A 57,671-nucleotide genomic window follows, 5' to 3' on the forward strand; every position below is an offset into this window, starting at 1 on the left:
AATGATTCTCTATCATTAACGAAAGCAAGTATAGGCTGTCCTATGCAGAAATATACTATTATCAGGAATAATATTATAAATAGCGCTATTGCTATTCTTTTGATAGTTGTCTTTGACATGAGAAACTCCTAAAAATTCTTTGTATATATATTTTAGCACATTAAAAAGGAGACATTGGACATTGGTACCAGGTACCAGTAATTTTAATTCTTGCATAAAACAAGGGCGACAGACGACATACATGTTTGTATCTAGCGATGTTAATGCCTGTGAATTTATGATATGCTTTATTACAGAATTTATTTGCGGTCAAGATTTTTGACCGCAATATATATTTATAGAGACATGCTAAAAAATGAAAGGTTTGAAAAATATGGCCGAAGAGAAAGGTGAGATTTTAATATACAGTTCAGATGATGGAGTGACCAAAATAGATGTCAGGCTTGAAGATGAGACAGTTTGGCTTACTCAACAGCAGCTAGCAGATCTGTATCATACAAGTAAATCCAATGTCAGCGAGCACATAACCAATATATTCAAAGAGGGTGAGTTAGATGAGGCGGCAACTGTTCGGAAATTCCGAACAGTTCAAATTGAAGGCGGAAGAAACGTTGAAAGAAACCTACTTCATTATAATCTGGATATGATAATCTCTTTGGGATATCGTATAACTTCAATGACTGCTACCAAATTTCGCCAGTGGGCAACAGCCAGACTAAAGGAATATATGCAAAAAGGGTTCACTATGGATGACGAGCGCTTAAAGAACCTCGGCGGAGGTGGCTATTTCAAAGAGCTTCTTGAACGCATCAGAGATATCCGTGCATCTGAAAAGGTATTTTACAGGCAAGTCCTTGAAATATATGCTACAAGTGTTGATTATGATCCAAAGGCACAAACATCTATAGAGTTCTTCAAAAAAGTCCAAAATAAGATTCACTTTGCTGTACACGGAGAAACTGCTGCTGAAGTCATATATCATAGGGTGGATGCAGAGAAGGAATTCATGGGACTTATGACCTTTAAAGGTGAACAGCCTACTCTTGGAGAAGCGAAAATTGCCAAGAACTACCTAAATGAAAAAGAACTACGTGCTATGGGGCAGATTGTATCTGGATACCTTGATTTTGCAGAAAGACAGGCAGAACGTGAGATACCAATGACTATGGAAGATTGGGCAAGGCATCTGGATAATATCCTTACAATGAGCGGAGAAAAGCTCTTGGAGGGAAATGGTTCAGTAAGTCATCAAAAAGCAATAGACAAGGTAGAACAAGAGTATAAAAAGTATCAGGCTAAGACACTGAGTTCAGTAGAAATAGATTATCTTGAGACTATTGAATCATTAGGAAAAATTCAGAGAAATGTTTGAAGGTTTCGCTAATAGCTTTGAGATAATATACTCAGAAGAAAAGTAGAGATTCGACTGTGATTGAGGTCGGAGTATGTGTTGAAGGAGCATGAGATGAAGATTATTCTTTCACCGGCTAAGAAAATGAATATCGATACTGATACTCTGGAGTGCCAGGGAACCCCTGTGTATCTCAAACAGACGCAAAAGATTCTATCATGGATGAAAAAGCAAACAAGATCGGAGCTTCAGAGTCTGTGGTGCTGCAATGACAAGATAGCCGAGGAAAACTTTAGGCGTATCAGAGAAATGAACCTACAAAATAGTCTTACTCCTGCGATCCTTTCTTATGAAGGTATAGCGTATCAGTACATGGCGCCTGCCGTTTTTGAGGACAGCTCATTTGACTATGTCCAAGAGCACCTTAGGATACTTTCAGGTTTCTACGGCGTACTAAAACCCATGGACGGTGTGACGCCTTACAGACTTGAAATGCAGGCAAAAGTTGAGATTGATGGTTTTAAAGATCTTTATGAGTTCTGGGGATCCAAGCTATATGAGGAAGTGGTTGATGATTCAAGGGTTATCATCAATCTTGCATCAAAAGAGTATTCGAAGTGCATAGAAAAGCACTTGAAACCCGGAGATACTTACATAACAGTTTCTTTTGTGGAAATGTCCAAGGGCAAGCTGGTAACAAAGGGAACCTACGCTAAGATGGCAAGAGGCGAGATAGTCAGATACATGGCTGAAAAGCAGATAAAGGATTCTGAAAATATCAAGGCATTTGACAGACTTGGGTATTCATACCGCGAGGACCTGTCATCAGATACTGACTATGTTTTTGAAAGGACAAAATGGAACTAGCAAATAATAAATTCTCCATAACGATTTCCGTTGATGATACTCGAATTGGTACCAGGTACCAGTAATTTGGTACCAGTAATTTGGAGAAATCCTCTTTGAGCCCTATGTCTGTGAAGTACTTGCAGAACCCTTGAAGAACCTGTCAAAACAGCTTTTGCCGCTAAAGAGAATGGATATGAGGTAAGTGTTAATCTAAACTGCGTTTCCAGCGTGAATGATAAGATTTTTAAAGATACTCAAGTTAAAATGAAAGAGGTTGGAATCAGACTAATATGAGGAAGTATTTTAAAGGGAAGATAGCATGGCTTTCAAAAGAAGAAGGCAGCAGAGAAATCATTTATCCGGAAGGGACAAAATATGGTCCTGTTATTAAATGGAAAAATGGTTCAAGTTGGAGCCTTTTTATGATATGTCCGGACTTTTCCAAGACAGATGAAGTCAGGTTTACATTTCTTGTTGATGAAGCTCCATATGATGAAGTAATGATTGGAGATGTTTATGATCTTCATGAAGGAAGCAAGGTAGTAGGCAGACTGACTGTAACTTCTGAGGAACGCAGAGAGGATCTGCCTGTACCTTCACACTTAGATGAGTACCTGCTCCTTAACGGGGCAAAAAATGATGAATTCCACGCCGAAGGGCTACTTAGATGCAAATGCGGATGTACCAAATTCAAGCTATATAGTAGCAATGAAAGGCAGATCGTCCAAGCAAGATGTGATTCCTGTGGAGAAATAATTATTGTCTTTGATTCAGGTAAGCATGGTTGGAATGGCTTTGTTTGCAAAGATGATTATAATGATCGAAATGAGCCCATGGAGCAATATATCTGTGAAAAGTGCGGAGAAGATGTCTTTGTAGTAGAGGTTTCGATTTCTTCTCAGGGAAAACAGGACTTTTTGGATGAGTGCGTAGCTAATGACGATTCTTTTTCAGAACGTGACTGGAGAGAGGCATTTGAGTGGATATCATTGTCTGTCAGCTGCTGGAATTGCAAGAAACATGTTAAAAACTGGCTGGACGCGGAGACTATGTAGATGGAGAAACATGAAATAAGACTGCGAAAAATGAGCGAAGAAGATTTTTCCCGCTTCAGAGAGTATAGTATTTTCGACTACGCAGAGACTATGCTCAAGGCTGGAAATCTTGATAAAAAGCGGGCTCTTATCGAGGCTGAAGGCGAATTTAACAAGCTTCTTGATAATGGACTTCATACCACAAATCAATTTCTGATGGTCATCGAAGACATTAAGAAGGGCTCAGATATTGGCTGGATCTGGTACATGTATGAAGAGGATGATTCCTGCAAAAAAGCATTTGTCTGCGATTTTTTGATATTCGAAGAGGAACGGCGAAAAGGTTATGCTACTGAGGCTCTCCGCGAGCTTGAACGAATGGTAAAAGAAGACGAGCGATCATTAATAGCTCTTTATGTATGGGAACAGAACGTTCCGGCATCCAATCTATATAAAAAATGTGGTTATGAAATTACTGATAACCAGGATGACGGTGCGTACATGATAAAGCAATTGTAATGTTGGAGACAAAACATGGCATTATATGCACTTGGTGATCTCCACCTTTCATTTGGGGCCGACAAGCCAATGGATATTTAAAATGATACTTGTTACAGGAGCTACAGGCTTTGTAGGAAATAAAATAATGGAAATCTGCAAGGATGTCGTTGCTGCGCCATCGCTCAGGAACGCATCTGAAGAGCAGATAAAAAGAATAATCGAAGAGAGTGGTGCAGATACTATTGTTCATACTGCCGCCATATCCGATATAGGCACGTGTGAAGCGGATCCTGAGGCATCTTATGTCGCAAATGTTCTGATACCATGCTATATTGCAAAAGCTGCTAAGGGACGAAAACTGGTTTGTTTCAGTTCTGATCAGGTATATAGCGGGCTTTCGGATGAAGGACCTTATACTGAGGAAATCGTAAAACCGGCCAATACCTACGCGGAACATAAACTTGAGATGGAGCAGCGGGTATTGGATATCTGTCCCGATGCTGTTATGCTGCGTGCGGAATGGATGTATGACTACTATCTCAAAAAGCCCAATTACTTCATGAACATCATAAATGCTAAGGAATCGGTAGCTTTCAGCTCAAAACAGTTCCGAGGAATCACCTATGTGAAGGAAGTGGCTGAAAACATTGAAAAAGTCATTGCATTACCAGGCGGAGCATACAACTTCGGAAGTGAGACAGAAAAGTCTATGTATGAGATCACTAGGGAATTTGTCGGTGCTCTGGGACTTAATATACAGGTAAATGATGCACCTGCCAGACATAATCTATGGATGGACTGTTCCAAGGCAAAAAAGCACGGGATCGTTTTTAGCAACATTTCAGATGCTTTATTACTATGTGCTAAAGATAATACTTATAATTGAAATATGCGTTATATTTGGGGGAAGTTACTCAAAAATGCAAACTTTCCCCAAATATAACGCATATTATTGCTTAAAACAGTGGTACAACAGTGGTACCAGGACATTGGTACCAGGTACCAGAAAGTGAACATATAGATTGGACAATAATGAATGTTGTTGTACCAATTTATGCGGCAAATGGGATACTTACATCGCCCCGTAGGAATAAAAGTCGCTTATAGACTGTTTTTCTGTTATTCTAAAAATGATGGGAGGTGCGTATGACTAAAGCTGTTATATTTGATATGTTTGAAACGCTCGTCTCAATGTTTTCCGGTGATACTTATTTTAGTGAAGACATGGCGGCAGACTTAAAAATCGAGGTCAATTATTTCAGAAATGCATGGCATGACACTGAACATGACAGAAGTTGCGGAAACTGCACAATAGAGGAGGGGATAAAAGCAACCCTTGAAATGCTGGGATGTTACAGTGAGGAATCCGTAAAACTTCTTTCAGATAAGCGAAGGAAGAATCTGGAAGGGATATTTGAACGTACATCTGCAGAAATTATAGTGCTTTTACAGGATCTTAAAAAGCGAGGTATAAAGATTGGTCTTATAAGCAACTGTTTTTCTGATGAAGCTGATGCTATCAGAAAAAGCTCTATCTTCCCATACATAGATGTAGCAATGCTCTCATATGAGCAGGGAACATGTAAGCCTGATCATGAAATATATAAAAAAGCAATGGAAAAGCTTGGAGTTACTGCTGAGGAATGCCTGTATGTCGGAGATGGCGGGTCAAAAGAGCTGTTTGCTGCCAGAGATCTTGGAATGAAATGCCTTCAGGCACAGTACTTTGCCGATCTGGCCTTTGAACCACATATTCCATGCTACAAGCTTGATGACTTTGAACATGCTTATACACAGGCTGATATTCTGAAGGCCATTGACATTGGTACCAGGTACCAGTAATTATTACCTGGTTCTGTTTGATGTAGACTGTTTGCGATATGCAGAGGGCGTCATGCCTGTGTGCTTTTTAAACTGCCTTATATAATGCTCTGTGGTATCGTACCCAACAGCTTCTGCTATGGTCTGCACCGTCATGGTGGAATTGGCAAGAAGATCCTGCGATCTTTCGATTCGGACAGTTCGCAGGATATCTGTGTAATTCATGCCTGTGAGCTCTTTTATCAGTCTTGATGTATATTCATTGGAATAGTGGAACTTATTTGACAGATCCGACAAGGTAACGTCCTTGTAGTTTTCCTGAATATACTGGATAAGAGCATAGCGCTGGACATCTACTCTGGAGTCGAACAGGGGCATCTGAACAGATTCGGAGTACCGTCTAATTATCAGATAGAAGTCGAGGAGTAGGGTGTTTGTTATGGTCTGGTAGTGGTACTCTTCCTTGTTGCGACTCTCTGTTAACATCCATATGAAGGACTCGGAAATGGCCGCGTCCTGGCCGGTCCTGAACATTATAAAATCGTTCGCCTTTTTGGCATAAATGTTGTTCAGAAAGAAGGATGAGAGGATGTTACGGGTGTTGAGAAAGGAGTAGAACATAGTGTGAAGTGTATCACGGCGCAGCATTATATTTATGGCGATAGTGTCGTCAAATACCGCAAAAGAATGCCTGATTCCCGGTGGGATCACGCAGAAATCTCCTGTTCTCATCTCAATGGTATTGCCCGATATAGTCTGGGTGCATCTGCCATCGTAAATATATGAGATTTCAAAAAAGGTATGGCTATGCTCAATATCCGGGCTGTATCTTTCGTGCTTTTGAACAATAATACTGTCATTGTCAGACAAATCAAAAAAGAAATAATCCTCATAAACATCGGGGATTGTTTCTTTTTTTTCTTTGATCAGAAGGTGCTTACTCAGCACCATTTCCATGTCAAGATTCTTAAGAAATTCTCTAAGCGAATTCGGGTTCTTTCCTGCGAGGTAGTACTCTCTATAAAATGCTTCCACCTCTGTAATATCGTATATATGCTGCTTTAATGCATTAGCGTCCATTTTATCTCCTTATATTGAGGGCTCCTATTAAATCTACTATATCTGCTCGGCAAGTAGATGTCAAAAAATCAAAGATTTATATAAAAATTATTATATTTAAATCATAAAACATCAATAATATTGAGCGATTTTGTGAATTATGTTCAGTGCTTTTTGAACATATAATTGCATCATAAAGAGCGCCGTTACAGAAAGGAATGGGCAGTTATGAATAAACCAGTTCTTGAAATGAAGAATATCAGCAAACGATTCGGAAGCGTCGTGGCTCTTAACGAGGTTGACCTTGAAGTTTATCCCGGTGAGATCAGAGGCCTGATCGGTGAGAACGGATCAGGAAAATCCACTATTTCCTCAATAGCTGCCGGAATGCAGAAAGCAAATGAAGGAGAGATGTATTTTAAGGGAAACAGATGGGAACCGGCCAGTATGATAGATGCACTGAACAAGGGCATTGGAATGGTTGTTCAGGAAAGCGGAACCATTGGAGGAATATCGGTGGCTGAAAACATGTTCCTTGCCGAACTTGGGAGCTTTAAAAACAAATTTGGCCTTGTGGACAAGAACAAACTGCAAAGAAAAGCAGATGAGGCTCTTAAAAGCGTTGGGATAGCAGGCATCAGCGGAAGAGATGCGATGGGAAGGCTGGACTTTCAGGATAGAAAGCTGGTTGAAATAGCCAAAGTTATCATGAAAAACCCGGATATTCTGATCATCGATGAGACATCAACTGCGCTGTCCCACGATGGAAGGCAGATCATGTACAGTCTGATCAGAAAAATGAGGGATGACGGAAAGTCAGTGATCTTTATATCTCATGATCTGGACGAAATCATGGAAGTCTGTGACACGTTGACGGTACTCAGGGATGGAAACATCATAAGGACTTTTGAAAAAGAGGAATTTGATGCAGATGCCATCCGCGGCAGCATGATAGGAAGAGAGCTTAAAGGTGATTATTACAGGGCGGATACGGAGTGTACATCTCTTGATGAAGTGGTACTCAGCGCTCAAAGCCTGAACTACAAAGATAATTTAAAGGACGTTTCTCTGGAGCTACACCGCGGAGAGATTGTGGGAGTCGGTGGCCTTGCGAGCAGCGGAATGCATGATCTGGGTGAAGCCCTTTTCGGAGCGCTAAAGCTTGATTCGGGGCATGTTATCTGCGGTAGTGGAAAAGAGATACTCAGCCCTCACAATGCAATGGGGCAAAAGATCGGATATGTGTCGAAAGACAGAGATCAGAAATCGCTTTGTCTCGATGCCAGTATAAAAGACAACATTGCTATCGCCGGAATGAATATCTTTAAAAACAAAATAAACCTTGTTACTTCATCCGGTGAGAAAAAATATGTAAAAAAACAGGTGGATGAACTTAAGATCAAATGTTCAGATATGGATCAGGCAGTAGGTCAGCTTTCGGGTGGCAATAAGCAGAAGGTTGTCTTTGGTAAATGGATAGGCTGCGGAAGCGAGATACTGATCCTGGATTGCCCCACAAGAGGCGTGGATATCGGAGTCAAGCAGGCGATGTATCAGCTCATGGTAAAGCTCAAAAATGAAGGCAAGGCAATACTTATGATAAGCGAGGAGCTGCCGGAGCTGATAGGTATGAGTGACAGAGTACTCATTATGAAGGACGGAGAGATCACAAGAGAGTTTAAGAGAAGCAGTACCCTCAGCGAGGGAGACATCATAAGCTACATGATCTGAGGAAGGTAAAAGAGATGACAGATAAAAGAAAAACCAACATAAAACAAAAACTCATATCCTTACTTCCCATTGCCGCTTTACTGGTTTTGTTTGCAGCATTTCTGGTGGTGGTAAGCATAAATGGTTACAGGCTGGATATGTACCTGAAAATAGTATTTAATGAGGCTCTTGTTCTTGCGGTGGTTGCTACTGGGGCGATCTTCATTTATACCCTTGGCACCTTTGATATAAGCCTTGGAGCATCAACGCTCTTTGCAGCCACTATGGGAGTCATGACCTATAACAAGACTCAGAGCCTTATTTTGATGATCGTCGCGATATTCGCAGTGGGTATCACAGCTTCACTGCTGAATTCGGTTTTAGCCTCGGTTTTTCATATACCTCCCTTCGTGACAACTGTTGCCATGATGTCGGTTCTTTCAGCTCTCTCGGCACAGATCATCACAAGTTATGGAGGAGCTCTTGGCGGAATAAGTATTCCCAGCGAAGTTGTAAAGCCCTTTGACAACATAGGTTTTAAGGCAATGCTTTTAATAGCCTTTTTTGCCATATGCTTCTTTGTATTCCAGTTTACGAAGGCCGGAAGAAGGATGAAATTTGTGGGCGGAAATCCAATTTGTGCAGAGCTTACAGGAATAAAGGCAAGTAAATATACGATCCTGGCCTTTGTGATGGCGGGAATTGGAATCGGCCTCGGAGCATTTTTGACACTTTGCTATACCCCATCGGTTACTACTACAACAGCATCAAGTATAGGAATGAATATCTTTATTGCGATCGTTTTCGGAGGAATGCCAATCTCAGGAGGTGCAAGAAGTAAGATTTACGCGGCACTGATCGGTGGCTTCTCATATATTTTGCTGAATGACATTCTTGAGATAGTCATAGACAGCAGCGCAGCATACGGCATCACACAGGTGATCAGTGCAGTCTTTTTCCTGGCGGTGGTTTATGTAACCAGCATGAATTACAGGACAGCACTGTTACCAAGATAAAGGAGGAAAATATTATGAACAAAAAACTTACAAAAGTGATCGGACTTATCATGGCCGGGGCCATGACGGTGATGGCAGGATGTGGAAATTCGGCACCTGCTGCACAGGGCAATGCTGATAACGCAGCACCGGCACAGGAAGCTGAAACAACTACTCAGCCTTCCGGCAAAGCCAAGAAAATCGGAGTGCTTGTAGCAGATGTCAGCGGTGAGGAAGCCCTGGGATTTAGAAATTACTATGAGAAGTATATTCAGGAAAACTATGATGTTACCTTTGATTACACTGATGCGCTGGCAAGCGCTGAAGACGAGAAGGCCGCTATTGAAAAATTTGCATCAAAGGGATATGACGCAGTTATCTCTTTATCCAGCAGCGACAGAGCACAGCAGATTGAGACCTGCGAGCAGTATGGCCTTTACTATGCAATCGCTTCAGGAGTTCTTGATGACGAGCAGTATGAAAAATACAAAGGTTATGAGCACTTCGTTTGCCAGATCGGACCTTCAAATGCCACTGAATTTGAGGCAGGAAAAGCTATGGGCGAGTATTTTAAAAATCAGGGAGTAAAGAAGGTGGCTCTCTATGGCGCTTTCATTCCAAATCCTATGCACGTTTTCAGAGCAGCCGGTATTCTTACGGGACTTGGTTGTACCTACGGCGGAGCAAATGACATGGGAGCGATCGTGGGACAGATTTTCCAGGATCAGGGAATTGATCTTTCAAAGGTTTCCGGCGATGTTGAACTTGTTGCATACCTCCAGGGATATGGCGATACAACAACAGATGAGCTTGGTGCAGCTATTCAGAAGGCTCCCGAGGCATTCCTTTCAGTTGGAATGGCAACTACATTCTTTGCACAGACACTTTCACAGGAAAATATACCTTTTGCCGATATTGATTCCTTTACTGCCATGAACAGTCAGTCAATGGAGAGTGGAAGTCTTAAATATCTTGCAGGTAAGTATTCATCATCTATCGGACCTGTATTTGCGCTGGTTTCAAATGCGATTGACGGAAATCTTATCAGAAATGATGAGGGAAATGCTGTATCGCTCAATCAGGGCTATCTGGTAGCAACAGACAAGGCAACCTTCGATGAGTATTTTGTCAATGACAACGGTGATTCACCCATCTACAGCAAAGAGACACTTGATAGCATTATCGGAAGTCAGGTCACCTATCAGGATGTAAAGAGCCTTGTAGAGAGTAAGTAATACAGAGTAATAAGGAGATTAGCTATGAGTACCCCGAAGAGAATCGTAAACGCACTGGCCATGCCGGTTGTAACCCTTGTGGTTTTGCAGACTCTTTGCCTGTTAAATGGACAGAGTGTGATTTCAAATATGAAAAGCTTTGACAATTTCATAGTTTATACAGCTATTGTGATGATCACAACCATGGCTCTTTCCATAAATCTGAACAGCGGAAGATTTGATTTCTCCCTGGGATCAATGGCCTGTCTGTCATCTATCATAGGGGCAAAAATAACATATGGTATTCTCTCCGGGGGAAATGGCTCTGCACCGGTGATGCTTTGTATATCCCTTGTTGCAGGAGTGGTACTTGGACTGATATCGGGTCTTACATATTGCACATTAAGACTGCCTCCAATCATAGTCTCACTGGGAGTAACGCTAGTGTATGAGGGAATTATGTACACAATAACCGGTGGCAAATATGTTATGAGTGAAGTTCAAAATCCTTCAATGTCCGCTCTTACAGGAACCTGGGTCTATGCAGCATTGATAATAGCGGCAGTCCTTGCATTTATGATAATTACTTTTGATAAAACGGCCTTTGGATATGACTACAACGCACTTAAGTCGGGACAGAAGGTGGCTGTGGCTACAGGTATCAATGAGGTAAAAAACACTCTGATCTGTTATGGGATCAGTGGAGGCCTGATGGGTATAGTGGGAACACTTAATGCGGCCAGAAATACGACAATAAATGGAGGACAGCTCAATTTTGGCAGTATAGCCATCATGTTTACAGCATTTTTCCCTATGTTTATCGCAGGATATATCGGCAGATTCACAAACGAGAAGATTGGCTTTCTCCTGGCGGCTGTTTGCATGTCACTTTTAAATTCTACATTTGCTGTATTCTCAAACTCAGTGAATGCAACGATGCAGTCAATTATAAATGCAGTATTGCTGGTTGTTTTCCTTATTTACCTGAACAACAACGATTTGATAAAGAGATTATTGAAAGCATGAAAGACTTAAGATTATTGAAAAAAGCAACGGCTCTTTTCCCAAGGTTAAATGAAAAAGAGATTGCTGTAGCCGAAACAGTAAGTATTACAAGGGACAGCAAGGGAATAAAGAAAAAAAGTCTCCGGGATTTCAGGACTATGTCACTAAAAAAAGGTGATGAGGTCATCCTTGACTTTGGCGGACATCTGGTTGGATATCTTTCTCTAGATTTTAAGAACATAGGAGCTCATGCAGATGCTCCGGTGCTCTTAAGAGTACGCTTTGCCGAAAGAGAAGTAGAGCTGTTTGAAGATGCATCAGAATACAGTGGCTGGGTAAGCGCATCATGGATCCAGGAAGAGCTGGTAAAGGTGGATGTGGTCCCCGGAAGGCTGGACTTTGACAGACGATATTCATTCAGATTTGTAAGGATTGAGGTTATGGATATCAGTTCAAGATTTGACCTTCAGATTTCCGAAGCTTGGGCCAAGACCGTCACTTCTGCCAGAGATACGGATCTTTTACCCTATGAGGCGGCAGATCCCTTGGACAGAGAGATGGACAAGGTGGCTGTAAAAACTCTCAAAGATTGCATGCAGACAGTGTTTGAGGATGGGCCTAAAAGAGACAGAAGGCTGTGGATAGGAGATCTTAGGATACAGGCTCTGGCCAATTATGAAACCTACAGAATGAATGATATGGTCAAATCCTGCCTATACCTGTTCGGTGCGCTTACTCAGGAGAATGGAAGAGTCGGAGCCTGTGTATTTTTGGAGCCTGAGCCTGAAGTAGACGACACCTGTATGTTTGACTATTCTCTGTTTTTTGTGGTCATTCTCAGGGATTATTACAGAAAGACAGGTGACCAGGAGGCGCTGGAGGATCTGTGGCAGGTATGCCGCAGACAGATCAGTCTTGCCAGAGAGGGCCTTGACCAACACTATGTAGTAAAGGACCTTGACGTTCTTGGCTGGTGCTTTGTGGACTGGAATCTGGAGCTGAATAAACAGGCAAGTGCGCAGGGGATATTCCTGTACGCGCTGGAGGCAGCAATTGAGCTTGCCGAGCAGGTCGGAGATGTGCTCTCAGAGGAAGAGTATGCTGATCTTTACAACAAAGTAAAGGATGCAGCCAATACTTTTTTATATGATGAAAAAATGGGCATGTACGTAAGCGGGAAAGACAGACAGATCTCCTTTGCATCTCAGATATGGATGATACTTGGAAATGCCGTTGAAGGTAGTGCTGCACTCAGGCTTTTGGAAAGACTAAATGGCTGCGACGGTGCTGTTAAAATGGTTACTCCTTATATGTATCACAACTATATAGATGCACTTATTAAGCTTGGCAGGAAAGAAGACGCTCACAAACTTATGAGACAGTACTGGGGCGGAATGATCAAAAACGGTGCAGACACCTTTTGGGAGCTGTATAATCCCGAAAATCCGGACGAGTCACCTTACGGAGGAACCATTGTAAACAGTTATTGTCATGCCTGGAGCTGTGGCCCGGCGTATTTTCTCAGGAAATACTTTGCTTAATACTTTGGAAGAAGAGAGTTTGATATGACATTTAATAATTATGAAATCGATTATACCGGGAATCCGTTTTTTCTTGACGAGAGTGCCATAAATTGGGTACAAGAGACCTTTGAGGACATGAGCCTTGAGGAAAAATGCGGACAGGTTTTTTGCCCTATGGGATTTAGCAGTGAAGATGAAGTTCTTCGCGGAATCGTCAGTGGAATTGGTGTTGGCGGGATGATGTACAGAAGTGGGAGAGCAAAAGAGATTCAGGATACTCACAGAAAAATACAGTCAATGGCCAAAATTCCGCTTTTATTAGCTGCTAATACGGAGAGTGGTGGAGATGGACTGGCGGTAGAGGGGACATCTTTTGGCAAGCCCATGGCAGTTGCAGCAACTGCGGATCCTGAAAACGGCTACAGGATGGGGTATGTTGCATGCAGGGAAGGGGCAGCACTGGGACTAAACTGGTCTTTTGCTCCTATCGTGGATATCAACAGAGACTTTCATAATCCGATAACAAACGTCAGGACCTTTGGCGATGACCCGGAGAAGATAGTTTCCTTCGCTTCACGCTATATGGATGGTGCAGATGAAAATAATGTTGCCGTGTCAATAAAACATTTCCCCGGAGATGGAATAGATGAAAGAGATCAGCATATCCTTACCAGTGTCAATTCTCTGTCTGTAAAAGAGTGGGATGACAGCTTTGGATATATCTATAAAAGTCTTATAGACAAGGGAGCAAAGACTGTAATGGCGGGCCATATTGCCCAGCCGGCTTATGTAAAAGAGATTAACAATAATGCTGACAGAAGAAGCATGTTGATGCCGGCATCTCTTTCTAAGGAACTTCTTGGAGGTCTTCTCAGAAAACGTCTTGGCTTTAATGGTCTTATAATCACAGATGCCACTCCCATGGTAGGATTTACCAGTGCAATGCCCAGAAATATTGCCATACCGACTGCCATAGAAAACGGTTGCGACATGATTTTGTTCAACAAGAGCCTTGAAGAAGATTACGGTTTCATGCTTGAGGGTATTGGCAGTGGTTTGTTGTCCGTAAAAAGACTTGATGAGGCAGTGCTGAGAATCCTTGCAACAAAGGCATCCCTGGGGCTTCATGAGAAACAAAAAAACGGAAGTCTTGTCCCTATGGAAGAAGAGTTATCAGTTGTTGGCTGCAGCAAACACAGAATGTGGGCAAAAGAGGTGGCTGATAAGGCTGTCACTCTTGTGAGGGACGAGAAAGCTCTTTTGCCGTTAAGTCCGAAGAAATACCGGAGGATATACCTAAATGTGATCGACAAGGAAATGGACCCGGAGAGCGCATTTGTAAAGATGTGGAAGGATAAGCTGGAAGCAGAAGGGTTTGAAGTTACGGTAAGGGACAGACGTGTTAAAATTGTCCCGGCTGATTTTATGGATCCGGCATCACTGCCTGATGAGAAGAAGGCTCTTTTACATGAGATGTACAGAAGTGTTGCTGAGATGAAGGAATCCTTTGATCTGTATCTATATGTCTGCAATATGGAAAATGCTTCAAATAACACTACTTTGCGGCTCAACTGGAACGTAGTGTTTGGGCTTGGAGATGATGCCCCCTGGCATGCAAAAGAGATACCGATGATAATGGTCTCCACTGCATACCCCTATCATCTTTTTGATGCACCCATGATCGGAACCTATATCAATGCTTACAGCGGTAATGAAGACTTCTGCAATGCTGTGATTGAAAAACTCATGGGAAGATCGAAGTTTGAGGGTGTAAGCCCCATAGATCCCTTCTGCGGAAAGGATTACATATAAAGAGAGGGAGAAACAGGATGGGCAAGATGAATATAAAAGGGATAATCTTTGACCTGGATGGAGTCATCTGCAGCACCGATGAGTATCACTATCAGGCGTGGAAATCCATCGCGGACGATGAGGGGATATATTTTGACAGAAAGATAAATGAAAGACTCCGTGGAGTCTCAAGGGCAGAAAGCCTTGAGATCATACTTGAGAGGGCAGCAGCTGTATACAGGCCGGAGGAAAAGGCTGCTCTCATGGAAAAAAAGAACAATATCTACAGAGAACTTCTGAAGAATATGGGCCCCGGGGATGTCACTGAGGAGGTAAGAAGCACCTTAAGGGAGCTTAAGGAAAGAGGATATGGTCTTGCCATTGGCTCTTCCTCAAAGAATACCCGGTTCATCCTGGAGAGGACAGCCCTTACTGATGCTTTTGACGGTATCAGCGACGGCAACATGATCTCCAGGTCCAAGCCTGACCCTGAGGTGTTCATCAAGGCTGCGGGAATTCTTGGGCTTAAAAACGAGGAGTGCCTTGTGATAGAAGATGCAATCTCGGGTATAAACGCGGCAAATGCAGCGGGGTTTCACAGTGTCGGAATAGGCCCTGCCGCGGAGTGTGACGAAGCAGAGTTTAAAATAAGTTTTTTTTCCGAAATACTGGATATTTAGTTTCAAAAAAATGCTGGAAAGACAGGTAATACAAGGTGAAATAAATAATTCATTTCAATGCAGAGTTTTTTAATAATAATTTCAGAGATATTTACTTATGAGAATTTGCGAAATTTAGTATAATAGTTGTGGCAATCTAGTTAACATAAACCATTTATCTCAGGAGGTAATTATCAATGAATAAAAAATCTGCTTTTGAAGTATACCTGTCTGCGGTTTTTAAATGGGGTATTACTGCACTGGTATCGGCCTGTATGGTTGCTACAGCAATGTTCATAGTAGAAAAGATAATTGGCTTTTATCAGGTTATCCCTTGGATCGCAGTAATAATTTTCGGTATCATGGATGTGTGTTTCTTTATTACAGGAATGCTGATTCTTAAGTCTTCATTTGATGAAGATGGATATTTAAAAGATGGAAAACTTCAAATAGGAAAGATTTTCTGCTCAGTTGTTCTTATCCTTCAGTGGAACTACATTATTTACATGGTTCCGACCAGAACATTCTGGGGATTTTTATGTTTCTTCCTGATACTTATCGGATTCTTTATGGATATTAAGCTACTGTCCATTACCGGCAGTATTTGTATTGTTTCTATGTTTATTGCATGGTTTGTCAGAGGCACAGCTCTTTTGCCAGTAAAAGACGAACTCTTTATTACAGATGTAATCATGTGTGTTGTAGGCCTTGTGCTTTCGTTGGCCGGCCTTGTAATGTTCTTATTCTTTGTTTCACACTTTTTGATTACTGCCAAAAAGGATGAGCTTGAAGAGAACAACAGGCGTGTTACAGGTGTTATGGATGCTGTTCGTTCAATATCTTCCAAGATGGTAACTGCAGGAACAACTCTTTTGGATATCTCATCAAGTGAGAGCGCTTCAGCAGAAGAGCTATCAGCAACAAGTGATGAGCTTGTTAAAAACAGTAATATTCTTGGTAATAAAGCAGATGAGAGTATGGCAAACTTGTCAGAGCTTAATGATTGCGCAAGCATTGTAGAAGAAAATGTTGAGACTGTTGAGAAGACATCTGACAACCTTCTTAAGAAGTCAAAAGAAAATGAGAAATCATTAAATGATCTTCAGGGAATAAATTCTGAAGTTTCTGATTCTATGGCAGTTACAACAGATATTGCAGACAGACTTCTAAAGGCAGTAGAAGAAATTGGAACAACGCTTGAACTTATTCAGGGAATTTCGTCATCAACAAGCCTTCTTGCTCTTAATGCTTCAATTGAGGCCGCAAGAGCGGGTGATGCCGGAAAGGGATTTGCTGTTGTAGCAACTGAAGTTGGTAAGCTTGCAGAAAACACGCAGAGCTCACTTAAGGACGTTGGTGCAATAATTGAAAGAGTTCAGAAGAACGTAGAAGAGATTACAGGACAGGTTGAGATAAATGCCAATAAGCTTGCTGAACAGAATGAACAGTTTAAGACAGTATTTGGCGACATAAGTGAAATGACTACAATGCTGAATGATTCGGTTAATGCAATTGAAGAGATGAATGAGGCACATAAACGCCAGTCAGAAATCATCAAAAAAACTGTTGAGATTAACCAGAATATCGCAGAGAGTATCAGAAGTGAGAACGAGCAGTTTGTGGCTATCAGTACCATGGCTGGAAATAATGCTACAAATACTGAGCATGTTGCACAGCAGGCTAGTGCAATCAATGACATGGTTGATGAGATTAATCGTCTTCTAAATAATTAAAAAGATGTGAGTGTCAAAAGACTGTGCCTTCTAAAAAAGAGGGCACAGTCTTTTTTTATTTAATACGAGGAAATTGCGCCTTGTCGGCGGAAATGCTTTTGATAGCGTGGTGTCGTATCTTGCTTTTGTGGAAATCTTTTTGACTATCATATGGTTGGTTTGGCTTCATATGCACTTTTTATCAATCCTAAAGATGAACATCTAAAAGAGTATCTTGAGATTTTTAAAAAGGAACTTACTAAAGATAGTAGAATGGTAAGCGAATAATACAATGATACTAAATAGCTCCTGTATATACAGGGGCTTATTATATGAGATAATGATTGTCAACAATCTAATTGCAATAAATTCATAAATGTGTTATATTACCTAAAACATAAATGACCCGGGAGGTGAACCATGGCAACACTAGTAACTTACTTCAGTGCCGAAGGCACGACAGCAGCGGTAGCAAAGGAATTCGCGGCTAAGATTGGCGCTGATCTTTTTGAGATAGTTCCAGAGCAGCCTTATACAGCTGCAGATATCAAGTGGACCAATCCACTTGCAAGATGTAACAAAGAGCAGATTGGCAAGAAGGATGTTCCTGTAAGCGGAACGATTGAGAACTTTGACAATTACGATACTGTTTATATTGGCTTTCCTATCTGGTACGGACAGGCTCCAAGAGTAGTATATACATTCTGTAAAGGCTATGATTGGACCGGCAAGACTATACACGCATTTGCCACATCTGGTGGAAGCGGAATAGGTAAGACAGCTGAGAAGCTTGGAGAATATGTTCCTGGGGCTGCATCAGTAGATGTTAAGCTCGTACATTCAGCTTCAGAGATCTGAAAATATAAGACTTGCTATTTTGACATTATATAAGGGTAGACCTGCAGGCAATGTGACTGATATCAGTGCACTTGCTTCTGCAGAGATACTCTTATTTTTATACTTAGGAATCAGTATATGGAAGCAGGAGTTTGGTGAAATATATGAAAAAACTAGATTAGATTTTATGACTACCTATAACACTATTATAGGTATTGCCTGAATACTTTCCAGATATTAAATCGTTTTCGCCTACAAATCTTAAATATATGAGATATTTTTATGAGATGTATCCAGAAATATTAAATCGTCCTCAACTTGGGGACGATTCTGAAAATGAATTAAATCGTCCCCAGACTGGGGACGATTTGGAAAATGCAATATTTTTTATTCCTTGGGGGCATAACAAAGTTATCATAGATAAGTGTAAAGGAGATTCCGCAAAGGCACTGTTCTATGTGAAGAAAACATTGAGAGAAAAGTATGATGAGAAAGAGCTTAAGGATGCGCTTATAAACAAGGCCGAGAAGTTCCTTATGGAACTTGGTACAGGCTTTGCATATATGGGTCGAGAAGTCAGGATTGAAGTAGGTGATACTGAGAAGTTTATTGATATGCTCTTTTACAACACCAAGCGACACTGCTATGTAGTTTTGGAAGTGAAAACGGGCAAGTTTGATTCTTCATATGCTGGACAGCTTGGCACATATGTTGTAGCAGTAAATCACCAGATTAAGTCAGAAGAAGATAATCCAACTGTTGGCTTGTTGATATGTAAAGATCTTGACAAAGTAGAGGCTCAATATGCGTTGGAATCAAGTAGCCAACCTATTGGTGTATCCAGTTACGAATTATCAAAGTTGATACCAGAAGAATTTAAAGGAAGTATGCCAACGATTGAAGAAATTGAAGCAGAGTTTGGAAATATTGATTGAGCTTAGGATTAGACAATGTAAGAAATAAGGCTCACGTTTAAATGAGACCAAATTTTTTGAAATAAAAAGCTTACGTAGAGCAGTTATCTCAAACGAGGTAGCTGCTTTTTTGCGCTCATTTTGAGCCTGAAACTATTTACTTTCAGATAAGAACCCATATTATTTATGACTCCGTCCCCTAGGTCCATTCCCTAGGTCCATTACTGCATGTTTTTACAAATCCGTCCTGACATGGTAATATATATTCGCTGTGTCAGGTCTATTTTTATGTCATAATAGATAAATGGTACCCGGCGTGGTACTCGGTACAATAAGCTGAGATAACAAATGGCTTAAATAAAGCATTTTTAGAAGGAGATACATAAAAAATGAAACTAGGAATCGTAGGTTTACCAAACGTAGGTAAGTCAACACTTTTTAATTCACTTACAAACGCAGGAGCGCTGGCAGCGAACTATCCTTTCGCTACAATCGACCCCAACGTGGGCGTTGTTGCAGTGCCGGACAAGAGACTGAAGCTCTTAGGAGACCTTTATAATTCAAAGAAGGTTACTCCCGCAACAATAGAATTCGTTGATATCGCAGGACTTGTTAAGGGCGCATCCAAGGGTGAGGGCCTCGGAAACCAGTTCCTGGCTAACATCCGTGAGACAGATGCTATCGTGCATGTTGTCAGATGCTTCGATGATCCTAACGTTGTTCACGTTGACGGATCCGTTGATCCTGCAAGAGATATAGAGACCATCAACCTGGAGCTTATTTTTGCTGATCTTGAGGTTCTTGAGAGAAGAATCGCCAAGGTTTCTAAGCTTGCCCGCATGGACAAGAATGCTGCAAAAGAGCTTGAGATCCTTGAGAGAATCAAGGCTACCCTTGAAGATAACAAGATGGCAAGAGAGCTTGAAGTAGAAGATCCTGAGGAGAAGGCCTTTGTTAACAGCCTTGACCTCCTTACCTGGAAGCCTGTTATCTATGCGGCTAACGTTATGGATGACGACCTTGCAGATGACGGCGCTTCCAATAAATATGTAGCAGCTGTAAGAGAGCTGGCTTCAAAGTCAGGCAGCGAGGTATTCGTTATCAGCGCTCAGATCGAGGCTGAGATCTCTGAGCTTGATGAGGAAGAGAAGGCAGAGTTCCTTGAGAGCCTTGGCCTTACAGAGTCAGGCCTTGATAAGCTCATCGCAGCCAGCTACAAGACTCTTGGACTTATGAGCTTCCTTACATCAGGAGAGGATGAGACAAGAGCATGGACCATCAAGATCGGAACCAAGGCACCTCAGGCAGCAGGCAAGATCCACACTGACTTTGAGAGAGGCTTCATCAAGGCTGAGGTTATCAATTATGAAGATCTTCTTCGCGAGGGCTCCATTGCGGCAGCAAAGGAGAAGGGCCTTGTGCGTATGGAAGGAAAAGAGTACGTGGTTCAGGACGGCGATGTTATCCTGTTCAGATTCAACGTTTGATGATTGGAGGAGCTTATGCCGGATATAATGGGGCAGATGGATATCGCTTTTCCCAATATAGGTATCTATCTGAAAAATGTTCCGAAGAGTTTTGAGGTTTTTGGTATTTCCATTGCCATGTACGGCGTGATAATCGGTCTTGGATTTTTCCTGGCCCTGCTTCTCATCTCCAAGATGGCGAAGGTGACAGGCCAGAATTCCGAAGATTACTGGGATGTGGCGATATATATCATTGTTTTTTCTATCATAGGAGCAAGACTTTATTACGTGTTCTTCTCCTGGGATTATTACAAGGATAATCCGATCAGTATCCTGTACCTTAGAAACGGCGGCCTGGCTATTTACGGCGGCGTTATGGCAGGATTTCTTACCTTATTTATTTACACCAGGATAAAAAAGAAGAGTTTCCTTCTTTTTGGTGACACCATAATGTACGGTCTGATCCTTGGTCAGATCCTCGGAAGATGGGGCAACTTCACCAACAGAGAGGCCTTCGGTGAGTACACCAACGGACTTCTGGCCATGAGACTTCCTGTGGAGGCCATCCGAAGCCATGAGATCACAGAGCTTATGAAGGCCAATATGATAGAAGGAACCAACTTCGTTCAGGTTAGTCCCACATTCCTTTATGAGAGTTTGTGGAACCTGTGTGTTCTTATATTAATGCTTATCTATTGCAAGCATAAAAAGTTCGACGGCGAGAACGTCCTTCTTTATCTGGGAGGATACGGTCTTGGAAGAGCATGGATCGAGGGGCTGAGAACTGATCAGCTCATCATGCACACTACAGGACTTCCTGTTTCACAGATGCTGGCCATCTGCCTGGTGGTATTTGCGGTTGTCACTGATGTGATCGTGAGACTTAGAATGCGGAAAACTAAGCCGGAAGAATAAAAGTTTTATAAAATACTGTAATTAAAAACTATATATAGTATTAAACAATTAAGCCTTGGCACATTTTGTGTCGGGCTTTTTTTATTCCCCAAATCCGCAAAAAAATCAGTAATAACCTACGAAAAAGAGGTTGTTATATAAAAAAAATTCCTTTATAATGAATCTAGGTGGTAAAAAGTGTCAAAAAGTGGTTAAAAGTGGTAGAAAAGTGGTAAATTAAGTGGGAACAGCATTTAAAGGCGAATACAGTCATTCCATAGACGCCAAGGGAAGACTCATAATTCCTGCCAAATTCCGCGAGATCCTTGGTGAACAGTTTGTGGTGACCAAGGGCTTTGACGGATGTCTTTTTGTGTTCGCTCAGGATGGCTGGGAGAAGTTTGAAGAGAAGCTTCAGGCCCTCCCCATGGATAAGCCGGAAGCCAGAATGCTGGGACGTTTCTTTATCGCCGGAGCCATTGACGCTGAGGTTGACAAGCAGGGAAGAATCCTGATTCCGGCCAATCTTCTGCAGCACGCAGGTATAGAGAAGGATGCGGTCATCGCCGGTGTCGGCAACAGAGCCGAGATCTGGAGCAAGGCTGAGTGGGAGAAGGCTAGTACCTTCGAGGATATCAACGGTATCGCAGCTAAGATGTCTGAGTACGGTCTGAGCATCTAAGATTAGGAGAGCAATGGAATTCAAACATTATTCGGTGCTTCTTAATGAGTGCCTGGACAATCTGAATATCAAGCCTTACGGAATTTACCTGGACGGAACCCTTGGTGGGGCGGGACATTCCTATCACATAGCTGAGAGGCTCACAGAGGGCGGACACCTCTATGGAACAGATCAGGACGAGGATGCCATCGCAGCAGCCACCGCAAGACTTGAACCCTTTAAGGACAGAGTCACCATTATCCGTGACAACTACGAGAACGCAGTGGTGAGACTCAAGAATCTCGGAGTCACCGGAGTTGACGGAATACTTTTAGACCTTGGAGTATCATCCTACCAGCTGGACAACGCTGAGAGAGGATTTACTTATAAAGAAGATGTACCTCTTGATATGAGAATGGACCAGAGACAGCCCCTTACAGCAAGGGATATCGTCAATGAATACTCAGAGACAGAGATTTTTCACATCATCAGAGACTACGGTGAGGACAAATTCGCCAAGAACATAGCCAAACACATCTGCATCGAGAGACAGAAGGCACCTATCGAGACAACATTTCAGCTCAATGACATAATCAAGGCTGCCATACCTGCCAAGATGAGAGAGAAGGGCGGACATCCATCCAAGAGAACCTATCAGGCCATCAGGATAGCCCTTAACAGAGAACTGGATGTACTTCAGAATTCCCTGGACGGCTTCGTGGATTTCCTTAATCCCGGCGGAAGGCTCTGTGTTATTACCTTCCATTCCCTGGAGGACAGGATTACCAAGAACAACTTCAGGAAAAATGAGAATCCCTGCACCTGCCCGCCTGACTTCCCGGTATGTGTGTGCGGCAAGAAATCCCAGGGCAAGGTCATCACCAGGAAGCCCATACTGCCCAGCGAAGAAGAGCTTGAGCAGAACAAGAGATCTCAGAGCGCCAAGCTCAGAGTTTTCGAAAAGATATCTGATAAATAATTTTTGATTTTACTGACATTGGAAAAGGAGGATGAACATGGCAAATACAGCTTATGTACGCGGAAATACCGTAAGAAAAGAATATGAGCCTTCCCGCAGACCAAGACACGTCCATGTTCAGGAGCCTCAAAGAATAAAGAAAAGACGCCATCATATGTCTCTTGGCACTCTTTTTTACATGACTCTGGCCGTGGTTCTTGTGGTTGTTGCCCTGGCATGGTATATCACTCTGCAGGCTCAGGTCAAGAACGCCAGCAAGAACATAGCTACTTTGGAGAGTCAGCTCAACACACTGAAGCAGGAGAATGATGAGGCCTACAACAGAGCCAACGGTAATATAGATCTGGATGAGGTCAAGAGGATTGCCATTCAGGAATACGGCATGACTTATGCCACAGAGGGCCAGATCATTACTTACTCAGATGGTGGCGGCAATGATTATGTAAGACAGGTTGCTCCAATTCCGGAAGTCGACGGTTAAGGTTGTCACGAAACAAAATTGGACTATAATATAATAGGTGCGATTTTTGGAAGGAAGTATTGTGTTATAAATGAAACAACGTAGAACTGCGAAAAAACAGAAGTTTACTATAGGAATGAAGAAAAAGCTGCTGGTACTATTCACATTGGTACTAGTGGCTTTCGTTGGATTAGGGGTCAGGCTCATCCTCATTACCAAGAATAACGGTGAGGAGTATGAGAGGCAGGTGCTGTCACAGCAGCAGTACGACTCCACGAGCCTTCCTTTCAGAAGAGGCGAGATTTTGGATGCCAACAATACAATTCTTGCTTACAGTGAGAAAGTTTACAATGTGGTTCTGGATGCCAAGCTCCTGCTTAGGGATGAAAAGTATCTGGATCCCACCATCAAGGCGCTGGTAACCCATTTTGGTCTGGATGCGGGGGATATCAGGCAGTACATCAGTGATCATCCCAGTTCCCAGTATTATGTTCTTGCCAAGAAGCTTCCTTACGATCAGATCAGTGCTTTTCAGGAGATGATAACTCCCGGATCTGATTCCTATGATGCCAATATTCAGGGCGTCTGGTTTGAATCCGGTTATATCAGAAAATATCCCAACGGTTCGCTTGCCTGCGACATCATTGGATTTACCTCCAGCGACAATTCAGGTATGTACGGCCTTGAGGAGTATTACAACGATACCCTCAGCGGAACCATGGGCCGTGAATACGGTTATCTCGATGAGGATTCCAACCTTGAGAGAACCACCATTCCCGCCACAGACGGAGATAACATCGTTACAACCATAGACGGTAACCTCCAGTCCATTGTGGAGAAGCATTTAAAAGAGTTCAATGATACCTACAAGAACAATGCCCGCTTCGGCAACGGAGCCAACAACGTGGGCTGCGTCATAATGGATGTTCATTCCGGCGAAGTGCTTGCCATGGCTAGTTATCCCAATTTTGACCTGAACAATCCCAGAGATGCCACATCCCTTATCGGAATGCCGGCGGTGGATGAGAAGGGTAACAAGATCAAGGGCGAATCGGTTATGGATTCCGGCGTCTATATCACGGAGGAGATGCTGGAGAGCTTTTCCGACGAGCAGCTTTATCAGAATTACAACGCTCTTTGGAAGAACTTCTGCATTGCGGATACCTACGAGCCCGGTTCGGTTGCCAAGCCTTTTACCGTGGCAACGGGACTGGAGAGCGGATCCATCACGGGAAACGAGGTTTACAACTGTACCGGTAAGCTTGAGGTGGGTGGCTGGCCCATTAAGTGTCATAACGTATACGGTGACGGATATGTTTCCGTTGAGAGAGGTATTGAGATCTCTTGTAACGTGGCAATGATGTACATCGCCCAGGCCATCGGAACCAACACTTTTACCAAGTTCCAGAAGGACTTTGGCTTTGGACTTAAGACCAATATCGACCTGGCCGGAGAGGCAAGAACAGAGGGCCTTACCTACAGTGCTTCCAATATGACCTCGGCGGATCTTGCCACCAACTCCTTTGGACAGGGCTTTAACGTTGATATGATCGAGATGATCACCAGCTTCTGCTCTTTGATCAACGGTGGCTACTACTATGAGCCCCATGTGGTTAAAAGGATTGTTTCAAGCAGCGGCTCCACCATTAAGACTATTGAACCAAGAGTGCTGAGACAGACAGTATCTGCCAGCACTTCCGAGAAAATAATCCAGTATTGTAACCAGGTTGTGGCAGGACCGGAGGGTACCGGTAAGACTGCAAGACCTGCAGGCTATATGATCGGCGGCAAGACCGGAACAGCCCAGACTCTTCCCCGTAAGAACGGCCAGTATGTTGTATCCTTCATGGGATATGCCCCTGCCAACGATCCTCAGATAGCTATCTATGTGGTTGTAGACAGACCTAACGTAACCTATCAGCCTGACGCCAAGTACGCCACCAGAATCGTAAGGGCAGTACTTACAGAGGCGCTTCCATATCTTAACTATCCTATGACAGAGACTCTTTCAGAGAAGGAGCAGCAGGAACTTCAGCAGCTCCGTGAGCAGATGGTTACAACCGCCACTGTGGAGGATGTCAACGGCGAGGAAGGACAGGAAGGCCAGGCCGAGGGAGAAGAAGCCACCGGTGAGAATGCTGAAGGCACCGAAGAGGCTGCAGCAGAAGAAGAGAAGACTAATGACGGACCTCGATCCTCCATCTGGGAGACCTTTGACAGGGATCCTTCAACGGGGTACTATGTGGATCCCAGCACAGGCGCTCTTATCATACCTGACAGCGGTATGGTAATAGGCGGAGATGATCTTCCTGATTTCGGTGAAGGCGTGCCGGAGAGCACGGATAACACAGGAACTACTGAGGGCAATGGCCCGTAATACATATTTTGTTTTATGAGAGGGAAAAGAAGTGAGTGATTATTTTTTAAGAACACTGGTACCGGTATTTGTATCATTTTTTGTAGCTGTATTGACAGGACCTATGATAATAAGTGCCCTGCACAAGCTTAAATTCGGACAGACCGTAAGGGAAGAGGGGCTTGAATCCCACAAAAAGAAGACGGGAACCCCCACCATGGGCGGAGTTATCTTTCTTTTGCCCTTCCTTATTATAGGAATCATCTATGCTGCCAGCCATAAAGAGGTAATTCCGGTGCTGATACTTACCTTTGGATTCGGAATCATCGGATTTATCGATGACTATATCAAGGTTGTTAAAAAGCACAATCTTGGCCTTAGAGCCTGGCAGAAGATAGTGGGACAGTTCGTGATAACCCTTATCTTTGCCCTTTATGTTGAGAAGTTTACAGACCTTTCACTGGCTATGAAGGTTCCTTTTACAGACATCAATCTTGATTTCGGTATCTGGAATATTCCAATCCTGTTCTTTATTGCTCTTGGAACCGCCAACGGAACCAATTTTACAGACGGTGTTGACGGCCTTTGTGCATCAGTTACCGCTGTTGTTGCCGGATTTTTTGCCATTGCAGCCATGCACTATCAGGCTACAGGAGCTGAGGTTATGTCCTGCGCTATGCTGGGTGGCCTCTTAGGCTATCTTGTTTACAACGTTTATCCCGGCAAGGTAATGATGGGAGATACAGGATCCCTTGCCATCGGCGGCTTTGTCACAGGTATCGCTTATGTAATGCATATGCCTATTTTTATCGTAATCGTAGGCTTCATCTATGCATTTGAGGTTATATCCGTAATCCTTCAGGTTTCATATTTCAAGCTTACCGGAGGAAAGAGAATCTTCAGAATGGCTCCTATTCATCACCATTTCGAGAAGGGTGGCTGGTCTGAGACCAAGGTTGTCAATGTATTTACAACAATTACAATTCTGCTTTGCCTTCTGGCTTACGCAGGACTTTGATGAATCATATTTTTATCAGAAACAGAGGAATGAGAAATGAAAGCAGAACTTAAGGGTAAAAAAGTACTTGTAATAGGCTCGGGACTTTCCGGCGTGGGCTCAGTAAGGCTCCTTAATCAGGTGGGAGCAAAGCCTGTGGTGCTGGAAGAGAACACCAAGGTTACCAAGGAAGATATAGTGAACAAGCTTCATGAAGAGGACAGAGACAAGACTGAGATCATCGTGGGAACTATCTCCGACGAGGATCTTCAGGACGTGGTACTGACAGTGCCTTCACCGGCTGTGCCCCTTGATTCACCTACCGTTATGAGGATCAAAGAAAAGAACATCCCCATCTGGAGCGAGATTGAGCTGGCCTACAGCTTTTCCAAGGGCAAGTTTGTGGCTATCACAGGAACCAACGGCAAGACCACAACCACAACTCTTGTGGGGGATATCATGAAGGCTCACTTCGGAAAGGTATATGTTGTTGGCAATATCGGTGTTTCTTTTGCCGAGAGCGCCCTTGAGATGACTGATGACACAGTGACAGTGGGAGAGATCAGTTCCTTCCAGCTGGAGGCTGTGGACAATTTCCATGCCAATGTTTCTGCAATCCTCAATGTGACACCGGATCATCTGAACCGCCATCATACCATGGAGTGTTATGCTCAGATGAAGGAGAATGTCACTCACAACGAGACAAAAGAGGACACCTGCGTCCTTAACTATGATAACGAATACACCAGGGATTTCGGCGAAAACAGATGCCCTGCCAAAGTAGTCTTTTTCTCAACAAAGGAAAAGCTCAATGACGGCTTCTACCTTGAGGGAGAAGACATCGTGATGGCCACCGCCGGCAATCCCATGAAGATAATGAACATCCACGACATGAATCTCGTGGGAATGTGCAACGTTGAGAACGTTATGGCAGCTATCGCCATGAGCCTTGCCATGGGTGTGCCTCTTTCCACAGTTCTGGAGGTTATAAGAGGCTTCAAGGCTGTTGAGCACAGAATTGAGTTCGTTGCCACCAAGGGCGGCGTTGACTACTACAACGATTCCAAGGGAACCAACCCTGATGCGGCTATCCAGGGCATCAAGGCCATGTCCAAGCCCACCATTCTCATCGGAGGCGGCTATGACAAGGGCAATGAATACGACGAGTGGATCGAGAACTTCGGAGACAAGGTCAAGCTCCTTGTTCTTATCGGCCAAACCAGAGAAAAAATCGCAGAGTGCGCTTCAAAGCACGGCTTTACGGATTATGTGTTCAAGGATACCTATGAGGAGGCGCTTCAGTTCTGCACAGAGTCAGCAGAGCCCGGTGATGCGGTACTTCTTTCACCTGCCTGCGCCAGCTGGGATATGTTCCCTAACTATGAGACCAGGGGAAAAAGATTTAAAGAGTATGTAAATAAACTTTCTGATTGAAATTGAAAAGGTTTGTAAGGGGTTAGTTTTGGATAGATTAAGAGCACTTAGAAGAGAAAGAGGAGAATCCTATATTGATTACAGCATGATATTCATCATTCTGTTTCTTTTGGCTTTTGGGCTTGTTATGCTGTATTCCACCAGTTCCTATGAGGCCAATCTGGACTTTGAGGATTCAGCCTATTATTTCAGGCATCAGCTTATACCCACCCTTATTGGGCTTGGAGGTATGCTGGTTCTGTCATATTTTCCCTACAGATTTTATAAGAATCTGTCGCTGATCATCTATTTTTCGGCGCTGGGAATCCTGTTGGCGCTTATTCCTTTCGGCAAGGTCATCAACGGTGCCAAGCGTTGGCTCATTATTGCGGGATTTTCCGTGCAGCCTGCAGAGATCTGCAAGATTGCGGTTATCATTTTTTCAGCGACTATCATATCCAAACTGCAAAAGAATCTTCTGACCCCCAAGGGCATGGCAGTAGCTCTGGTTCCGACCTTTCTTATGGCTGTTCTTGTGTACAAGATCACAGAGAATCTCAGTTCCGGTATTATCATCATCGGAATCGTGGGACTGATGCTGTTTATCTCAACTCCCAACTATAAGCCCTATATCATTCTGGCGTTGGGTGTTTTGGGCTTTGCGGCGGGACTTGTCTATTTCATTGCCAATTCTGCCAACTCAGAGATGGGCTTCAGATCAGAGAGAATCCTGGCCTGGCTTGATCCCACAGCTCATGCTTCAGGCAAGGGCTTCCAGACATTGCAGGCTCTCTATGCCATCGGCTCCGGCGGCGTATTCGGCAAGGGCCTTGGAGAGAGTATGCAGAAAATGGGCTTTATTCCCGAGGCTCAGAACGATATGATCTTCTCAATCATCTGTGAGGAACTGGGGCTTTTCGGAGCAATTGCGGTTATGCTCATGTTCCTTATCCTTATCTGGAGACTTATGGTTATTGCCAATAATGCTCCGGATATGTTCGGCGCTCTTTTGGTAATCGGCGTTATGGCCCATATTTCTATTCAGGTCATCCTGAATATCGCAGTTGTAACCAACACACTGCCCAACACGGGAATCACCCTTCCCTTTATCAGCTACGGCGGTTCTGCTGTTATCATGCAGCTGGCGGAGATGGGAATTGCTCTCAATGTCGCCAGAAATATAGGAAGAGCGGACTGAGATGGCAAAGAGACGTAGAAAAAAGAGATTTAATATAAAATATTTTTTTGAGGATGTGGCGGACTTTTTTCTCAGAAGAAAGAGTCTTGTCATCATCCTGTCGATACTGGTTGTACTGTTTCTGGCCGGCGTTATAGCCCTTAAGTATATCTCGGACAATTATACCGTCACCAATGTCTATGTCACCGGCAACAGCCATTACTCCAACGAGGAGATAATGGCAATGGTGATGGATGGACAGTTTGGCCACAACAGCGTATATCTGTCCCTTAAGTACAGAGACAAGAGTATTGAGGACGTTCCCTTTATCCAGAAAATGAGCGTGGAGATCCTTTCTCCCGATACCATCAGGATAAATGTATATGAAAAGGCCATTGCGGGGTACATTCAGTATCTGGGAAGGTACATGTACTTCGACAGGGACGGAATAGTGGTGGAGAGCTCACTGGAGTCTTCCGACGACGTTCCGCTGGTTTTGGGACTTTCCTTTGACCACGTTATCATCCATGAGAAGCTGCCCGTTGAAAATGAGAACATATTTGCTGAAATTCTGGACATTACCAAACTTTTATCAAAATATGATCTCCATGCGGAAAAGATATTTTTTGACAGCGAATATGATGTCTATCTCTACTTTGGAGGCGTCGAAGTCAGCCTGGGCACCAGGGATTATATTGATGAGAAAATTATACAACTTCAGTATATATTGCCCAGCCTCGAGGGGAAAAATGGAATACTTGAGATGAAAGATTATGACGAAGACACCACAAATATCACTTTTGAAGAGAAAACTAGATAAATTGTCGGTCAAGAACTAAAAATTTCGTAAAAAAAAATGGGTTGATTATTAAAAAAAAAAATCGTATCATAGCTATTAGGAGTCTATGAGGTTTATGAAGGAGGAGTAGCTTTGCTGGAGATTAAGTCAAATGAGGCGGAATTCGCTTGTAAGATCATCGTCGTTGGGGTAGGCGGCGCAGGCAATAACGCTGTTAATAGAATGGTTGATGAGAACATTACCGGTGTAGAATTTATCGGTATCAATACAGATAAGCAGGCACTTCAGCTCTGCAAGGCACCCAAGCTTTTGCAGATCGGTGAGAAGCTTACCAAGGGACTTGGCGCTGGAGCTAAGCCTGAGGTTGGTCAGAAGGCTGCTGAGGAGAGCGCAGAGGAGATTTCTGCTGCAATCAAGGGTGCGGACATGGTATTCGTTACCTGCGGTATGGGTGGCGGAACAGGTACCGGTGCAGCTCCTGTCGTAGCTAAACTTGCCAAGGATATGGGTATTCTTACAGTCGGTGTTGTAACCAAGCCTTTCAATTTTGAGGCTCGTGTTCGTATGCAGAACGCTTTGATGGGTATCCAGAATATTAAGAATAATGTTGATACACTTATCGTTATCCCTAATGATAAGCTTCTTCAGATAGTTGACAGACGTACAACAATGCCTGATGCCCTTAAGAAGGCTGATGAGGTTCTTCAGCAGGCAGTTCAGGGAATCACTGATCTTATCAATGTTCCCGCTATTATCAATCTGGACTTCGCAGATGTTCAGACTGTTATGAAGGACAAGGGTATCGCTCATATCGGTATCGGTAGCGGAAAGGGCGATGACAAGGCACAGGAAGCTGTTAAGATGGCTGTAGAGAGCCCGCTTCTTGAGACCAAGATCAATGGCGCAACCCACGTACTGATCAACATTTCAGGAGATATCTCCCTGACAGATGCTCAGGAGGCTTCTGATTACGTAAGAGAACTTGCCGGAGATGATGTTAACGTTATCTTTGGTTCCACATATGATGAGAACAAGACTGATACATGTACTATCACTGTTATCGCAACAGGTATCGAGGACAAGGCCAATGCAGCTCCACAGCCTGCAGTAGCTAAGCCTGCACCTCAGCCCGTAGTACAGCCTGTAGTAGCACCTACAATGCAGTTCAATCAGCAGGTTGTTACACCTATTACACCTGTACAGCCTTCAGTTTCTCCTATCGGAGCAACAGCAGAGCAGGTAGCTAGACCTGCAGCAGGAATGACAATCAACAGACCTTCTGAGATCAGAAGCACTGTAGAACCCAAGTCACTTAAGATTCCTGATTTCCTTCAGAGGAAGTAATTAAGCGGATTTCGAGCCCTTCACCTTTGGTGAGGGGCTTTTCTTCTGCCTTTTTTGAGCCTGTTCGATATTTTGTGTAGAAAAGCCCGACAAAACATGATACAATAATTTGTGGAACAAACCTGTTTTCGTACTATATAAAGTGTATATATTTTATGAGGATATGGAGGGAATAGTATGAAGTGCCCATTTTGTGGTAAAGATGACACAAGAGTTATCGATTCAAGACCTGCAGATGAAAATACATCAATCAGAAGAAGACGAGTTTGCGATTCTTGTGGAAAGAGATTCACTACCTACGAGAAGGTTGAGACTATTCCTCTTATTGTTATAAAGAAGGGCGATGTCCGCGAACCCTACGACAGAGCCAAGATTGAGGCCGGTGTCTTCAGAGCATGCCACAAGCGCCCTGTCAGCGCCGAGCAGATCACCAAACTGGTGGATTCCGTTGAGACGGAAGTATTCAATATGGAGCAGAAGGAGATTCCAAGCCGTGCCATCGGTGAGATAGTTATGGACAAGATGAAGAATCTGGATCCTGTAGCCTATGTCCGTTTTGCTTCTGTTTATCGGGAATTCAAGGATGTCAACACCTTCATGGACGAGCTCAAGTCCGTGCTTCGTAAGGAGGCTGACGGTACTATAACCGATTCAACTGATAAGAATACTCCTTTACTTAAAAAGGAAAACTAAATTGACGAAATAATGCCGCAGCTTTGGGTTATTCAAAAAATGCCCGAAATGCGGCATTTTTTTCGCCTTGACAATTCTTTGACAAAGCCGTATATTGAACCATGTAAATGGTCTTGCCAAAGGCCATGAATAGAAAGAGGAGGAAGATTTGAACATGATCAAAAGAAGTTTTGGCAGAAAGGTTGGCTGCTCACTTCTGACGGTTGTGCTCACAACACTGACTATTGCATTGAGCGGCTGCTCAAGCGACAAGGCAGGAGATTCCGCTAAGGTAGAGGAGAACACTACTGATACAGTAGTTACAGATGCACCTGCAAGCACAGATGCACCTGCAAGCACTGATACCGCGGAGGATCTTTCTAAGCTTATCGTAGGAATACCTCAGGACATTGACGGTCTTGACCCTCACACATCAACAGGGGCAGGAACTAGAGAGGTACAATTTAATATTTTCGAAGGACTTGTTAAGCCCGACGAGAACGGTAATCTTAACCCTGCTGTAGCCAGCGAGTACACAATTTCAGATGACAGCACAGTTTACACATTCACACTGAGAGATGGAGTCAAGTTCCACGACGGAAGCGATGTTACAGTAGAGGATATCAAATATTCTTTAGACCGAGTTAAGGGTGAGGACGGCGAAGAGCCCCTTGTTAAGACCTTTGCTAAGGTTGACAGTGTTAACATTGTTGATGACAAGCACGTGGAGGTTGTACTCAAGGAAGCTGATTCTGACTTTATAACTCAGCTCACAGTTGCCATTTTACCTGCATCCAACGCAGATCCGGCAACCAATCCTATAGGAACAGGACCATACAAGTATGTTTCCAGCTCACCTCAGGAGAACATCATCGTAACAAGATTTGATGATTATTGGGGAGAGAAGGCGTATATCAAGGACGTTGTTTACAAGATCGAGTCCAATGCAGATGCCATTGTTATGGATCTCGAGGCAGGTTCCATCGATATGTTCTGCCGTATCACAACAACTCAGGCAGCACAGCTTTCAGACAAGTTCCAGGTATATGAGGGAACAACCAATGCGGTACAGGCTATGTACCTCAACAATGCTGTTAAGCCTTTTGACGATGTAAGAGTACGCCAGGCTCTCTGCTATGCAATTGACCCTGCTGAGATCATGGGCTTTGTATCAGACGGTCTTGGAAAAGAAGTAGGAAGCGCTATGTTCCCCGGCTTTACCAAGTACTTTATGCCTGAGCTCAACGATACCTACAATCAGGATATCGACAAGGCTAAGGAGCTTCTTGCAGAGGCAGGATATCCCGATGGTTTCGAGTTCACCATCACAGTTCCTTCCAACTACACTCAGCATGTAGATACTGCACAGGTTATTTCAGAGGAGCTCAAGGCTGTAGGCGTTACAGCCAACATCCAGGAGATCGAGTGGAACTCATGGGTAAGCGATGTTTACACCGGAAGACAGTTCGAGGCAACTGTAGTCAGCGTTGATGCATCAACACTTTCAGCAACAGCTATGCTTTCAAGATATGTATCCGATGCAAGCAAGAACTTTGTTAATTTCAACAGCCCTGAATTCGACGCTGCTTATGCCAAGGCTGAGTCTTCAACAGATGATGCTGAGAAGACTGCTGCTTACAAGGAGTGCCTCACAATCCTTTCAGAAGAGGCTGCCAGCGTTTATATCGAGGACCTTCCTCAGCTTGTTGCACTTAACAAGAAATTTACAGGATATACCTATTATCCTCTTTATGTACAGGACATCGCCAAGATCAGACCTGCACAGTAAAAATTTAGCAATACTATAAATTCTAATAGCGGGGAATACGCGTATGAGATATATCATTAAAAAGTTTTTTATGATGATTTTAACCCTAATTGTGGTGTCCATATGCGTATTCCTCGCTTTTAATGTTATACCGGGAGATCCGGTGGTAAGACTTCTGGGTCTGGAGGCTACCCCTGAGCTGGTGGAACAGACAAGACAGCGCATGGGACTTAACGACCCTCTTATTGTCAGATATGGCAGATGGTTCTTTGCCTTTTTACAGGGGGATTTCGGTACCTCCTACAGTTATAGCGTCCCTGTGGCAGGGATGATCGCCAACAAGATTCCCATCACACTTACTCTGGGACTTATGGCATTTTTCTTTACAGTAGTTGTTTCTATACCCCTGGGAATCACAACAGCCAAGCATGAAAACGGTGTTCTTGACAGGATCATCACCGTATTTAATCAGATCATTATGGCCTGCCCGCCATTTTTCTCAGGTATCCTTATAACCTTTGTGTTTGGAATGATCCTGAGGGTATTTACACCGGGAGGCTTTGTTTCATATAAAGACGACTTGGGCGGTTTTGTCCGCTATCTTATTTTCCCTGCCGTGGCCATTTCTTTACCCAAGACAGCCATGACGGTGAAACTCCTTAGGGGAAGCCTTATTGATGAGGCTGCTAAGGACTATACCAGAACAGCCTACAGCAGAGGCAACAACACCAACGGCGTTCTTTACAGACACGTTCTTAAAAATGCCATGATCCCGGTCATTACCTTCCTGGGAATGGCCCTTGCAGATATGGTTGCGGGAAGCCTTGTAATAGAGCAGGTTTTCAGTATTCCCGGAATCAGCAGGATACTTCTTACAAGTATCAGTAACAGAGATTATCCCGTGGTGGAAGCCATTATCATGGGCATAGCCACGATTGTAATAGTAATTAACCTTTTTGTTGATATCATTTACAGAATTATTGATCCCAGAATTGAGGCGCAGGACTGATGAAGGATATTTCATTTAAAAAGATAATAAAGGATCCGTATCTTGTGTGCGGACTTGTGATCACAGGAATCATCCTTCTTATGATCATTGTGGGATGTTTCTGGATGCCCTATGAACCCACCAAGATGAATGCTGCGGAGAAGCTCCAGGGCATCTCCTGGAAGCATATTATGGGAACCGACAACATGGGAAGGGATGTCTTCAGTCGCGTTATGTACGGAAGCAGAGTGACTCTTCTCATTGCCATAGGCACCGTTATCATCGGCTGCGGCGTGGGAACCGTTATCGGCGCCGTTACAGGCTATTACGGCGGCATGTTTGATGAGATCACCATGAGGATCATCGATGCGCTTTTTGCCTTTCCCAGTATTCTTCTGGCTTTGGTTATCGTCAGCGTATTCGGTGTGGGCTGGGGTCAGCTCATCATTTCCCTGGGAATTGCCTTTGTGCCCAGCTTTTCCAGAATTGTAAGAGCTGAGGTCCTTCGCTGCAAGAACATGGATTATATCGCCCATGCAAGGCTCCAGGGCGTTTCAAACCTTAGAATGATATTTGTCCATATCCTTCCAAATATGAAGGGGGTTATGGCTTCTTCAATACTTATCGGCTTTAACAACGCAGTTCTGGCTGAGGCGGGACTTAGCTATCTGGGTGTGGGCTCACAGCCCCCTCACGCAAGCCTTGGAAAGATGCTTTCCGACGCCCAGCAGTACATGTTCACAACTCCAAGCTATGTGCTCTGTCCCGGTACGGTGATAGTTCTTATGGTTCTTGGATTCGCATTTTTAGGGGAGGGAATCAGAAGATGGAAATAATCCTTGATGTAACCGATCTTCATATTGAATTCCATGATCACGCCCTTCCTGAGACCGCTGTTGAGGACTTTGACCTGATGCTGGGAAAGGGTGAGATAGTCGGTATCGTAGGAGAGTCCGGCTCCGGCAAAAGCATGAGTGCCCTGGCTATAGCAGGTCTTTTATCTAGACATCAGATAAAAAAGACGGGACGTATCATGTTCGACGGCAACGACCTTCTGACCTGCGACAGAAAGACCCTGAGGGGCTATCAGGGAGATGAGATCTCCATTATTTTCCAGGAGCCCATGACCAGCCTTAATCCGGTTAAAAGAATAGGCTGGCAGGTAGAGGAGCCCCTTCTTATCCATCATCCTGAGATAGATAAAAAGGAGCGAAAAAAGAGGGCCATAGAGATGCTAAAGAGCGTCGGCCTTGAAAATGCCGAGGATGTCTATTACATGTATCCCCATGAGCTTTCCGGCGGTATGAGACAGAGAGTCATGATCGCCTCCGCTATGATAGGAAATCCTCAGATACTGATCGCGGACGAGCCCACCACAGCCCTTGACGTTACAGTTCAGGCCCAGATCGTGGAGCTTCTTAAGAAGCTTAATAAGGAAATGGGAACCTCCATCATATTTATTTCCCATGACCTCAGCCTTGTGAGCCAGCTCTGTGAGAGGGTTATAGTAATGCAGAAGGGCAGGATCGTTGAGACCGGCAAGACCTCCCAGGTTTTCTCAAGACCCATGGATACCTACACCAAGAAGCTCATCGCAGCAATCCCCAAGATTGACCTTGGAAACTGATAACAGAGAAGATGGATGAACTAAAAATGGCAGATGAAGTAATTAGAATTTCCAATCTTAATGTTTTTTATAAGAACAGGAAAAGAAAGCTTTTTTCCAAAGCGGATAAAAAAATACAGGCTCTCCATGATGTCAGCGTCACCATGGAAGAGGGAGAAGTGCTGGCCATAGCGGGAGAGTCCGGCTGCGGCAAGTCGACCCTGGCAAGGGCCATTGTGGGCATCAACAAGGATTACACCGGGGAGATCTGGCAAAAGTACGACAGACCCCAGATGGTTTTCCAGGATCCCTACAATTCCCTGAATCCTGCCAAGAAGATCGGCTGGCTTTTGGAGGAGCCCCTTCGGGTTGACAAAGAGAGGCAGTGGACCAAGGAAGAGAGAAGGGCCAGGATCGAAGAGATCATGAAGGACATAGAACTTCCCCTTAGCATGCTGGAGAGATATCCATCACAGCTGTCGGGAGGCCAGAGACAGAGGGTGTGCATAGGAATAGCCCTTATGCGCAGCCCCAAAGTCCTTATAGCCGACGAGCCTGTTTCAGCCCTGGATGTAACCATTCAGGCCCAGATCATGGAGCTTATGACCAACCTCCACAAGAAGCTGGGAATATCCATTATCTTCATATCCCACGACCTTCGCGTTGTATATCAGATGAGCGATCATGTGCTTATCATGAAGAACGGCAGAGTGGTGGAATATGGCAAGACAAGAGATGTGTACAGAAATCCTCAGGCGGATTACACCAAAGCGCTTCTGAAAGCTGCCGGAATCACCTGAATAATTGAAAAAATCATTAAAAAAATCTTAAATTCCGTTTAGCTAAAATGGGATTTAAGATTTTTTTTGTATAATTATATTAAGAATATCGTGGGGATTTCCGATATATATTCGGAAAGGAGGTTGTGCTTATGGCATTGAACAGATTAAACAGCTTTAACGCAGGCTATAATGCTTATAACATACCACCTGCTGCGGATAATCTTAAGGTTAATAACAATCCGGCAGTTACTCCTGAACTCAAAGAAAATACGGATCAGAATCCTCCCAAGGAAGAGCCTAAAAAGGAGATGGACTTAACCGTCTCTGAGGTTCCTGTCAGAGAGAATGCTTCTATAGAGAATGTAGCTATTTCATTTGGTGTATATGATGCCAATGCCATCGACCTCTTCGGAGAGAAGGGCCTTGCATCTGAAGATATGAGACATGCAATTTCAGGCATGCAGAAGGACCACCTGCTTCATGAGTATCAGTACTTCGTTGGAGGCAAGGATCTGGCAGGCAAGGAGCGCAACATTATCGCAGGAACAGAGGATGGTATCGTAATCAGACTGTAAAAGAAATCTTTAAGGAGTCCCCATAAGGGGACTCTTTTTTATGTGCAGTACAGGCGGACGGTTGCAGATGCAGGTAATTCAAGGTACAATTTGCTTTAGGACTAAATAAATGATATTCAGGAGTTTCTTATGCAGAATTATACTGATGGATATACAAGAACCTGCGGACTTATCGGAAATCCGGTGAAGCACACCCTTTCACCCCTTATTCATAATGCCCTGGCAGAGATGACAGGTGTGAATCTGGTGTATGTGCCCTTTGAGGTGGAGCATGCAGCTGTGCAGGATGCGGTCAAGGGAGCCAAGGCCCTGGATATCCTTGGGCTTAACGTCACTATTCCCCACAAGAGCGCAGTGATCCCATTTTTGGATGATATAGATCCTCTTGCAAAAGGGATTGGCGCGGTGAATACACTGGTGAGAACCCCGGAGGGCGGCTTCAAGGGATATAACACCGATATGACGGGACTTTACAGAGCCATCCGCGAAGAGGGCGTTGACCTCTCCGGAGAAGCGGTGGTCATTCTGGGAGCCGGAGGTGTTGCCAGACCTGCGGCATTCATAAGTGCCGGCAAGGGAGCCAGAAAGGTTTATATTCTGAACAGAACCTTTGAAAAGGCCGAGGTTGTGGCGGAAGAAGTAAACAAGGCTGTGTATGAGCTTGGAAGAGAAGACAAGTGCACAGAGGACGGCCTCAGCGCTGCCGGAGAAGCAACGGATTACGAAAAGATCATTGTTCCCATGAAGCTTGAGGACTATAAGAAGCTTTACGAACTTGAGGACAGATTCATCGTGCTTCAGTGCACATCGGTAGGTCTTTTCCCTGATGTGAACAGCACTGTTATAGAGGATGAGGAGTTCTATACTCATATAATAGCTGCCATGGACATGATCTACAGACCTCTTGAGACCAAGTTCCTTAAGATGGCCAAGGCTGCTGGAGCCAAGATTGTTTCCGGCCTTAAGATGCTTCTTTACCAGGGCGTTGACGCTTTCGAGCTCTGGAACAGCGACCTGGATGTGAAGATCAGCAAGGAGCAGGCGGATGAAGTATACAAGAGCCTTGTGATGGAGGTCACAGGGGCTGCCAATATTATTCTGGAGGGCTTCATGGGCTGCGGCAAGACCACGGTTTCTGAGATCCTGGCGGATAAGCTTGATATCGAGCTCATTGATACGGATGAAGTTATTGTTGATACAGAGAAACGCAGCATCAATGACATCTTTGCCCGGGAAGGGGAGCAGTACTTCAGGGATCTGGAGACTGAGCTTCTTAGGACCATTGTGGAGGACCACTGGAGAGAGACGGTTATTTCCCTTGGAGGAGGACTTCCTATGAGAGAGGAGAACCGGGAGCTCCTGAGGAGAGCAGGCAAGGTGGTATACCTGCGGACCAGCCCTGAGACCGTTTTCGACAGGATCAAGGATGACACCACGAGACCTCTTTTGCAGACCGAGGATCCTCTTGCCCGGATAAAAGAGCTCCAGGATCAGAGAAGAGAGAAATACGAGCAGGCTGCGGACATCATAATAGATACGGATGCCCTGACACCGGAGGAAATCGCCGACGAGATAATAGAGCAGCTGGGACTGTAATTAATCATTGATTGAAATAATGATTTTTGTTAAAATCGTGTAGTCTATTGTAAATTTTGAATTCGAAAGAAGGTAAAATTTTGGAAAAAGTACTTGAACTAATATCAAAAGAAGTAGGAGATGCCTTTGAGGCAGCGGGATATGACAGGGAGCTTGGTAAGGTAACAATCTCCAACAGACCTGATCTGTGTGAATATCAGTGTAACGGCGCCATGGCCGGAGCCAAGAAATACGGCAAGGCTCCTTTTATCATTGCTGACGAAGTAGCTGAGAAGCTGGCCGGCAACGAGATGTTTGAGAAGGTTGAGTCAGTTAAGCCCGGCTTTCTTAATATCGTTGTAAGCGGAGATTTCGCAAGAAGCTACATTGTAAGAATGCTTCATGAGAAGCACCTGGGAGTAACTCTTCCCGGACATGAGCCTACAATCATCATCGACTACGGCGGACCCAACGTTGCCAAGTCACTTCATGTAGGACATCTTCGCAGTGCTGTTATTGGTGAGAGTATCAAGAGAATTCTTAAATATACAGGTAACAAGGTTATCGGTGATGCACACCTTGGTGACTGGGGCCTTCAGATGGGTCTTGTTATCACAGAGCTCAAGGAGAGACAGCCTGACCTTTGCTACTTTGATCCTGATTTTACAGGAGCTTATCCCAAGGAGGCGCCTTTTACAGTTAAGGAGCTGGGAGATATCTATCCCACAGCTAGCGCCAAGTCCAAAGAGGATGAGGACTTTAAGGCAAGAGCCATGGAGGCAACCAAGCTTCTTCAGGACGGCTACAAGCCTTACAGAGCACTTTGGCATCATATCATGAATGTTTCACTGGCTGACCTTAAGCAGAACTACAAGAACCTCAATGTTGACTTCGACCTCTGGAAGGGCGAGTCCGATGCGGATCCTGTTATTCCCGGAATGGTTGAGTACATGAAGTCCCACGGCTATGCTCATGAGAGCCAGGGAGCCCTTGTTGTTGACGTTGCCGAGGAGACAGATACCAAGGAGATTCCTCCCTGCATGATCCTTAAGTCAGACGGAGCTTCTTTATACAATACAACAGACCTTGCTACCATCAAGCAGCGTATGGATGAGAATCATCCACAGGGTATCGTTTATGTGGTAGACAAGAGACAGGAGCTGTACTTTACACAGGTATTCCGTTGTGCACGCAAGACCAAGCTGGTTATGCCTGAGACAGAGCTTCATTTTGTAGGCTTTGGAACCATGAACGGCAAGGACGGCAAGCCCTTCAAGACAAGAGCAGGCGGAGTAATGCCTCTCGGAGATCTTATTTCTGAGATCGATGAGAAGATGTACGCAAGGATCAAGGAAGGCAATCCTGATATGCCTGAGGATGAGGCTAAGGATACAGCCCACAAGATTGCTCTTTCAGCCCTTAAGTATGGCGATCTTTCCAACCAGCCATCCAAGGACTATATTTTCGATATTGATAAATTCACTTCCTTCGAGGGAGATACAGGCCCATACATTCTTTACACCATCGTTCGTATCAAGTCTATTCTCAGAAAGTATGAGGCTGAGGGCGGCAATGTGAAGGAGGCCAAGCTTGGCAATCCCGACAGCCCTGCAATGAAGGACCTTATGCTGGGACTTACAAGATTTGCCGATGCGGTTGAGAGCGCAGCAAGAGACTTTGCACCCAACAGGATCTGCGGCTATATCTATGACCTTAGCAATGCCTTCAACAGTTTTTATCATGGAACAAAGATCCTTTCAGAGACTGATGAGTACAAGAAGAGCAGCTATATAGCACTCCTTGCCACAACTCTCAAGGTTCTTGAGACCGGTATTGATCTTCTTGGATTTACTTCTCCGGAGTATATGTAATGGAAAAAAACACTCATTTATTCAGCAACAGGAAACTTCTCCTGTTGCTGATTCCTATTATAGCGGAACAATTCTTGAACTCCCTTATGGGAATGGCGGACTCCATGATGGTAAGTAACGTGGGAGCCGCAGCCCTTTCGGGAGTATCTCTTGTGGACTCAATAAATAACCTGGTGGTGCAGGCCTTTAATGCCATGGCCACCGGCGGTGTCATTATCTGTTCCACTTATATCGGCCAGAAGGATTTTAAAAGAGCCAATGACGCGGCAAGGCAGGTGCTTCTTGTTTCTGCCTTTATTTCTTTTGCTCTGATGTTCATATGTCTGATATTCAGAAAGAGCCTTCTGTCGCTCATATTTGGAACCATAGAGGCTGACGTAATGGATGCCGCAAGCATCTACTTCCTTCTTACGATCCTGTCTTATCCGGGGATTTCTCTGGCGGCGGCAGGAAGCGCTATTTTCCGGGCCCAGGCCAATACCAGGCTTCCCATGAATGTGGCCATCGTATCCAACATTCTGAATGTGGCGGGCAATGCCATTATGATCTGGGGCTTCGGCCTTGGAGTATACGGAGCGGCCCTGGCGACTCTTTCATCCAGACTCTTTTCAGCCATAGTTCTTTTGACCCTGCTTAGAAAAGACGGAAGACAGATATCCATCAGGTCCTATCACAAGATTAGACCTGACTTTCCAAAAATCAAAAACATCCTGGCCATGGGTATTCCCAACGGAATAGAGAACTCCATGTTCCAGTTCGGCAAGCTGGCTATCCAGTCATCGGTGTCCCTTCTTGGAACCGCTGCCATCGCAGCCCAGTCCATGACCAATATTTTCGAAAACGTTAACGGTGTGGCCGGAATAGGCGTGGGAATCGGTCTTATGACCATCGTGGGCCAGTGCCTTGGGGCCGGACGGAAAGATGAAGCCGTTTACTATACTAAAAAGATGGTGGTTTGGGGCTATATAGCGATTCTCCTTAGCTGCCTCTTTACCTATGCCATCGCAAGACCTGTTACTTTCCTGGCGGGAATGCAGAAGGAGAGTGCAGAGCTCTGTATCTATATGCTGGGCTGGATCACCATAGCCAAGCCTATTTTGTGGGCTCCCTCCTTTGTGACACCTTACGCCATGCGTGCTGCCGGGGATGTTAAGTTCTCCATGCTGGTGGCAACTCTTACCATGTGGCTTTGCAGGGTTACCCTGGCTACTTTTCTCATAAGGGTCATGGGCTTCGGAGCCATGGGTGTCTGGATCGGCATGTTTGCTGACTGGTTCATAAGAGGTATCATTTTTACCCTGAGATTCAGGGGCGGAAAATGGATTCATAAAGTTGTTGCTTAAACGTTTTATCGGTACATTTTTGTGGTATAATTGAATAAGCGCCGAAACTTTAATGGATTAAAGTTTTTGCGCACACAAGATTTTGCGGGAAAATCCGAGCTTTAAACTGGGAAATACTTTTCAAACAAAAGGAGACATACTTATGAAAAGACGGATTCTCGCAATGATATTAGCTTTATCGTTAGGTTTTACCTATTCTGTAACGGTGTCAGCCTCCGGTGAGGGATTTGAGGGAGTCCTATCGGGGGGACCCGCGGACACCGATATATACGATGATGAGGTCACTATGCCCACCTCCGGATATCTGGAAGTTGAGAACCCGGTGGAGGTTGATGACCCTGTTTTTGTTGATGAGATTTCGCCGGTCCATGCGGATCTCATGTCAGTTGAGGATGTTCCTCTGGCAACTGATCCTCTTTATATTCCCGAGTATTTACCTGATTTGAGAAATCAATCTCCCTATGGTTCCTGTTGGGCTTATGCAGCCATAGCTTTGGCTGAGATAAGTCTTATGAAGCAGGGGATCGCTTTTTCTGATGTGGATCTTTCTGAGCTCCATCTTGCTTATTTCACCTATAACACAGTTACAGACCCTCTCGGCGGGACAAAAGGGGACAGCAATTCTGCTATTTTGTCCTCCGGCACCAGTCTTTTGGATCACGGCGGATCCGCCGAATTTTCCCATAATATCCTGGCTTCCTGGGTGGGAGCTGCAGATGAAAGTACCGCTGACTATAAGACTATGGCCGATGCAGCCAACGGCTCAGGCCTTGATTCCTCCATCGCTTATGAGGATGCAGCCCATCTTTCAAACTATTTTGAAGTGAATATGAATACCTCCAACACGGAGAACGTAAAAAGGCTGATAGCTGAGTACGGCAGCGTATCCATTGCTTATGATGCCATTAACAGCAGGAAAAAAGCTGTCAGCGCCAAAGCTTACAGCACTGCCAACAACTGTTATTACAATCCCGATGGCGCAAATGCCAATCATGAAGTTACCATCGTGGGCTGGGATGACAATTTTTCAAAGGATAAATTTGCAACAAAGCCTAAGGGAAATGGTGCCTGGCTTATAAGAAACAGCTGGATCGAGGGAAATTTTGAAAGTAAGCAGGACTACTACGGATATTTTTGGATGTCCTATTATGAGCCCTCCATCTATGGCAAGGCCTACGCCGCTGTATTTGACAGCGCTTACAGATATGACAACAACTATCAGTACGACGGTGGAATGTATACCTCTACAGTTCCTGATTGCTCTGCCGCCGCCAATGTATTTGAAATAAGCGGCGCATCTGAAATTGAGGACCTTGAAGCAGTATCTTTCTACACAGCAAGTTCTGATGTTGATTATACGATCAAGATCTATGTAAATCCCAAGGAGGGCGGCTATCCGGACAGCGGTATCCTGGCGGAGGAGTGCACAACCACGGGAACCACGACTTTTGCCGGATATTATACCATTCCTCTTAAAAACAGCATTACCCTGGAGCACGGGACCCGTTTCGCAGCTGTTGTAGAGCTGTCTGATTCAGGTAAAAATGCTATTTTTGGCGCTGAGTATGCCAGCAAGAGCTCCTGGTATGTCACCAAAGTCAGCTCCCAGGCAGGACAGAGCTATATCAAAACCGGGGGCTACTGGGGAGATTACAAGAATATCAACAGATACTTCGGACAGGGAAATATCAGGATCAAAGCCTTTACCAAAAACTGCGCATCCTCCATGCCTCCTGTGATCTTACCTGTTACCGTGACCTTTGATCCGGGATCAGGCACTGTTTCCACAACGGAAATGTCTGTTATTCCGGGAAAAGAGTACGGTGAACTTCCTGTTCCTATAAGACGCGGATATATTTTTGACGGCTGGTATACAGCAAAGAAGGGTGGAGTACAGGTTACTGAAACTTCCCTGGCAGAAGCTGAAGATCACACCCTCTATGCCCATTATTTACCTATAACCTATACCATCGAATATAATGCCAACGGCGGAACCGGAACCATGGATTCATCCTCTGCCAAATACGACAGCAGGATAAGTCTGGCAATAAATGCATACACGAGAGAAGGATATTTATTCACAGGATGGAATACCGAGGCCCAGGGAAGAGGAACCTCCTATGCAGACGGAGCCAGTGTTAAGAATATGGTCACCGAAAACGGCGGAAGTATAACCCTGTTCGCCCAGTGGGAGAAAGAACCTGAACCCGAGCCGGAACCTGAACCCGAGCCGGAACCGGAGCCCGAGCCTGAGCCGGAGCCAGAGCCACAGCCAGAGCCTGGAGCAGATCCTCAGCCTACACCGACTCCGGAGCCTGAACCTGAGCCGGAGCCTGAGCCTGAACCGGAACCTGAACCCGAGCCAGAGCCTGAACCGGAGCCGGAACCCGAGCCTGAGCCTGAACCGGAGCCAGAACCCGAGCCAGAGCCACAGCCTGAGCCTGAACCGGAACCTGAGCCACAGCCAGAGCCACAGCCCGAGCCTGAACCGGAACCTGAGCCCGAGCCTGAGCCGGAGCCTGAGCCTGAACCGGAACCCGAACCCGAACCCGAGCCCGAACCCGAGCCAGAGCCTGAGCCTGAACCGGAACCGACACCGGCACCACAGCCAAAACCTCAGCCGGAGCCTGAACCCGAGCCCGAACCCGAGCCGGAACCCGAACCTGAACCGGAACCGGAGCCGGAACCAGAGCCGATTCCGGAGCCAGAACCGATACCGGATCCTGAACCTCAGTCCTACATCGTCATAGTAGATGATGAATATAAGGATCTCTCTGACTTTACCCTCCTTACAGGCCAGGGAAAAGCCCTCAGGATCGTATTTGATTCAGGAGAAAAGTACGACGGCGCAGTTGAATGGAGCAGTGATAACACCGATGTTGCCACTGTGGACGAAGATGGCTATGTTACCGCCATTATGCCCGGAAATACTGTTATCAGAGTTGTTTCCGATAATGGCGAATACGAAGCATTTACCAAGCTGTCTGTTAAGACAGGAGCATCAGAAGTTAAGCTTAATAAGATAGATTTCATGATGGGAGTAGGAGACGAAACCAGGATCCTGGCTGCAGTAATGCCTTCAGAGGTGAGCCAGGAGGTTATGTGGACTTCCTCCGACACATCAGTGGCCACAGTTGATGCAGAGGGCATCGTTACCGCAATTTCCAAGGGAACAGCCACCATCACAGCAACATGTCTTGATGGCAGCGGAGTATACGCCTCTGCCCAGGTGACTGTAGGAAACGGAATCGAGAGCCTTGTCATCGAGGATGGCGGAATATCTATTTTGGCGGCAGGAAAGAGCCTTAATCTGGATTCCGTGGTCAACGACAACGATATGGACAGAGCTCCTATCAACAATGTTTTGACCTGGTCCGTGGAAGCGGGAACAGGCCTTGCCACAATAACCACTGACGGAGTCCTTACAGGTCTCAGGGAAGGTACCGTCACGGTGACCCTGACTGCTTACAACGGCGTATCCTGCAGCAAGGAATACTTTATATATGTTCCCTTTAAGAAGGCTACCCTTAATCAGTCATCAGTGACGATTTCGCCGGACAGCACATATACACTGGGATTGAAGCTGGTTCCTACAGTGACCAATGCCAATATCACAGGGGAACCTACTCTTGCAGTTCCGGTAAAATGGAGCGTTGATGATATTTACTCGGATTATCTTTCTGTTGATCCGGATACCGGCCTTGTTACCACAGGAAGCTTTATCAAGAGCTCAATACCTGTAAAAGCCACATTTACCACCTATGAAGGAGTAGAGAAGACCCTTACCTGCAAGGTTTCCATCAAGGACAAGAACTTCAAAGGCATGAGCCTTAGCCAGAAGAGCATATCCGTTCTTGGAGGAAAGCAGGCAACGATAAACGCTAAGTTTAATCCCGTTGTGCCCAAGGCAGGCGGCGCAGACTGGATAATCGAGGAAGGAAGCGAACTGCTGGAGATCGTTGATTACAGCGATTCCTATATTACCGTTGCAGCACTTCCAACTTCAGTGGAAAAAGAGGCAGTGATCCTTGCAAAATCCAAGGCTGACCCTGAAATAGTCGCCAGGTGCAAGGTCACCATAAAGCCTGAAGCTGCTTCCATAAAGATAAGCAAGGACACTAAAGATATAACAGATACGAAGTTTGATTTGGCCAGGGGAACCAGCAAGGCTCTTAAGGCCCAGGCCTTTGCCATTGACGGAAAATCCTTGTCCTCAAACCAGAAGATCACCTTTAAGTCCGATAACCCTGCGGTTGCTACAGTGACAAACGGCGGTAAGGTGTCTGCCAAGGAGAACGGAATTGCCCACATAACAGCCATTTCCGCTGAAAACGGCGCGGTGATCGCCGGCTGTACAGTAAATGTTGTGACCTTGTCTTTTGACAAACTTACAGCAGATATTGGGCTTAAGAAGGATAATAACACCGTTGTTATCACTCCTGTGGGAGTAACCGAGGATACAGAGCTTGTGTGGTCAATCAACAACGGCAAGGCCGGTGCCTATCTTATGAAGGATGGAAAAGCCATAACAGGCATGACCGCAGACGGCACCTGCCAGCTGGTTCTTAAGGGACTTAATTCAGGTACAGTCAAGGTTACAGCCACTGTTAAGGGCACAAATAAAAAGGCCCACTGCAGCGTTGCTATCTTTTCTCATGTAATAGGAATTAAAGTTTTCGGAGTGGGAGATGAGCTGCGGGCACCGGATCATAATTTTGTCAAGACCATGAACAAAGGAAAGACTTCAAGCATCAAGGCTGCGCCTATTTACTACAATTACACCAGCAGAAAATTTGTCACCAGCAGCGATGTGAAGTTCAGTAGCAGCAATCCGGAAATCGTCACCGTATCGGATACGGGCAAGATCACAGCGGTAGCTTCCGGCACTGCGTATATCACAGCAACCACGGTGGAAGGAAATATTTCCAAGGTGATAAAAGTAACCGTAAAATAACTAAACAGCTACACAGGAGGCGTCCATGAGGCGCCTCCTTTTTTTATTATATTAGTGCAAAAAAGTTAAAAATACTTTATAATATTCCGCGTGTGACAAAGGAATTAAGGGGTTATGAATCAGACAGAAATTACTATTTTACAACGAAAAATAGCGGATTATCCCGAGAGAATAGCAAGGCTCCAGAAAAGGCAGGAGATGATTCCTGTACCTGCAGCTTCAGAGATAGAGCCTGCCATCAGGAGCCTGGGGGCATATATTATCCAGCTTACTGCGGTCAAGAGTTCTTTTGACAAGATAGGGGCGGAGGTTAGGCAGGACGAGGAAATGCTCCGGGGATACCTGGATGAGATCGCCGGCAGCGGACAGACAGCTCCTGAGACCCTCAGATACAGTCTGGTTCAGCTCCAGCATATACTTATGACCACTGATACTCATACATCATCCCTGGAAGAGCTTCTTGATAGCGCCAGGCAGGCCAGAGAAAAGCTGGAACTGGCCGGCAAGCAGAAGAAAACCCTTGATGTGGTAAAGCTCCTTCGGATGATTGAAAAGGGAGATGGATACAGGTTATGAAAAAAGACAACAGAAAAGCAAATGCTATATTGGGCGGAGGTTTATTCGGAGCGGGACTTGCTTCTACCATAGCTCTTAATGTCAATGCTACGAATGTCATAATCGCTGCGGGGATCGGAGCTCTGAGGATGTCCGTTATCGCCGGGGGAGTAGTGACTGTTGTTGGAGCGGCTATGGCTACTATAGCCACTTCCTCAATAATAAGTGAGAAGAAAAAGCAGGAGAAGTCCATTGCCCTGGACAAGGAAGCTAGGGAAGAGGCCATCCGCAGGAAAAAAGAGGATGTAAGAGGCCTTGTGACTGAGCTTATGAATGAGGAAGAGGATTTCATTCCTGTGGGACAGGTCCTTATGAAAGAGATGGACGATATGGACGAGTTTGCCGAAAGAAGCGACAAGCTCTTTGAGTTCAACGATATGAAAGAGTTTGAGAGCATGAAGGAGATCATCTCCCAGGCCAAATCAGCTCTTTACCATAACTGCCGCGGCATTGTTAATCTTTATGTTGCCCTTGAGAACTCAGGGGAGTTTGCCACAGAATCCCAGAAGATCCTTGATTCCAACAAGGAGATCAGAGACAATGCCAAGAAGTTCCTGTTGGAGCTGGCCCGTTATACCAACGAGCAGAACGAGGATACTGATGCAGTTACAATGATTCAGGATTATGCGGATGCCATAGGTCAGTCCCTTAGACATACCTACAACTGATCGGCATTTCACATAGAGGAGGAAAGAATAATGAAAATGAAAAGATTTTTGAAGGGGGCGGCAGCAGCTGTGCTTGCATTTTCTATGACAGCCTGCACCTCAGACAACGTAACAGTCAACAACACACAGACCAATTCACTTAGCTATGATGACGCGGTAAAAGAGCTCAACGCTTTCGTGAAAAACATCAATCCCCAGACGGTTTCAGCAAGGCTTGATGTGGACATGCAGGAGGCATCTGTAGCGGATTCACTGGCAGATATCGATACTTTTGACATGATGCTTACAGGTAACGGCGAGATCAATCTTGAGATCGCAGCTCCTTCCGAGTTTTCGGGAGCTTCTTATCCTGACGAGTGGCTGGTGGCCATCGGTGAGAAATTCAACAAGGAAGGACTTACCGTAGACGGCAAAAAGATCAGCGTATCCGTAAGAAAGATTTCTTCAGGCGAGACCCTTACTTATATCGCAGAGGGCGGCTATGAGCCTGATCTTTATATCCCCTCCAATACCATGTGGGGAGACATGCTGGAGGCCAGCGGCATCAGAACAGTCAAGCTGGCAGACAGAATTGCAGGTAATACGGCAGGAATCCTGATGTCCAAGGATGCATATGAGACCTACGCTTCAAAATACGGCGATGTTACCGTGGACGGAGTTCTCAAGGCTGCCAATGCCGGAGACCTGGTATTTGCATATACCAACCCCTACACTTCAGCAACAGGTATGAACATCCTTTGCTCAATGCTGTATGCATTTGATCCTTCCAATCCGCTTTCAGACAAGTCGGTAAACGAGCTGGTTGCTTATCAGGACCACGCTCCCACAGCGGCTTATACCACATCAGTCCTCAAGGCATCAGCTGCCAAGGGCATCATCGATGCGATGGTAATGGAAGAGCAGACCTACATCAACACCAAGACCCTTAGTGATTATGTATACACACCTGCAGGAGTTCGTCATGATCACCCCGTATACACCTTTAGCTGGGTAAGTGATGAGAAGCAGGAAGCAGCCAAAATGTTTGTTGACTACTGCCTCACAGATGAGAGCCAGAAGATGGCTACCGAGCGCGGCTTCAACCTTCATGAGGACTATGTTTCACAGGACTATGGCATGAAGGGCTCAGATTATCTGGCAGCCCAGAGGATCTGGAAGACCAACAAGAACGGTTCACGTCCTACAATCGCTGTTTTCGTAACCGATATTTCAGGTTCCATGAACGGAACAAGAATCAATTCACTGAAGTCATCACTTCTTAATACAATGCAGTACATTGACTCCAGCAGCTATGTAGGCCTTGTGAGCTACAGTGACAAGGTTTATATCAACCTTCCCGTTAAGCGCTTTGACAACAAGCAGAGAGCATATTTCAGCGGCGCTGTAAAAGACCTGGAGGTTGGCGGTCAGACGGCTACCTATGATGCGGTTCTTGTCGGAATGGATATGCTGCTTGAGGCATCCAAGGAAGTTCCAAATGCCAACATGATGCTCTTTGTTCTTTCAGACGGAGCACAGAACGCAGGCTACAAGCTTGAGAGAATCACTCCTATCGTAGGAGGCCTTGGAGTTTCTGTTTACACCATCGGCTATGAGATGGACGAGAGCGACAAGAAGGAACTCCAGTCTCTGTCAGCCATTAACGAAGCTGTCTGCATTGACGCCGACGCAGCGGACATCGTAAATGAGCTTAGAAATCTGTTTAATGTAAATATGTAATAAATGCAGTAAATAATAAGGCGAAGACCCAATATTGGTTTTCGCTTTATTATTTAGTGATATACTTTATTTGAATCATTTATGACTTCATTGAAGGAGAAAAGGATCCGGATGCGGAAGAAGAGATATAGGAAACGTAAGAAAATGACAATTAGAAGAAGGCTGGAGAGGATGATGCAGAGCCTTGGTAAAAGGGAGATGATCATCGTATCCTCAGCTATTATTGCAGTTACCATTGCAATCATTCTGGTCATGGCGTTCATAAAGGTTTCCAAAGACAGTGCTTTGGGTGAGGGGGGCATGGCAGCCCATGGTGTAAGTGACGATATGATTATTGACGGCGCTGGCGAAAATGCAGCTGCCGGCGAGGAAGATATCCCCAAAGTCGAGACCGCAACCGCCGGAATGAAGACCGAATCTACTCCGGATACTACTATACTTGCGAAAAAAGAAGGCGCGAAGGACGGATACCTTAACAGATGCGTATTCCTGGGGGATTCCAGAACGGTTTCCATGGTCAATTACGGCTTTTTCAATGATGATGCCGCCCTTGCCCAGATCGGTATTTCACATCCGTCTTTTGCATCCAATACGTTTATTAACAATGCCGGTAAAGAGTATACTTTAAAATCTTATCTGGGGTCTCATCAGGCTCCGGTCATCTATATGCTTCTGGGAGTAAACGGAATCAATGATCCCAGTGAGAGCCATTATCAGAATACTTTTATTTCTCTTATAGACAGCGTGATAGAGATGGCGCCCAATTCCAATATTGTACTTGTGGCCATAGGTCCCGTGGACGATAACGGAATTTACAAAAATACTGTGCAGAATGCATTGATAGACAAGTACAATGATTTTCTTCTTAAAACCGCAAAGGAGAAGCACATTTTCTATCTTAATATCGCCGAGATCCTCAAAGGATCTGACGGACAGGTTAAGTATGAGTATAACGGCGGTGACGGACTTCATTATTCGGGAAAAGGGTGTGAGGCAATATTCAGGTATATAGTAGAGCATCCTGTGCCGGGAATTTCTGATGACGGCGAATATGTAGTCAAGTATATCAAGCCCGACCCGAACAAGATCAAGGTTTCGATGGGCAATGAGTCTGGAATCGACAAAGACAAGCTTAAGGACCTCATGGACATAATGACAGGTTCCGGAGAAGGTCAGAGTGCCTCAACTTCCAGCACTGAAAGCAGCAGTGCTGCGGCTTCAGAAGCCAGCTCTTTAGACGAGGAAGAAGCAAAAAAGAAGGCTGAAGAGGAAGAGAAGAAGAAAAAAGAAGAGGAAGAGAAAAAGAAAGCCGAAGAAGAGAAGAAGAAAAAGGAAGAGGAAGAGAAAAAGAAGGCCGAAGAGGAAGAAAAGAAGAAAAAAGAAGAGGAAGAGAAAAAGAAGGCCGAAGAGGAAGAGAGAAAGAAAAAGGAAGAGGAAGAGAAAAAGAAAGCCGAAGAGGAAGAGAGAAAGAAAAAAGAAGAGGAAGAGAAAAAGAAAGAGGAAGAAGAGAAAAAGAAAGAAGAGGAAGAAAATAAGGAAGAAGAGTCCGAAGAAGAGGAAGGCGGAGAATCGGAAGAAGGCGAAAATGAATCCGGAAATGAAAACTCCACCGACCAGGCTGATGGGGGATCATCAGCTGATTAAAAAGTCACTTTTGTCTGCGTGTTGAATAAATAAAAAAGACGGGAATCGCTTGAATTAAGCGTTTCCCGAATCTTTGTTGTAGTAGCGAGAGGGGGACTTGAACCCTCGACACCGCGGGTATGAACCGCGTGCTCTAGCCAGCTGAGCTACCTCGCCATATGTGTTGTTTTCGGTGCTTGTCGCAACCGACTTAGATAATATACCTCTAAGGAGATATGTTTGTCAACAATAATTTTAATTTTTTTTATGGAATTTTTTTTGTTAAACACAAGTAAACGATATATCATTATAATATAAGAGTATTGTGGATGAGAATGTGCCATTTTAAGTGGCTTTTCGACGAAAGGAACAATTATGGAAGCAGTAATGGGGAATACTTTTTATTTTCAGTTTGAAGTGATATTCATGGAAATGCTGCAAAGAATGTTCGGGGGTGCAGCCATCAGCGTGATATCTTTCTTCTCCTCCTTTGGCGAAGAGATGATACTGGTGCTCATTATGGGTTTTCTGTATTGGGGCATCGACAAAAAGATGGGAACCTTCGTGGGATACAGCATACTTCTGGGATGCGTGATGAATCCTCTGGTAAAAAATATCGCCATGAGGAGAAGACCGTATTTTGACAACCCCCAGATCAAGTGCCTGAGGCCTGTTGATAAGGAGGCGAACATCTATGATATTTCGGCCCAGGGATACTCCTTCCCCAGCGGTCATTCCTGCAACTCTGTAACCTGCTACAGCTCCATTGCGGTATATCAGAAGAAAAAAATCTTTTTCTATATCGCCACACTCGTTCCGCTGCTGGTGGGCCTTTCCAGAATGGCGGTAGGTGTTCACTATCCTACGGATGTGCTGGTCGGATGGCTCTTCGGACTTTTGATAGTGGGATTCGTAACCCTATTGGATAAAATAGTTCCTGAGGAAAAGCGCGGAATAGTCAATTTAGTTATTTTTCTTATAGCCTGTGTGGGATTCTTCTTTTGCAAGACAGACGACTATTATTCGTCCATGGGACTTATGGGAGGATTCTTCTTATCCCTGGAGTTCGATAAGAGATTCGTTGATTTCAAAAACACCCAAAAGCCCCTCAGGGTCATTGTCAGAGTTCTCTGCGGTGCTGCGATCTTTTTTGCCATGAACAAGGTCCTTAAGCTGCCGTTTTCAAGTGAGTTCCTGGAAAGTCCTACGTTCTATGCTTATTTCGTAAGGTTCTTCAGATACTTCCTGGCACTGTTTGTAGCGGTGGGGGTATATCCTATGGCTTTTGCTCCTATGGATAAAATTTGGAAAGACGAGCACTAAGGAGGTTTGTTATGTGGGCATATGAGACTTCGTTCTATCAGATCTATACGCTGGGATTCTGTGGTGCACCCTTTGAAAATGACGGTGACCTCCAACACAGGATACTGAAGGTCCTGGACTGGATCCCTCATCTCAAAAAGCTGGGAGTGGGGGCGGTTATGTTTAATCCCGTGTTTGAGTCCGACACCCATGGCTACAATACCAGGGACTACCGCAAGATCGATGTGCGCCTGGGTACCAACGAGGACTTCAAGAAGGTCTGCAAGGCCCTTCACAAGGAGGGTATAAAGATTGTTCTGGACGCCGTGTTTAATCACGCGGGAAGAGGCTTTTTCGGATTTAAGGATGTCCTGGAAAAACGCTGGGATTCCCAGTATAAGGACTGGTTCAACATAAGCTTTGACGGAAACAGCAATTACAACGACGGCCTGTGGTATGAGGGCTGGGAAGGCAATTATGACTTGGTAAAGCTGAACTTAAGGAACCCGGTTGTTGCCGATTACCTCCTGGAAAGTGCCAAATTCTGGGTGGATGAATTCGACATTGACGGACTTCGCCTGGATGTGGCCTATTGCCTTGATACTGAATTTATCAAAAGACTTAGAAGAGAGAGTGCCGGCTGGAAAGAGGACTTTTTCCTCATGGGCGAAATGATAGGCGGTGACTACAACCGCATCATGGGTGATGAGCTCTGCCATTCAGCCACCAACTATGAGTGCTACAAGGGCATGCATTCAGCCCTCAACAGTATGAACCTGTTCGAGATAGTTCATTCACTTCTTCGGCAGTTCGGACCGGAGAACTGGACACTTTACAGAGGAAAGCACCTCTTGTCCTTCGTAGATAACCATGATGTGAGCCGTATTGCCAGCATACTACAGAGGCCGGAGCACTTAAAGCTCATCTACACTCTGATGTTTGGCATGCCCGGTATCCCCACGGTCTATTACGGAAGCGAGTGGGGCACCAAGGCGGACAAATCCCAGGGAGATCCTGCCCTTCGTCCCTGCTTTGATGAGCCCCGGTGGACTGAGCTTACGGATACAATAGCTCATCTTTGTGAGGCAAAAAAGATCTCCAAGGCCCTCAGCTACGGCGATTTCAAATCCCTTGTCCTCACAAACCGCCAGTGCATCTTTGAAAGAGAGTGTGCTGAGGACAGGGTTATGGTAGTGATAAATGCTGATGAAAATCAGTTCCATGCGGATTTCAACGCCAGAGCCGGCAGGGCAAAGGACCTGATAACAGGCGATGAGATCGACTTCGGAGGAGGTCTGGATATTCCGCCCTATACAGGCTATATCCTTCAGCCCTTCTGAAAAATTTAATTAGGTGTTTGGCTTATCAGCGTGTTATATTAGTAATATATGTATGTATATTTATGTATTGGATTTCGGCTACAGATGCCGGGAGGCTTACTATGAAGATACACGTTGATAAGCTATACAAGGACGATAGATACAGCGAACTTCTGGGGCTTGGCATTCCCTTCAAAAAAGGCAGTCTTTCTGACCGCGACTTTGAATGTTTATGCATAAAAGACGACAACAGGAATCTTCCTGCCCAGTTCAAGATAACCTCCAGATGGGAGGATGACTCCATCAGATTCATTTATGCCAGATTCCTGGCGGATCTACCCGGTAATAAGAAAAAAGATTTTAAACTGGATAATGACAATAAAAAAGAGAGCTTTCAGGGCATCAAAGTAAAAAGGGACGGAAACAGCATAAGTATGCAGAATGATGTCCTTTCCTTCACTGTGCAGAATAACTCTGACAGACTCTTCTCCGGACTTTGCTATTTGGGGCAAAAATATGACGCCGGGCAGTTCGAGGGCCCCATCCTTACTGTGATGGGAAAGCACCTTGCTACTGTGTTTGATGAATTCAAAGTGGTTGAAACCGGCTCTATATACGGAGTTATTGAGGGAAGCGGAAGATTTGCGGATAGTACAGATGCTCTTTCTTTATCGGGGGAAGGCCTTAAGTTTACTGTGCGGATAGCCATGACTGCAGGAAAGTCATACCTGGATATCTCTGTAAGGCTCTTCAACTGCACTGAGGGTGATATCAGGCCGGATTCCTGGATATTTGCCGTAAAGTCATCCGCTGATGCAGAGCTTTCTTTTGAAAAAACTGAAAACGTATCCGGCGATAATGTGATAGAGACAATAGGAACCAAAGACCTTGAAGAATATGATTTTTCAGAGGGACATGAGGATCTTAAGGTCAGGACAGTAACAGGAAGATCCAATTTTAAGACCCAGTTCAAGATAAGCAAAACCGGTGAGAATGTGGCCAATACCATAACGGCGGAGAAGCTCCTTTCCGAAGCCAATGAGCAGTTCGCAGAGGTTTTGTACGGAACCTTTTTTGCGGATCTGACGGACAAGGAAAAAGGCTTTGGAGTCTGCGCCACTGTTTATCAGGCTTTCCAGAACTTCCCAAAGGCTGTGAAGGCTGATAAGAACGGCGTTACCGTATACCTTATTCCGGATCAGAAGGAGATAGCTGCGCTGTCCAAGGCAGACCCTGTGTTATTCACCTCCGGAATGGCCAGAGAGCAGAGATTTCTCCTTCATTTCCATGAGTGCGACGAGCCCCTGTATGAGCTTGATAACAGGAGCCTTATTTATCAGATGCCTGACGTTGCATATGTGGACCCTGAGGTTTTCGCAGAAGCCAAGGTATTTCCTGATATCTTTTTACCCCGTGAAAAACAGATCGATGATGTGGAGATAGAACTTATAGATAAGGCAGACACCCATACCAGATGCTATGGCATGCTGAATTTCGGTGACGGCCCGGATCCCGGATACACGGACCAGGGACGGGGCGGCGGTGACCTTGTCTGGACCAATAATGAATACGATTACCCCCATGCCATGTTCATGATGTACGCCAGGACCGGGATCAGGCGCTTTTTGGACTACGCAAGAGTTGCGGCCATGCACTGGATGGATGTGGATGTGTGCCATTACAGCCAGGATCCTCTGCTGATGGGGGGGCAGTGGGAGCACACCAGAAAGCATACCGGCGGATCCGTGAACGGAAAGGGCAATGCCGGTGTGATGGTCTGCAGCCACGAGTGGGTGGAAGGCCTTCTTGACTATTATCATTTTACCGGAGATGAAAGAGCCTATGATACGGCTCTTGGCATCGGCGACAATGTCCTCAGGCTCCTGGATACCCCAATGTATCAGGTGGCGGGAGAGAGCAGCGCCAGAGAGACCGGCTGGGCCCTCAGGACCCTCACGGCCCTGTATATCGAGACCCATGATAAAAAATGGATCTCGAAGTGCGACTGGATACTGTCTCAGTTCAGAAGCTGGAAGGAGCGCTACGGGGGCTGGCTTTCACCCTATACAGACAATACCACCATTAGAGTTGGATTTATGATCTCTGTGGCTCTTGGTTCACTTATGAGATACTACAGGGTATTTCCCGACAAAGAGCTGAAGGCCATGATGGTGGAGGCTGTGGATGATCTTCTGGAAAATGCAAGAACGCCCCAGGGACTTTTCTACTACAAGGAGCTTCCCAGCCTTAGAAGAAACGGGAAAAATACCCTGCTTCTGGAGGCCTGCTGCATCGGTTATGAGCTGACAGGGGATCCTTCATATCTGGAGGCAGGCATTAAGACCTTTAAAAAGGCCACGAGAGGTGACGACTCCGGAGCCGGTTTTGCCAAAAAGTTAACCGAGGATACGGTTATTGTGGGCAAGGGAGCACCGAAGGGATTTGCCCAGAGTTTTTACCCTATAACAAGCTTTTATACCATGGCTGTGAACGCAAATAAGTTGTTGGATTAACGATTTTATAATATAATTTATTTATGGAAATTCGGACACCTTTAATCGTTATATTGGTCTTAACGGTGCTGCTTGGTATATACGCCAGAAGGAGTATGTTGCAGCTTTCTTCAGCGCGCATTTTTGTAATATTCGTAGTAATGGCCTATATAAACATTGTTGGCGAGATTCTGGAGTGTCTTGTTTTCGTGTATCTGGACTCAACTTTTCTCACTTTGAGAAGGGCAACCCAGAATTTCTACGTCTCAACGCTATTG

General features: G+C 44.9%; 47 protein-coding genes, 1 tRNA gene and 1 pseudogene (2 of these 49 only partly in view). 46 read left to right on the forward strand and 3 right to left on the reverse strand.

Annotation, left to right across the window (positions count from 1 at the left end):
- Positions 1-119, reverse strand: partial view of a TVP38/TMEM64 family protein gene (locus tag T359_RS0106940; RefSeq protein WP_026516841.1) — the 5' end (the start) only. Its footprint begins 541 nt before the window's first position; only the first 119 of its 660 coding nucleotides appear in the window; it begins with the start codon at positions 117-119; the stop codon falls past the left edge of the window.
- A gap of 236 nt (positions 120-355) precedes the next feature.
- Here T359_RS0106940 and T359_RS0106945 point away from each other — a divergent pair, with 236 nt between their 5' ends.
- The 6 genes from T359_RS0106945 to T359_RS0106970 all read left to right on the forward strand — a co-directional run bounded on the left by T359_RS0106945 (position 356) and on the right by T359_RS0106970 (position 5,577).
- Positions 356-1,372: a virulence RhuM family protein gene (locus tag T359_RS0106945; protein WP_026516842.1), complete on the forward strand. Its 1,017-nt coding sequence runs from the start codon at positions 356-358 to the stop codon at positions 1,370-1,372.
- A 93-nt stretch (positions 1,373-1,465) separates the two neighbouring features.
- Positions 1,466-2,218: a peroxide stress protein YaaA gene (gene yaaA, locus T359_RS0106950; protein WP_026516843.1), complete on the forward strand. Its 753-nt coding sequence runs from the start codon at positions 1,466-1,468 to the stop codon at positions 2,216-2,218.
- Between the two features lie 272 nt (positions 2,219-2,490).
- The gene (locus T359_RS0106955) at positions 2,491-3,255 is read left to right on the forward strand and encodes a hypothetical protein (RefSeq protein ID WP_026516844.1); all 765 of its coding nucleotides are present in this window, start codon (positions 2,491-2,493) and stop codon (positions 3,253-3,255) included.
- Complete coding sequence (locus T359_RS0106960) at positions 3,256-3,753, forward strand: GNAT family N-acetyltransferase (RefSeq protein ID WP_026516845.1); 498 nt, start codon at positions 3,256-3,258, stop codon at positions 3,751-3,753.
- An 82-nt stretch (positions 3,754-3,835) separates the two neighbouring features.
- Complete coding sequence (locus tag T359_RS0106965; RefSeq protein ID WP_026516846.1) at positions 3,836-4,621, forward strand: SDR family oxidoreductase; 786 nt, start codon at positions 3,836-3,838, stop codon at positions 4,619-4,621.
- A 260-nt stretch (positions 4,622-4,881) separates the two neighbouring features.
- Positions 4,882-5,577, forward strand: coding sequence for an HAD family hydrolase (locus T359_RS0106970; protein ID WP_026516847.1), 696 nt, complete (start codon positions 4,882-4,884; stop codon positions 5,575-5,577).
- A 3-nt stretch (positions 5,578-5,580) separates the two neighbouring features.
- On the opposite strand, the gene T359_RS0106975 is transcribed toward T359_RS0106970, so the two are convergent.
- On the reverse strand, positions 5,581-6,636 hold the full coding sequence (locus T359_RS0106975; RefSeq protein ID WP_026516848.1) for an AraC family transcriptional regulator: 1,056 nt from the start codon (positions 6,634-6,636) through the stop codon (positions 5,581-5,583).
- A gap of 207 nt (positions 6,637-6,843) precedes the next feature.
- Here T359_RS0106975 and T359_RS0106980 point away from each other — a divergent pair, with 207 nt between their 5' ends.
- From T359_RS0106980 to T359_RS21450, 36 genes and pseudogenes are all read left to right on the forward strand, one after another.
- Positions 6,844-8,346, forward strand: coding sequence for a sugar ABC transporter ATP-binding protein (locus T359_RS0106980; protein ID WP_026516849.1), 1,503 nt, complete (start codon positions 6,844-6,846; stop codon positions 8,344-8,346).
- Positions 8,347-8,360: 14 nt separating this feature from the next.
- On the forward strand, positions 8,361-9,341 hold the full coding sequence (locus tag T359_RS0106985) for an ABC transporter permease (protein ID WP_026516850.1): 981 nt from the start codon (positions 8,361-8,363) through the stop codon (positions 9,339-9,341).
- Positions 9,342-9,355: 14 nt separating this feature from the next.
- A complete protein-coding gene (locus T359_RS0106990; protein WP_026516851.1) occupies positions 9,356-10,555 on the forward strand; it encodes a substrate-binding domain-containing protein in 1,200 nt (399 codons plus the stop codon).
- Between the two features lie 24 nt (positions 10,556-10,579).
- A complete protein-coding gene (locus tag T359_RS0106995; RefSeq protein WP_026516852.1) occupies positions 10,580-11,560 on the forward strand; it encodes an ABC transporter permease in 981 nt (326 codons plus the stop codon).
- Positions 11,557-13,080, forward strand: a complete 1,524-nt coding sequence (locus T359_RS22995) for an alpha-L-rhamnosidase-related protein (protein WP_035783907.1) — start codon at positions 11,557-11,559, stop codon at positions 13,078-13,080. Before T359_RS0106995 ends, T359_RS22995 begins: the two co-directional genes overlap by 4 nt.
- Before the next feature lie 24 nt (positions 13,081-13,104).
- Positions 13,105-14,874, forward strand: a complete 1,770-nt coding sequence (locus tag T359_RS0107005) for a glycoside hydrolase family 3 protein (protein WP_035783908.1) — start codon at positions 13,105-13,107, stop codon at positions 14,872-14,874.
- A gap of 17 nt (positions 14,875-14,891) precedes the next feature.
- Positions 14,892-15,533 (forward strand): beta-phosphoglucomutase, encoded by a 642-nt coding sequence (pgmB, locus tag T359_RS0107010; RefSeq protein WP_330370162.1) that lies wholly within the window; start codon positions 14,892-14,894, stop codon positions 15,531-15,533.
- A gap of 176 nt (positions 15,534-15,709) precedes the next feature.
- The gene (locus T359_RS0107015) at positions 15,710-17,245 is read left to right on the forward strand and encodes a methyl-accepting chemotaxis protein (protein WP_026516856.1); all 1,536 of its coding nucleotides are present in this window, start codon (positions 15,710-15,712) and stop codon (positions 17,243-17,245) included.
- 399 nt (positions 17,246-17,644) lie between these two features.
- Positions 17,645-18,082, forward strand: coding sequence for a flavodoxin (locus T359_RS0107020; RefSeq protein ID WP_026516857.1), 438 nt, complete (start codon positions 17,645-17,647; stop codon positions 18,080-18,082).
- 212 nt (positions 18,083-18,294) lie between these two features.
- Positions 18,295-18,996: pseudogene (locus T359_RS19620) on the forward strand (PDDEXK nuclease domain-containing protein); the annotation flags it as partial.
- Between the two features lie 368 nt (positions 18,997-19,364).
- On the forward strand, positions 19,365-20,462 hold the full coding sequence (gene ychF, locus T359_RS0107035; protein WP_026516859.1) for a redox-regulated ATPase YchF: 1,098 nt from the start codon (positions 19,365-19,367) through the stop codon (positions 20,460-20,462).
- A 15-nt stretch (positions 20,463-20,477) separates the two neighbouring features.
- Positions 20,478-21,356: a prolipoprotein diacylglyceryl transferase gene (gene lgt / locus T359_RS0107040; protein ID WP_026516860.1), complete on the forward strand. Its 879-nt coding sequence runs from the start codon at positions 20,478-20,480 to the stop codon at positions 21,354-21,356.
- A 220-nt stretch (positions 21,357-21,576) separates the two neighbouring features.
- Positions 21,577-22,017, forward strand: coding sequence for a division/cell wall cluster transcriptional repressor MraZ (mraZ, locus tag T359_RS0107045; protein ID WP_026516861.1), 441 nt, complete (start codon positions 21,577-21,579; stop codon positions 22,015-22,017).
- 13 nt (positions 22,018-22,030) lie between these two features.
- Complete coding sequence (gene rsmH, locus T359_RS0107050; RefSeq protein WP_026516862.1) at positions 22,031-22,975, forward strand: 16S rRNA (cytosine(1402)-N(4))-methyltransferase RsmH; 945 nt, start codon at positions 22,031-22,033, stop codon at positions 22,973-22,975.
- Positions 22,976-23,012: 37 nt separating this feature from the next.
- Positions 23,013-23,456, forward strand: a complete 444-nt coding sequence (locus T359_RS0107055) for a hypothetical protein (protein ID WP_026516863.1) — start codon at positions 23,013-23,015, stop codon at positions 23,454-23,456.
- 70 nt (positions 23,457-23,526) lie between these two features.
- Positions 23,527-25,812, forward strand: coding sequence for a peptidoglycan D,D-transpeptidase FtsI family protein (locus T359_RS19625; RefSeq protein WP_051545062.1), 2,286 nt, complete (start codon positions 23,527-23,529; stop codon positions 25,810-25,812).
- Positions 25,813-25,843: 31 nt separating this feature from the next.
- A complete protein-coding gene (gene mraY, locus T359_RS0107065; RefSeq protein ID WP_026516864.1) occupies positions 25,844-26,809 on the forward strand; it encodes a phospho-N-acetylmuramoyl-pentapeptide-transferase in 966 nt (321 codons plus the stop codon).
- 36 nt (positions 26,810-26,845) lie between these two features.
- Positions 26,846-28,222, forward strand: a complete 1,377-nt coding sequence (gene murD / locus T359_RS0107070; protein WP_026516865.1) for a UDP-N-acetylmuramoyl-L-alanine--D-glutamate ligase — start codon at positions 26,846-26,848, stop codon at positions 28,220-28,222.
- Between the two features lie 28 nt (positions 28,223-28,250).
- On the forward strand, positions 28,251-29,399 hold the full coding sequence (locus T359_RS0107075; protein WP_026516866.1) for an FtsW/RodA/SpoVE family cell cycle protein: 1,149 nt from the start codon (positions 28,251-28,253) through the stop codon (positions 29,397-29,399).
- A 1-nt stretch (position 29,400) separates the two neighbouring features.
- On the forward strand, positions 29,401-30,198 hold the full coding sequence (locus tag T359_RS0107080) for a cell division protein FtsQ/DivIB (protein ID WP_051545065.1): 798 nt from the start codon (positions 29,401-29,403) through the stop codon (positions 30,196-30,198).
- Between the two features lie 111 nt (positions 30,199-30,309).
- Positions 30,310-31,521 carry a cell division protein FtsZ gene (gene ftsZ / locus T359_RS0107085; protein ID WP_026516868.1) on the forward strand — a complete coding sequence of 404 codons (1,212 nt, stop codon included), beginning with the start codon at positions 30,310-30,312 and terminating at the stop codon, positions 31,519-31,521.
- 177 nt (positions 31,522-31,698) lie between these two features.
- Positions 31,699-32,214 (forward strand): transcriptional regulator NrdR, encoded by a 516-nt coding sequence (nrdR, locus tag T359_RS19630; protein WP_035783910.1) that lies wholly within the window; start codon positions 31,699-31,701, stop codon positions 32,212-32,214.
- A gap of 154 nt (positions 32,215-32,368) precedes the next feature.
- Positions 32,369-33,982 carry an ABC transporter substrate-binding protein gene (locus T359_RS0107095; RefSeq protein WP_026516869.1) on the forward strand — a complete coding sequence of 538 codons (1,614 nt, stop codon included), beginning with the start codon at positions 32,369-32,371 and terminating at the stop codon, positions 33,980-33,982.
- Between the two features lie 43 nt (positions 33,983-34,025).
- Positions 34,026-34,970, forward strand: a complete 945-nt coding sequence (locus T359_RS0107100; RefSeq protein ID WP_026516870.1) for an ABC transporter permease — start codon at positions 34,026-34,028, stop codon at positions 34,968-34,970.
- On the forward strand, positions 34,970-35,785 hold the full coding sequence (locus tag T359_RS0107105) for an ABC transporter permease (protein WP_026516871.1): 816 nt from the start codon (positions 34,970-34,972) through the stop codon (positions 35,783-35,785). The genes T359_RS0107100 and T359_RS0107105 overlap by 1 nt, the downstream gene beginning before the upstream one ends.
- The gene (locus T359_RS19635) at positions 35,776-36,576 is read left to right on the forward strand and encodes an ABC transporter ATP-binding protein (RefSeq protein ID WP_051545067.1); all 801 of its coding nucleotides are present in this window, start codon (positions 35,776-35,778) and stop codon (positions 36,574-36,576) included. Before T359_RS0107105 ends, T359_RS19635 begins: the two co-directional genes overlap by 10 nt.
- Positions 36,577-36,602: 26 nt before the next feature.
- Entirely contained in the window at positions 36,603-37,355 is a 753-nt protein-coding gene (locus T359_RS0107115) for an ABC transporter ATP-binding protein (protein ID WP_035783912.1), read from the forward strand.
- A 131-nt stretch (positions 37,356-37,486) separates the two neighbouring features.
- Positions 37,487-37,912: a hypothetical protein gene (locus T359_RS0107120; protein WP_026516873.1), complete on the forward strand. Its 426-nt coding sequence runs from the start codon at positions 37,487-37,489 to the stop codon at positions 37,910-37,912.
- Between the two features lie 129 nt (positions 37,913-38,041).
- Positions 38,042-39,508 (forward strand): shikimate dehydrogenase, encoded by a 1,467-nt coding sequence (aroE, locus tag T359_RS22115; protein WP_035783914.1) that lies wholly within the window; start codon positions 38,042-38,044, stop codon positions 39,506-39,508.
- A gap of 80 nt (positions 39,509-39,588) precedes the next feature.
- Positions 39,589-41,358 carry an arginine--tRNA ligase gene (argS, locus tag T359_RS0107130; protein WP_026516875.1) on the forward strand — a complete coding sequence of 590 codons (1,770 nt, stop codon included), beginning with the start codon at positions 39,589-39,591 and terminating at the stop codon, positions 41,356-41,358.
- Positions 41,358-42,701 carry an MATE family efflux transporter gene (locus tag T359_RS0107135; RefSeq protein WP_026516876.1) on the forward strand — a complete coding sequence of 448 codons (1,344 nt, stop codon included), beginning with the start codon at positions 41,358-41,360 and terminating at the stop codon, positions 42,699-42,701. Before argS ends, T359_RS0107135 begins: the two co-directional genes overlap by 1 nt.
- A gap of 142 nt (positions 42,702-42,843) precedes the next feature.
- Positions 42,844-47,655, forward strand: a complete 4,812-nt coding sequence (locus tag T359_RS22765) for an Ig-like domain-containing protein (protein WP_081795457.1) — start codon at positions 42,844-42,846, stop codon at positions 47,653-47,655.
- 114 nt (positions 47,656-47,769) lie between these two features.
- Positions 47,770-48,231 (forward strand): hypothetical protein, encoded by a 462-nt coding sequence (locus tag T359_RS0107145; RefSeq protein WP_026516877.1) that lies wholly within the window; start codon positions 47,770-47,772, stop codon positions 48,229-48,231.
- Positions 48,228-48,938, forward strand: a complete 711-nt coding sequence (locus T359_RS0107150; RefSeq protein WP_026516878.1) for a hypothetical protein — start codon at positions 48,228-48,230, stop codon at positions 48,936-48,938. The genes T359_RS0107145 and T359_RS0107150 overlap by 4 nt, the downstream gene beginning before the upstream one ends.
- A 30-nt stretch (positions 48,939-48,968) precedes the next feature.
- The gene (locus T359_RS0107155; RefSeq protein WP_026516879.1) at positions 48,969-50,657 is read left to right on the forward strand and encodes a vWA domain-containing protein; all 1,689 of its coding nucleotides are present in this window, start codon (positions 48,969-48,971) and stop codon (positions 50,655-50,657) included.
- A 144-nt stretch (positions 50,658-50,801) separates the two neighbouring features.
- Positions 50,802-52,301 (forward strand): GDSL-type esterase/lipase family protein, encoded by a 1,500-nt coding sequence (locus T359_RS21450; RefSeq protein WP_026516880.1) that lies wholly within the window; start codon positions 50,802-50,804, stop codon positions 52,299-52,301.
- 82 nt (positions 52,302-52,383) lie between these two features.
- Here T359_RS21450 and T359_RS0107165 read toward each other — a convergent pair.
- Positions 52,384-52,457: transfer RNA gene (locus T359_RS0107165), tRNA-Met, on the reverse strand.
- 210 nt (positions 52,458-52,667) lie between these two features.
- Here T359_RS0107165 and T359_RS0107170 point away from each other — a divergent pair.
- The 4 genes from T359_RS0107170 to T359_RS0107185 all read left to right on the forward strand — a co-directional run.
- Positions 52,668-53,603: a phosphatase PAP2 family protein gene (locus T359_RS0107170; protein WP_026516881.1), complete on the forward strand. Its 936-nt coding sequence runs from the start codon at positions 52,668-52,670 to the stop codon at positions 53,601-53,603.
- An 11-nt stretch (positions 53,604-53,614) separates the two neighbouring features.
- Positions 53,615-54,922, forward strand: coding sequence for an alpha-amylase family glycosyl hydrolase (locus T359_RS0107175; RefSeq protein ID WP_026516882.1), 1,308 nt, complete (start codon positions 53,615-53,617; stop codon positions 54,920-54,922).
- Between the two features lie 101 nt (positions 54,923-55,023).
- Positions 55,024-57,414 (forward strand): hypothetical protein, encoded by a 2,391-nt coding sequence (locus T359_RS19655; RefSeq protein WP_035783916.1) that lies wholly within the window; start codon positions 55,024-55,026, stop codon positions 57,412-57,414.
- Positions 57,415-57,509: 95 nt separating this feature from the next.
- Positions 57,510-57,671, forward strand: partial view of an EAL domain-containing protein gene (locus T359_RS0107185; protein WP_026516883.1) — the beginning only. Its footprint extends 1,695 nt past the window's final position; the window shows 162 of its 1,857 coding nt (coding positions 1-162); its start codon is at positions 57,510-57,512; its stop codon lies off the right edge, out of view.

The organism is Butyrivibrio sp. MC2021 (genome assembly GCF_000621605.1).
Lineage (GTDB): Bacteria > Bacillota > Clostridia > Lachnospirales > Lachnospiraceae > Butyrivibrio.

Excerpts from the sequence above, each read along its gene's own strand:
- T359_RS0106945 (WP_026516842.1), top strand. The coding sequence starts at position 356 with ATGAAAGGTTTGAAAAATATGGCCGAAGAGAAAGGTGAGATTTTAATA.
- yaaA (WP_026516843.1), top strand. The coding sequence starts at position 1,466 with ATGAAGATTATTCTTTCACCGGCTAAGAAAATGAATATCGATACTGAT.
- T359_RS0106955 (WP_026516844.1), top strand. The coding sequence starts at position 2,491 with ATGAGGAAGTATTTTAAAGGGAAGATAGCATGGCTTTCAAAAGAAGAA.
- T359_RS0106960 (WP_026516845.1), top strand. The coding sequence starts at position 3,256 with ATGGAGAAACATGAAATAAGACTGCGAAAAATGAGCGAAGAAGATTTT.
- T359_RS0106965 (WP_026516846.1), top strand. The coding sequence starts at position 3,836 with ATGATACTTGTTACAGGAGCTACAGGCTTTGTAGGAAATAAAATAATG.
- T359_RS0106970 (WP_026516847.1), top strand. The coding sequence starts at position 4,882 with ATGACTAAAGCTGTTATATTTGATATGTTTGAAACGCTCGTCTCAATG.
- T359_RS0106975 (WP_026516848.1), bottom strand. The coding sequence starts at position 6,636 with ATGGACGCTAATGCATTAAAGCAGCATATATACGATATTACAGAGGTG.
- T359_RS0106980 (WP_026516849.1), top strand. The coding sequence starts at position 6,844 with ATGAATAAACCAGTTCTTGAAATGAAGAATATCAGCAAACGATTCGGA.
- T359_RS0106985 (WP_026516850.1), top strand. The coding sequence starts at position 8,361 with ATGACAGATAAAAGAAAAACCAACATAAAACAAAAACTCATATCCTTA.
- T359_RS0106990 (WP_026516851.1), top strand. The coding sequence starts at position 9,356 with ATGAACAAAAAACTTACAAAAGTGATCGGACTTATCATGGCCGGGGCC.
- T359_RS0106995 (WP_026516852.1), top strand. The coding sequence starts at position 10,580 with ATGAGTACCCCGAAGAGAATCGTAAACGCACTGGCCATGCCGGTTGTA.
- T359_RS22995 (WP_035783907.1), top strand. The coding sequence starts at position 11,557 with ATGAAAGACTTAAGATTATTGAAAAAAGCAACGGCTCTTTTCCCAAGG.
- T359_RS0107005 (WP_035783908.1), top strand. The coding sequence starts at position 13,105 with ATGACATTTAATAATTATGAAATCGATTATACCGGGAATCCGTTTTTT.
- pgmB (WP_330370162.1), top strand. The coding sequence starts at position 14,892 with ATGGGCAAGATGAATATAAAAGGGATAATCTTTGACCTGGATGGAGTC.
- T359_RS0107015 (WP_026516856.1), top strand. The coding sequence starts at position 15,710 with ATGAATAAAAAATCTGCTTTTGAAGTATACCTGTCTGCGGTTTTTAAA.
- T359_RS0107020 (WP_026516857.1), top strand. The coding sequence starts at position 17,645 with ATGGCAACACTAGTAACTTACTTCAGTGCCGAAGGCACGACAGCAGCG.
- ychF (WP_026516859.1), top strand. The coding sequence starts at position 19,365 with ATGAAACTAGGAATCGTAGGTTTACCAAACGTAGGTAAGTCAACACTT.
- lgt (WP_026516860.1), top strand. The coding sequence starts at position 20,478 with ATGCCGGATATAATGGGGCAGATGGATATCGCTTTTCCCAATATAGGT.
- rsmH (WP_026516862.1), top strand. The coding sequence starts at position 22,031 with ATGGAATTCAAACATTATTCGGTGCTTCTTAATGAGTGCCTGGACAAT.
- T359_RS0107055 (WP_026516863.1), top strand. The coding sequence starts at position 23,013 with ATGGCAAATACAGCTTATGTACGCGGAAATACCGTAAGAAAAGAATAT.
- T359_RS19625 (WP_051545062.1), top strand. The coding sequence starts at position 23,527 with ATGAAACAACGTAGAACTGCGAAAAAACAGAAGTTTACTATAGGAATG.
- murD (WP_026516865.1), top strand. The coding sequence starts at position 26,846 with ATGAAAGCAGAACTTAAGGGTAAAAAAGTACTTGTAATAGGCTCGGGA.
- T359_RS0107080 (WP_051545065.1), top strand. The coding sequence starts at position 29,401 with ATGGCAAAGAGACGTAGAAAAAAGAGATTTAATATAAAATATTTTTTT.
- nrdR (WP_035783910.1), top strand. The coding sequence starts at position 31,699 with ATGAAGTGCCCATTTTGTGGTAAAGATGACACAAGAGTTATCGATTCA.
- T359_RS0107095 (WP_026516869.1), top strand. The coding sequence starts at position 32,369 with ATGATCAAAAGAAGTTTTGGCAGAAAGGTTGGCTGCTCACTTCTGACG.
- T359_RS0107100 (WP_026516870.1), top strand. The coding sequence starts at position 34,026 with ATGAGATATATCATTAAAAAGTTTTTTATGATGATTTTAACCCTAATT.
- T359_RS0107105 (WP_026516871.1), top strand. The coding sequence starts at position 34,970 with ATGAAGGATATTTCATTTAAAAAGATAATAAAGGATCCGTATCTTGTG.
- T359_RS19635 (WP_051545067.1), top strand. The coding sequence starts at position 35,776 with ATGGAAATAATCCTTGATGTAACCGATCTTCATATTGAATTCCATGAT.
- T359_RS0107115 (WP_035783912.1), top strand. The coding sequence starts at position 36,603 with ATGGCAGATGAAGTAATTAGAATTTCCAATCTTAATGTTTTTTATAAG.
- T359_RS0107120 (WP_026516873.1), top strand. The coding sequence starts at position 37,487 with ATGGCATTGAACAGATTAAACAGCTTTAACGCAGGCTATAATGCTTAT.
- aroE (WP_035783914.1), top strand. The coding sequence starts at position 38,042 with ATGCAGAATTATACTGATGGATATACAAGAACCTGCGGACTTATCGGA.
- T359_RS0107135 (WP_026516876.1), top strand. The coding sequence starts at position 41,358 with ATGGAAAAAAACACTCATTTATTCAGCAACAGGAAACTTCTCCTGTTG.
- T359_RS22765 (WP_081795457.1), top strand. The coding sequence starts at position 42,844 with ATGAAAAGACGGATTCTCGCAATGATATTAGCTTTATCGTTAGGTTTT.
- T359_RS0107145 (WP_026516877.1), top strand. The coding sequence starts at position 47,770 with ATGAATCAGACAGAAATTACTATTTTACAACGAAAAATAGCGGATTAT.
- T359_RS0107150 (WP_026516878.1), top strand. The coding sequence starts at position 48,228 with ATGAAAAAAGACAACAGAAAAGCAAATGCTATATTGGGCGGAGGTTTA.
- T359_RS0107155 (WP_026516879.1), top strand. The coding sequence starts at position 48,969 with ATGAAAATGAAAAGATTTTTGAAGGGGGCGGCAGCAGCTGTGCTTGCA.
- T359_RS21450 (WP_026516880.1), top strand. The coding sequence starts at position 50,802 with ATGACAATTAGAAGAAGGCTGGAGAGGATGATGCAGAGCCTTGGTAAA.
- T359_RS0107170 (WP_026516881.1), top strand. The coding sequence starts at position 52,668 with ATGGGGAATACTTTTTATTTTCAGTTTGAAGTGATATTCATGGAAATG.
- T359_RS0107175 (WP_026516882.1), top strand. The coding sequence starts at position 53,615 with ATGTGGGCATATGAGACTTCGTTCTATCAGATCTATACGCTGGGATTC.
- T359_RS19655 (WP_035783916.1), top strand. The coding sequence starts at position 55,024 with ATGAAGATACACGTTGATAAGCTATACAAGGACGATAGATACAGCGAA.